52 protein-coding genes and 1 other RNA gene (2 of these 53 cut by a window edge) are annotated in these 56,586 nt (G+C 67.2%); 19 read left to right on the top strand and 34 right to left on the bottom strand.

Annotation, left to right across the window (positions count from 1 at the left end):
* From AB7F10_RS01930 to AB7F10_RS01860, 15 genes are all read right to left on the bottom strand, one after another.
* Positions 1 to 553, bottom strand: the 5' portion of a protein-coding gene (locus AB7F10_RS01930) for a cell division protein FtsQ/DivIB (RefSeq protein WP_428557964.1). It extends 386 nt beyond the left edge of the window; only the first 553 of its 939 coding nucleotides appear in the window; it begins with the start codon at positions 551 to 553; its stop codon lies beyond the left edge, outside the window.
* A gap of 293 nt (positions 554 to 846) precedes the next feature.
* A complete protein-coding gene (locus tag AB7F10_RS01925; protein ID WP_428557966.1) occupies positions 847 to 1,770 on the bottom strand; it encodes a D-alanine--D-alanine ligase in 924 nt (307 codons plus the stop codon).
* Between the two features lie 53 nt (positions 1,771 to 1,823).
* Positions 1,824 to 3,026 (bottom strand): FAD-dependent monooxygenase, encoded by a 1,203-nt coding sequence (locus AB7F10_RS01920; RefSeq protein WP_428557967.1) that lies wholly within the window; start codon positions 3,024 to 3,026, stop codon positions 1,824 to 1,826.
* Positions 3,023 to 3,943: a UDP-N-acetylmuramate dehydrogenase gene (murB, locus tag AB7F10_RS01915; RefSeq protein WP_428557969.1), complete on the bottom strand. Its 921-nt coding sequence runs from the start codon at positions 3,941 to 3,943 to the stop codon at positions 3,023 to 3,025. The genes AB7F10_RS01920 and murB overlap by 4 nt, the downstream gene beginning before the upstream one ends.
* Positions 3,944 to 3,950: 7 nt before the next feature.
* Positions 3,951 to 5,354: a UDP-N-acetylmuramate--L-alanine ligase gene (murC, locus tag AB7F10_RS01910; protein ID WP_428557970.1), complete on the bottom strand. Its 1,404-nt coding sequence runs from the start codon at positions 5,352 to 5,354 to the stop codon at positions 3,951 to 3,953.
* A 132-nt stretch (positions 5,355 to 5,486) separates the two neighbouring features.
* On the bottom strand, positions 5,487 to 6,596 hold the full coding sequence (gene murG / locus AB7F10_RS01905; RefSeq protein WP_428557971.1) for an undecaprenyldiphospho-muramoylpentapeptide beta-N-acetylglucosaminyltransferase: 1,110 nt from the start codon (positions 6,594 to 6,596) through the stop codon (positions 5,487 to 5,489).
* Complete coding sequence (ftsW, locus tag AB7F10_RS01900; protein ID WP_428557973.1) at positions 6,593 to 7,741, bottom strand: putative lipid II flippase FtsW; 1,149 nt, start codon at positions 7,739 to 7,741, stop codon at positions 6,593 to 6,595. The genes murG and ftsW overlap by 4 nt, the downstream gene beginning before the upstream one ends.
* Before the next feature lie 133 nt (positions 7,742 to 7,874).
* Positions 7,875 to 9,290 (bottom strand): UDP-N-acetylmuramoyl-L-alanine--D-glutamate ligase, encoded by a 1,416-nt coding sequence (gene murD / locus AB7F10_RS01895; RefSeq protein WP_428557974.1) that lies wholly within the window; start codon positions 9,288 to 9,290, stop codon positions 7,875 to 7,877.
* A gap of 3 nt (positions 9,291 to 9,293) precedes the next feature.
* Positions 9,294 to 10,379, bottom strand: coding sequence for a phospho-N-acetylmuramoyl-pentapeptide-transferase (gene mraY / locus AB7F10_RS01890; protein WP_428557975.1), 1,086 nt, complete (start codon positions 10,377 to 10,379; stop codon positions 9,294 to 9,296).
* Between the two features lie 30 nt (positions 10,380 to 10,409).
* On the bottom strand, positions 10,410 to 11,843 hold the full coding sequence (locus AB7F10_RS01885) for a UDP-N-acetylmuramoylalanyl-D-glutamyl-2,6-diaminopimelate--D-alanyl-D-alanine ligase (protein WP_428557976.1): 1,434 nt from the start codon (positions 11,841 to 11,843) through the stop codon (positions 10,410 to 10,412).
* Positions 11,840 to 13,285 carry a UDP-N-acetylmuramoyl-L-alanyl-D-glutamate--2,6-diaminopimelate ligase gene (locus AB7F10_RS01880; RefSeq protein WP_428557977.1) on the bottom strand — a complete coding sequence of 482 codons (1,446 nt, stop codon included), beginning with the start codon at positions 13,283 to 13,285 and terminating at the stop codon, positions 11,840 to 11,842. Before AB7F10_RS01880 ends, AB7F10_RS01885 begins: the two co-directional genes overlap by 4 nt.
* A complete protein-coding gene (locus tag AB7F10_RS01875) occupies positions 13,282 to 15,039 on the bottom strand; it encodes a peptidoglycan D,D-transpeptidase FtsI family protein (protein ID WP_428557978.1) in 1,758 nt (585 codons plus the stop codon). Before AB7F10_RS01875 ends, AB7F10_RS01880 begins: the two co-directional genes overlap by 4 nt.
* Before the next feature lie 4 nt (positions 15,040 to 15,043).
* The gene (ftsL, locus tag AB7F10_RS01870) at positions 15,044 to 15,421 is read right to left on the bottom strand and encodes a cell division protein FtsL (RefSeq protein ID WP_428557979.1); all 378 of its coding nucleotides are present in this window, start codon (positions 15,419 to 15,421) and stop codon (positions 15,044 to 15,046) included.
* Entirely contained in the window at positions 15,422 to 16,453 is a 1,032-nt protein-coding gene (gene rsmH / locus AB7F10_RS01865) for a 16S rRNA (cytosine(1402)-N(4))-methyltransferase RsmH (protein ID WP_428557980.1), read from the bottom strand.
* A complete protein-coding gene (locus AB7F10_RS01860; RefSeq protein WP_428557981.1) occupies positions 16,450 to 16,926 on the bottom strand; it encodes a division/cell wall cluster transcriptional repressor MraZ in 477 nt (158 codons plus the stop codon). The genes rsmH and AB7F10_RS01860 overlap by 4 nt, the downstream gene beginning before the upstream one ends.
* A gap of 351 nt (positions 16,927 to 17,277) precedes the next feature.
* On the opposite strand from AB7F10_RS01860, the gene AB7F10_RS01855 reads away from it, so the two are divergent.
* The 3 genes from AB7F10_RS01855 (at position 17,278) to AB7F10_RS01845 (ending at position 19,633) form a co-directional block, all read left to right on the top strand.
* The gene (locus AB7F10_RS01855; protein WP_428557982.1) at positions 17,278 to 18,042 is read left to right on the top strand and encodes an N-acetylmuramoyl-L-alanine amidase; all 765 of its coding nucleotides are present in this window, start codon (positions 17,278 to 17,280) and stop codon (positions 18,040 to 18,042) included.
* Positions 18,043 to 18,115: 73 nt separating this feature from the next.
* Positions 18,116 to 18,537: RNase P RNA component class A (rnpB, locus tag AB7F10_RS01850), an RNA gene on the top strand.
* A 211-nt stretch (positions 18,538 to 18,748) separates the two neighbouring features.
* The gene (locus tag AB7F10_RS01845) at positions 18,749 to 19,633 is read left to right on the top strand and encodes a DMT family transporter (RefSeq protein ID WP_428557983.1); all 885 of its coding nucleotides are present in this window, start codon (positions 18,749 to 18,751) and stop codon (positions 19,631 to 19,633) included.
* Positions 19,634 to 19,669: 36 nt separating this feature from the next.
* On the opposite strand, the gene AB7F10_RS01840 is transcribed toward AB7F10_RS01845, so the two are convergent.
* The 4 genes from AB7F10_RS01840 to AB7F10_RS01825 all read right to left on the bottom strand — a co-directional run bounded on the left by AB7F10_RS01840 (position 19,670) and on the right by AB7F10_RS01825 (position 23,131).
* Entirely contained in the window at positions 19,670 to 19,981 is a 312-nt protein-coding gene (locus tag AB7F10_RS01840; RefSeq protein WP_428557985.1) for a hypothetical protein, read from the bottom strand.
* A 204-nt stretch (positions 19,982 to 20,185) separates the two neighbouring features.
* Positions 20,186 to 21,496 carry a TRAP transporter large permease gene (locus tag AB7F10_RS01835; protein ID WP_428557986.1) on the bottom strand — a complete coding sequence of 437 codons (1,311 nt, stop codon included), beginning with the start codon at positions 21,494 to 21,496 and terminating at the stop codon, positions 20,186 to 20,188.
* Between the two features lie 3 nt (positions 21,497 to 21,499).
* Positions 21,500 to 22,057 (bottom strand): TRAP transporter small permease, encoded by a 558-nt coding sequence (locus AB7F10_RS01830; RefSeq protein ID WP_428557987.1) that lies wholly within the window; start codon positions 22,055 to 22,057, stop codon positions 21,500 to 21,502.
* Positions 22,058 to 22,159: 102 nt separating this feature from the next.
* A complete protein-coding gene (locus AB7F10_RS01825; RefSeq protein WP_428557989.1) occupies positions 22,160 to 23,131 on the bottom strand; it encodes a TRAP transporter substrate-binding protein in 972 nt (323 codons plus the stop codon).
* Between the two features lie 252 nt (positions 23,132 to 23,383).
* On the opposite strand from AB7F10_RS01825, the gene AB7F10_RS01820 reads away from it, so the two are divergent.
* Positions 23,384 to 24,886, top strand: a complete 1,503-nt coding sequence (locus AB7F10_RS01820; protein ID WP_428557990.1) for an inorganic phosphate transporter — start codon at positions 23,384 to 23,386, stop codon at positions 24,884 to 24,886.
* On the opposite strand, the gene AB7F10_RS01815 is transcribed toward AB7F10_RS01820, so the two are convergent.
* Positions 24,856 to 25,356 carry an NUDIX hydrolase gene (locus AB7F10_RS01815; protein ID WP_428557991.1) on the bottom strand — a complete coding sequence of 167 codons (501 nt, stop codon included), beginning with the start codon at positions 25,354 to 25,356 and terminating at the stop codon, positions 24,856 to 24,858. The genes AB7F10_RS01820 and AB7F10_RS01815 overlap by 31 nt on opposite strands.
* 122 nt (positions 25,357 to 25,478) lie before the next feature.
* Between AB7F10_RS01815 and AB7F10_RS01810 the strand changes: the two genes are divergently transcribed.
* Together AB7F10_RS01810 and AB7F10_RS01805 are read left to right on the top strand one after the other, a co-directional pair.
* Positions 25,479 to 29,162 carry a hydantoinase B/oxoprolinase family protein gene (locus AB7F10_RS01810; protein WP_428557992.1) on the top strand — a complete coding sequence of 1,228 codons (3,684 nt, stop codon included), beginning with the start codon at positions 25,479 to 25,481 and terminating at the stop codon, positions 29,160 to 29,162.
* A gap of 171 nt (positions 29,163 to 29,333) precedes the next feature.
* On the top strand, positions 29,334 to 29,702 hold the full coding sequence (locus AB7F10_RS01805; RefSeq protein ID WP_428557993.1) for a hypothetical protein: 369 nt from the start codon (positions 29,334 to 29,336) through the stop codon (positions 29,700 to 29,702).
* A gap of 125 nt (positions 29,703 to 29,827) precedes the next feature.
* Here the strand turns inward: AB7F10_RS01805 and AB7F10_RS01800 are convergent, their stop codons facing one another.
* A complete protein-coding gene (locus AB7F10_RS01800) occupies positions 29,828 to 30,385 on the bottom strand; it encodes a DUF6101 family protein (protein ID WP_428557994.1) in 558 nt (185 codons plus the stop codon).
* A 271-nt stretch (positions 30,386 to 30,656) separates the two neighbouring features.
* Here AB7F10_RS01800 and AB7F10_RS01795 point away from each other — a divergent pair, with 271 nt between their 5' ends.
* The 6 genes from AB7F10_RS01795 to lpxK are packed head-to-tail and all read left to right on the top strand — an operon-like array spanning position 30,657 to position 36,137.
* Entirely contained in the window at positions 30,657 to 32,018 is a 1,362-nt protein-coding gene (locus tag AB7F10_RS01795) for a TldD/PmbA family protein (RefSeq protein WP_428557995.1), read from the top strand.
* The gene (locus tag AB7F10_RS01790; protein WP_428587084.1) at positions 32,005 to 32,829 is read left to right on the top strand and encodes a 3'(2'),5'-bisphosphate nucleotidase CysQ; all 825 of its coding nucleotides are present in this window, start codon (positions 32,005 to 32,007) and stop codon (positions 32,827 to 32,829) included. Before AB7F10_RS01795 ends, AB7F10_RS01790 begins: the two co-directional genes overlap by 14 nt.
* Positions 32,830 to 32,868: 39 nt before the next feature.
* Positions 32,869 to 33,129, top strand: coding sequence for a DUF4170 domain-containing protein (locus AB7F10_RS01785; protein ID WP_428557997.1), 261 nt, complete (start codon positions 32,869 to 32,871; stop codon positions 33,127 to 33,129).
* 9 nt (positions 33,130 to 33,138) lie between these two features.
* The gene (locus tag AB7F10_RS01780; protein ID WP_428557999.1) at positions 33,139 to 33,840 is read left to right on the top strand and encodes a lysophospholipid acyltransferase family protein; all 702 of its coding nucleotides are present in this window, start codon (positions 33,139 to 33,141) and stop codon (positions 33,838 to 33,840) included.
* Positions 33,824 to 35,137: a 3-deoxy-D-manno-octulosonic acid transferase gene (locus tag AB7F10_RS01775; RefSeq protein ID WP_428558001.1), complete on the top strand. Its 1,314-nt coding sequence runs from the start codon at positions 33,824 to 33,826 to the stop codon at positions 35,135 to 35,137. The genes AB7F10_RS01780 and AB7F10_RS01775 overlap by 17 nt, the downstream gene beginning before the upstream one ends.
* The gene (gene lpxK / locus AB7F10_RS01770; protein WP_428558003.1) at positions 35,124 to 36,137 is read left to right on the top strand and encodes a tetraacyldisaccharide 4'-kinase; all 1,014 of its coding nucleotides are present in this window, start codon (positions 35,124 to 35,126) and stop codon (positions 36,135 to 36,137) included. Before AB7F10_RS01775 ends, lpxK begins: the two co-directional genes overlap by 14 nt.
* 2 nt (positions 36,138 to 36,139) lie before the next feature.
* Here lpxK and AB7F10_RS01765 read toward each other — a convergent pair whose 3' ends face one another.
* Both AB7F10_RS01765 and xseA read right to left on the bottom strand, forming a co-directional pair.
* Entirely contained in the window at positions 36,140 to 36,352 is a 213-nt protein-coding gene (locus AB7F10_RS01765; protein WP_428558405.1) for a DUF2093 domain-containing protein, read from the bottom strand.
* An 89-nt stretch (positions 36,353 to 36,441) separates the two neighbouring features.
* A complete protein-coding gene (xseA, locus tag AB7F10_RS01760; RefSeq protein WP_428558004.1) occupies positions 36,442 to 37,938 on the bottom strand; it encodes an exodeoxyribonuclease VII large subunit in 1,497 nt (498 codons plus the stop codon).
* A 113-nt stretch (positions 37,939 to 38,051) separates the two neighbouring features.
* On the opposite strand from xseA, the gene purD reads away from it, so the two are divergent.
* The 5 genes from purD to AB7F10_RS01735 all read left to right on the top strand — a co-directional run bounded on the left by purD (position 38,052) and on the right by AB7F10_RS01735 (position 42,465).
* Positions 38,052 to 39,326: a phosphoribosylamine--glycine ligase gene (gene purD / locus AB7F10_RS01755; RefSeq protein WP_428558005.1), complete on the top strand. Its 1,275-nt coding sequence runs from the start codon at positions 38,052 to 38,054 to the stop codon at positions 39,324 to 39,326.
* Positions 39,327 to 39,493: 167 nt separating this feature from the next.
* A complete protein-coding gene (locus AB7F10_RS01750) occupies positions 39,494 to 39,898 on the top strand; it encodes a hypothetical protein (RefSeq protein ID WP_428558006.1) in 405 nt (134 codons plus the stop codon).
* 206 nt (positions 39,899 to 40,104) lie between these two features.
* Positions 40,105 to 41,010 (top strand): alpha/beta fold hydrolase, encoded by a 906-nt coding sequence (locus tag AB7F10_RS01745; protein ID WP_428558007.1) that lies wholly within the window; start codon positions 40,105 to 40,107, stop codon positions 41,008 to 41,010.
* A gap of 5 nt (positions 41,011 to 41,015) precedes the next feature.
* Positions 41,016 to 42,101: a phosphotransferase family protein gene (locus AB7F10_RS01740; protein ID WP_428558008.1), complete on the top strand. Its 1,086-nt coding sequence runs from the start codon at positions 41,016 to 41,018 to the stop codon at positions 42,099 to 42,101.
* A 124-nt stretch (positions 42,102 to 42,225) separates the two neighbouring features.
* Positions 42,226 to 42,465, top strand: a complete 240-nt coding sequence (locus AB7F10_RS01735; RefSeq protein ID WP_428558009.1) for a hypothetical protein — start codon at positions 42,226 to 42,228, stop codon at positions 42,463 to 42,465.
* Here AB7F10_RS01735 and AB7F10_RS01730 read toward each other — a convergent pair whose 3' ends face one another.
* Positions 42,466 to 42,894 carry a nucleoside deaminase gene (locus tag AB7F10_RS01730; RefSeq protein ID WP_428558010.1) on the bottom strand — a complete coding sequence of 143 codons (429 nt, stop codon included), beginning with the start codon at positions 42,892 to 42,894 and terminating at the stop codon, positions 42,466 to 42,468.
* 109 nt (positions 42,895 to 43,003) lie between these two features.
* Here AB7F10_RS01730 and AB7F10_RS01725 point away from each other — a divergent pair, with 109 nt between their 5' ends.
* A complete protein-coding gene (locus tag AB7F10_RS01725; protein ID WP_428558011.1) occupies positions 43,004 to 44,020 on the top strand; it encodes a pseudouridine synthase in 1,017 nt (338 codons plus the stop codon).
* Entirely contained in the window at positions 44,020 to 44,574 is a 555-nt protein-coding gene (gene rsmD / locus AB7F10_RS01720; RefSeq protein WP_428558012.1) for a 16S rRNA (guanine(966)-N(2))-methyltransferase RsmD, read from the top strand. The genes AB7F10_RS01725 and rsmD overlap by 1 nt, the downstream gene beginning before the upstream one ends.
* Here the strand turns inward: rsmD and mutL are convergent.
* The 10 genes from mutL to AB7F10_RS01670 form a co-directional block, all read right to left on the bottom strand.
* Positions 44,571 to 46,382: a DNA mismatch repair endonuclease MutL gene (mutL, locus tag AB7F10_RS01715; protein ID WP_428558013.1), complete on the bottom strand. Its 1,812-nt coding sequence runs from the start codon at positions 46,380 to 46,382 to the stop codon at positions 44,571 to 44,573. The two genes, rsmD and mutL, sit on opposite strands and share 4 nt — an antisense overlap.
* Positions 46,383 to 46,483: 101 nt before the next feature.
* Positions 46,484 to 46,906 (bottom strand): alternative ribosome rescue aminoacyl-tRNA hydrolase ArfB, encoded by a 423-nt coding sequence (arfB, locus tag AB7F10_RS01710; protein ID WP_428558014.1) that lies wholly within the window; start codon positions 46,904 to 46,906, stop codon positions 46,484 to 46,486.
* A gap of 6 nt (positions 46,907 to 46,912) precedes the next feature.
* Complete coding sequence (locus tag AB7F10_RS01705; RefSeq protein ID WP_428558016.1) at positions 46,913 to 48,226, bottom strand: glucose-6-phosphate isomerase; 1,314 nt, start codon at positions 48,224 to 48,226, stop codon at positions 46,913 to 46,915.
* Positions 48,227 to 48,268: 42 nt separating this feature from the next.
* The gene (locus AB7F10_RS01700; protein ID WP_428558017.1) at positions 48,269 to 49,639 is read right to left on the bottom strand and encodes a M16 family metallopeptidase; all 1,371 of its coding nucleotides are present in this window, start codon (positions 49,637 to 49,639) and stop codon (positions 48,269 to 48,271) included.
* Positions 49,636 to 51,039: a M16 family metallopeptidase gene (locus AB7F10_RS01695; protein WP_428558018.1), complete on the bottom strand. Its 1,404-nt coding sequence runs from the start codon at positions 51,037 to 51,039 to the stop codon at positions 49,636 to 49,638. Before AB7F10_RS01695 ends, AB7F10_RS01700 begins: the two co-directional genes overlap by 4 nt.
* A gap of 110 nt (positions 51,040 to 51,149) precedes the next feature.
* The gene (locus tag AB7F10_RS01690; protein ID WP_428558019.1) at positions 51,150 to 51,869 is read right to left on the bottom strand and encodes a hypothetical protein; all 720 of its coding nucleotides are present in this window, start codon (positions 51,867 to 51,869) and stop codon (positions 51,150 to 51,152) included.
* Between the two features lie 113 nt (positions 51,870 to 51,982).
* Entirely contained in the window at positions 51,983 to 52,498 is a 516-nt protein-coding gene (gene lspA, locus AB7F10_RS01685) for a signal peptidase II (RefSeq protein ID WP_428558021.1), read from the bottom strand.
* Positions 52,499 to 52,541: 43 nt separating this feature from the next.
* The gene (locus tag AB7F10_RS01680; protein WP_428558022.1) at positions 52,542 to 52,883 is read right to left on the bottom strand and encodes a GIY-YIG nuclease family protein; all 342 of its coding nucleotides are present in this window, start codon (positions 52,881 to 52,883) and stop codon (positions 52,542 to 52,544) included.
* A 7-nt stretch (positions 52,884 to 52,890) separates the two neighbouring features.
* Positions 52,891 to 55,908, bottom strand: a complete 3,018-nt coding sequence (ileS, locus tag AB7F10_RS01675; protein ID WP_428558024.1) for an isoleucine--tRNA ligase — start codon at positions 55,906 to 55,908, stop codon at positions 52,891 to 52,893.
* Between the two features lie 61 nt (positions 55,909 to 55,969).
* A protein-coding gene (locus AB7F10_RS01670; protein ID WP_428558025.1) for a bifunctional riboflavin kinase/FAD synthetase crosses the window boundary here: on the bottom strand, positions 55,970 to 56,586 show its 3' portion. It continues 376 nt past the right edge of the window; the window shows 617 of its 993 coding nt (coding positions 377–993); its start codon lies off the right edge, out of view; it ends in the stop codon at positions 55,970 to 55,972.

The following is a 56,586-nucleotide window of genomic DNA, read 5'->3' as shown; positions in this document are numbered from 1 at the left end:
CGGTATAGGGCTCGAGCACGGTGCCGTTGTCGGCGATGACGCTGACGTCACCGGCCTTCTGCCACAGCGCGACCGGCACGCGCTCCTTGATCTCGATCTGCAGACGGCCCGGATAAAGCTTCATCACGGTCGCTTCGGCGACCCAAGGGTTGTCGTCGAGGCGCGCACGCGCCGAGGCGGGATCGAGACACAGCAGCGACGAGCTTGCATCGACGCCGGCCAGCGCCAGCACGTCGTCGCGCTTGAGCTGCTTCGTCCCCGCGAGCGCAATCGACGTGATGCGGAAACCCGCGGCGTTGGCAGCGCCGTTGCAGAGCGCGTGAAGCCCGTCGGCGAGTTCTTTCGCGTGATCGCCGCGATTGATGCCGTAGGCGGCCGCAAGCAGCATGAAGACGAACACCGTCGCGCTGCCGACGCCCCGCGGCGGATTGAGCTCGATCAGCGTCGAGAAGACTCGGCGCATGGCACGACGCCCGCGCGCGAGCCGCGACGTCTTCGACGTCCAGGCCTGCTTCGGCGTCAGCGATTGGGCGAGGCGCCCTCGATCGTCCATCGCAGCAGCTCTTCAAACGTTAGGCCCGCGTCAGCGGGCGGCGAGTTCCGGCACGGGCATTTCGGCGGTGCCCGGACGGTTGCGCCTCCTGGCGGACGAGTCCCTTGCGTCCCCCGAAGGCCGTCATTGCGGGGCTTCACGCGCGCGCCACCGGCGCGGCTGCGCGAAACACCGCCAATGCGTAGTCTTCGGGGCTTTAGGTAAACGATTGGTAAAGGTTGAGAGAAAGTTGACAGGACCGCGAAACTTCGACCGGACGTGGCTTTCCGGGCACGAACGCGGCCCGGTAGCCGTCAGCGGTCGAGCGAGGCGTCCTCGATCATCCAGGCGACCAATTGCTCGAAGGAAATGCCGGCATGGGCGGCAAGCTCCGGCACCAGCGAGGTTTCGGTCATGCCCGGCTGGGTGTTCACCTCGAGGCAAACGAGCCCCTTGGTGCCGGGCAGGCTGTCGTCGTAGCGGAAGTCGGCGCGGGTGACGCCGCGGCAGGCCAGCGCACGGTGCGCGGCGACCGCGAGACGACGCGCTTCCTCGTAGATTTCGGACGACACCGGCGCAGGCAGCAGATGCTTCGAGCCGCCCGGCGCGTATTTCGCTTCGTAGTCGTAGAACTTCACCGTCGGCACGATCTCGATGACGCCGAGCGCCTTGTCGCCCATCACCGCGCAGGTCAGCTCCTTGCCGGGGATGTAGCGTTCCGCGAGCAGTTGCTCGCCATAGGCCCAGTCCGGCCGCGTCAACTCCTGCGGCGGATGCTCATGCTCCCTGGTGACGATGAAGACGCCGACGCTCGAGCCTTCCGCGATCGGCTTGATGACGTAAGGCCGCTCCAGCACATGCGCCTTCGCCGCCTCGTGGCGCGACACCACCTTGCCTTCCGGCACCGGCACGCCGCCGGCCTTCAGGAGCGGCTTCGCCAGATCCTTCTGCATCGCGACCGAGGACGCGAGCACGCCGGAATGCGAATAGGGAATGCCGAGAATTTCCAGCATGCCTTGCAGCGCACCGTCCTCGCCGGGCCGGCCATGCAGCACGTTGAGCGCGACGTCGGGCTTCAGCGCCGTCAGCACGGCGGCGATGTCGCGCGTCACGTCGATGCGCGTGACGCGGTAGCCGGCGCGCTCGGCTGCCGCCGCACAGGCCGCTCCCGACCGCAGCGACACTTCGCGCTCGGCCGACCAGCCTCCCATCAGAACGGCAACGTGCTTGGCGGCCATCGTCATCTCCTCATCGCGAAGCTAAAGCGCAACGCTTGATAAATCGTCAGCATTCAGGCGCGGCGCGCGGCCGATGCCTGCGACAGATCGAAACCGTCATAGAGCCAGGCCAGACAGTCGCAAACCTCGCGCTCCGAGCGCGACGAGAACATGTCGAGCCAGACGTCGCGAGCGACGTCTTCGGCATGATAGCCCTCCCACATCATGCGGCCTTCGAGCTGGACCCGCGCGGTGCGCACGCCGCGCGCCTTGACCAGCGCGGCGAAAGCGCCGGCAATGTCGCCATTGGCTTGCGCGACCAGTTCACCCAGACACACGCCGTCCTCGATCGCCATGCAGGCGCCCTGGGCAAAGGTCTGCAGCGCCGGATGCGCGGCATCGCCGAGAATGACCACGCGGCCGTCGCTCCAGCGCCGCACCGGGTCGCGGTCCGAGATCACCCAGCGCCGGGACAGGTCCATCCTGTCGAGCATCGCCTTGATGGTCGGATGCGCCCGCGCGTAGGTGCGCTCGACCTCGGCGGCATGGAAGGCGGCGTCGCCCTTCTCGTCGAAAGTGCCGGTGCGGAACACGGCGACGATGTTGCACAGCGTGTCGTGCCGAACCGGGTAATGCACCAGATGGAACGACGGGCCGATCCAGATCGCCGAGACGTCGCGCTGCACCCCGGCCGGCACCTCGCTCATCGGGATGATGGTGCGATGCGCGACATAGCCGATCGGCTTCGGGTCGCCGTCGCCGAGCATCTGCGCCCGCACGACCGAGCGCAGTCCGTCGGCGCCAATCAGCCCCGCGCCAGAAATCTTCTTGCCGTCCGCGGTGGTCACCGTGACGCCGGCGCTATCTTGCGTATAGCCGGTCACCGTGACGTTGGATTGCAGGTCGATGCCGGACGTCGCCTTGCAGGCCTCGAGCAGCACGCCGTGCAGGTCGACACGGTGGATGACGATATAGGGCGCGCCGAACCGCTCCCGCAGCATCTTCTCGCCCGGGATGCGCGCGACGTCCGCGCCGGTCAGCGCATCGAACATCACGCAGGCACGCGGCACCACCGCGACTTTCATCATCGCCGCGGTAAGCCCGAGCTTCTCGAACATCGGAAACACGTTGGGGCCGAGCTGGATGCCGTAGCCGATCGCGCCCAGCTCCGCGGTCTGTTCCAGCACGCGAACCGGGACGCCATTGCGCGCCAGCGCCAGCGCCGCGGTCAGCCCGCCAATGCCGCCGCCGGCGATGAGGATGGGGCGATCGGTCATGATGCCACTCCGATGCGTTTGATTTCCCACTCCAGCGTCACGCCGGAATTCTCCTTCACGCGCTTGCGCACCGTTTCGCCCAGCGTTTCGATGTCATGCGCGGTGGCGGCGCCGAGATTGATCAGGAAATTGCAGTGCAGCTCCGACACCTGCGCCTGGCCGACCTTGAGGCCGCGGCCGCCGGCGGCGTCGATCAGCTGCCACGCCTTGCCGCCCTGCGGGTTCTTGAAGGTCGAGCCGCCGGTGCGGCTCTTGATCGGCTGCGTCGCCTCGCGCGACTCGGTGATCTTGTCCATCTCTGCGGCAATCGTCGCCCGGTCGCCCGCCTCACCCTGAAACAGCGCCTGCGTGAAGATCACATCGTCGCCCACCGAGCAGTGGCGATAGCTGTAGCCCATGTCGGCATTGGTGAAAGTGCGAAGGTTGCCGTCGCCGTCGACGCCGCGCGCCTCGATCAGCCGGTCCTTCGTTTCGCCGCCATAGGCGCCGCCGTTCATGCGCAGCGCGCCGCCGATGCCGCCGGGGATGCCGCGCAGGAACGCGAGGCCTGCGATGCCGGCCTCCTGCGCCGCGCGCGCGACCTTCACGTCCGGCACCGCGGCGCCGGCGCGAATGCGGTTGTCATTCTCCACCGTCACTTCATTGAAACCGCGGCCCAGACGAATGACGATGCCCGGCACGCCGCCGTCGCGCACGATCAGGTTGGAGCCGAGGCCGATCACGGTGACCGGCACATCCTTCGGCCGCCGCGCCATGAAATAAGCGAGGTCGTTCTCGTCTTCCGGCATGAACAGCACCTGCGCCGGCCCGCCGACGCGAAACCAGGTCAGGTCCGCAAGCGGCTGGTTCGCCATCAACCGGCCGCGCAGCTCCGGCATCGCGGCTTTCAAGGGTGCGGTGATGTCGGGGAAGGTCATCCTTTGCCTATCCGAGCGCCTTCAGCTCGCCCGGCAGCGCGTAAGCCCATTGGGTGATGTTGCCGGCGCCGAGGCAGACGACATAGTCGCCGGGCTTCGCCAGTCCCTTGACGATGCCGGCGAGTTTTTCCGGACCGTCGAGCGGAACGACCTGCCGGTGGCCGCGCGCGCGCAGCGCGGCGACCAGGCTGTCGCGGTCGGCGCCCTCGATCGGCGTTTCGCCCGCCGCATAGACCGGCGCGACGACGACGACGTCGGCGTCGTTGAAGCAGGTCGAGAAGCCCTCGAACAGCGATTTGAGCCGGGTGTAGCGATGCGGCTGCACCACGGCGATCACCTGCCCCTTCACCGAGTCGCGGGCGGCCTTCAGCACCGCCGCGATCTCGACCGGGTGATGGCCGTAATCGTCGATGATCGTCACGCCGTTCCATTCGCCGGCGCGGGTGAAGCGGCGCTTGACGCCGCCGAATTTCGCCAGCGCGGCGCGGATCTTGTCGTCGGCGATACCAAGCTCATGCGCCACCGCGATCGCGGACGTGGCGTTGAGCGCATTGTGGCGGCCGGGCATCGGCAGTTCGAGCTTGTCGATAGTGTGCACCACCTTGCCGTCGCGGTCGCGGAACAGCACCGTAAAGCGCGAGACGCCGTTCTCGTTGGTGAGATCGACGAGGCGCACGTCGGCCTGCGGGTTCTCGCCGTAAGTGACGATGCGGCGGTCGACGATGCGGCCAACGAGGCGCTGCACGATCGGATGATCGGTACACATGACGGCAAAGCCGTAGAACGGCACGTTCTCGACGAAATCGACGAAGGCTTCCTGCACCGCCTGGAAGGTCTTGAAGTGATCGAGATGCTCGGCATCGACATTGGTGACGATGGCGATGTCGGCCGGCAGCTTGAGGAACGTGCCGTCGGACTCGTCGGCCTCGACCACCATCCAGTTGCCGGCGCCGAGGCGGGCATTGGTGCCGTAGGCGTTGATGATGCCGCCATTGATGACGGTCGGGTCGATGCCGCCGGCATCGAGCAGCGTCGCCACCATCGAGGTCGTGGTGGTTTTGCCATGCGTGCCGGCGACGGCGACGCAGCTCTTCAGCCGCATCAGCTCGGCGAGCATCTCGGCGCGGCGCACCACCGGCAGCCGGCGCGCACGCGCGGCGACGAGTTCGGGATTGTCCGGCTTGATCGCGGAGGACACCACGACGACATCGGCGGCGTCGAGGTTGTCCGCCTTGTGGCCGATCTCGACGGTGACGCCCTTCTCGCGCAACCGCTTGACGTTGGCGTTCTCGGCAACGTCCGAGCCGCGCACGGTGTAGCCGAGATTGACCAGCACCTCGGCGATGCCGCTCATGCCGATGCCGCCGATGCCGACGAAATGCACCGGGCCGATGTCGCGCGGCAGTTTCATGGAATGGAACCTCTGATTTCCGGCAGTCATGCCCGGCTTTATGCCGGGCATCCACGTCTTTCTTGTTTTTTGCAAGACGTGGATGGCCGGGACAAGCCCGGCCATGACGAAATAGTTAGCGTCTCGGTATTGCTAGCGTTTTGCGACCCGAAGCACCAGATCGGCCAGCTTTTCCGCGGCATCCGGCGCGCCGGCGCTGCGGGCGCCCGCCGCCATGCCGGCCAGCCGCGCGGAATCGGCAGACAGCGCGGCGAGTTCCGCGGCAAGCCGGTTCGGCGTGAAATCGCGCTGCGCGATACAGATCGCCCCGCCCGCCTCGGCGAGCATCGTCGCGTTGGCGAACTGATCCTGATCGAGCGCGTGCGGCAGCGGCACCAGGATCGCCGGCCGGCCGATCACGGCAAGTTCGGCCACCGTCGAGGCGCCGGAGCGCGACACGACAAGATGCGCCCTGGCGATGCGGTCCGGCAGATCGGAGAAAAACGCCGCGACCTCGGCGGCGATGCCGTGATGCGCGTAGGAGGCCTTGGCGCGGTCGATATCCTCGCCGCGCGCCTGCTGGGTGACGGCGATGCGCGCGCGCAACGGCGCATCGAGCAACGCCAGCGCCGAGGGCACCACGTCGGCCATCACCCGCGCGCCCTGGCTGCCGCCGAAGACGAGAAGGTTGAGCGACCCGCCGGCCACCGGCGGCGCGTAAGGCACGGCTGCAGCCGCGATCACATTGGGCCGCACCGGGTTGCCGGTGAAGGTCGTCTTGGCGCGCAGCGCGTCGCTCATGCCGGCGACGCTGCGCATGCTGGAGGCAATCGCGGTGACGCGGGAACTCAAGAACCTGTTGGCGCGGCCCATCACGCCGTTCTGCTCATGCAGCACGGTCGGGATGCCGCGCAGCGAAGCCGCGAGCACCGGCGGCACGGTCGGATAGCCGCCGAAGCCGACCACGACGTCCGGCTTCAGGCGGCCAAGCAGCGACCAGGCTTTCGCTACGCCCAGTCCCAGCGTCGCGACAGTCCTGGCGATCGCGACCGGATTGCGGCCGCGCAATGTCGCGCTCGGCAGAATGTGAGTCTCGCGCGCCGGAAAGTCGGGACCGTAATGCACGGCGCGCTCGTCGGTGGCGAGATCGACGGTGACGCCGCGCGCGCGCAGCGCGACGCTGAGCGCCTGCGCCGGAAACAGATGCCCGCCCGTTCCGCCGGCCGCGACGAGAACGAACGGCGCGCGCGCCCTCTCGTTCACGCCACGCCTCTCGCGGCCACGATGTCCGGCGCCATGATGGCGGCGCGCGGCTGCTCGCGGGTGAAGGCGAGCATCATGCCGACCGCATAGGCGAGCGATAAGAGCGACGAGCCCCCATAGGAGATGAAGGGCAGCGTCATGCCCTTGGCGGGAATGAGATGCAGGTTCACCGAGACGTTGATCGCCGACTGCATGCCGAACAGGATCGCAAGGCCGGACGCCGCGAAACGGTGGAACGGATCGTCGTTGCGCATCGCACGCATCAGCGAGCGGATGACGATAAAGGCAAACAGCGCGACGAGGATGAGGCACAGCACGATGCCGAATTCCTCCGCCGCCACCGCGAAGACGAAGTCAGTATGGCTCTCGGGCAGGATGCGCTTCACCGTGCCCTCGCCCGGCCCGCGACCGAACCAGCCGCCGTGCAGGAACGACTCCGTCGCCATGTCGATATTGTAGGTGTCGCCGGAGGCCGGATTAATGAAGCGCTGGATGCGCCGCGTCACGTAAGGCACCGTGTAGTAGGCCGCCATCAGGCCGGCGCCGCCGAGGCCGGCAAGGCCGAACATCCACACGACGCGCATGCCGGCGAGGAAAAACAGCGCGCTCCACACCACCGCGATCAGCATGGTCTGGCCGAAATCCGGCTGCATCACGAGCAGGCTGACGACGAGGCCCAGAAGGCCGAGCGCCATGATGTTGGCCGGCACCTCGGGGCGCTTCGTGGATTCGCCGAACAGCCAGGCGACGATGACGACGAAGGCCGGCTTCATGAATTCCGACGGCTGGATGTTGAAGCCGAACAGGACAAGCCAGCGCCGCGCGCCCTTGATCTCCGGCCCGAAATAGGGCGTCGCCGCCACCATCACGATGCTGACGATCAGCACGACGAGCGACAGCCGCCGGATCTGCTGCGGCGTCAGCAGCGATACGGTCAGCAGCACGGCGACCGAGGCGATGACGAAGAAGATGTGGCGATTGACGAAATAAAACGGATCGAGGCCGAGGCGGCTGGCGACCGGCGGGCTCGCGGCAAGCGACAGCACGATGCCGGCGAGCAGCAGCGCGCCGACCGCAGCCAGCGAGAAGCGGTCGACCGTCCACCACCATTCACCGAACGGCGTGCGTTGCGCGCGGGAAACCATGCGAACCCCTGGCTGCGCGTGATGCCGAAAAGCGGACGCCGGTTTTCGGGCAAGATCACGCGCCGACGAAAACGCCCTAGTCCTGACGCGGGATGGTTGCCAACTGCTTAATGAGCGAGATTGCGGCGCGAATTCAGTGCGCCAGCAGCGCGATTCCCGGCAGCGCCTCGACCAGCTTGCGGAACGCCGCGCCGCGAATCTCGAAGTTCCGGTACTGGTCGAACGAGGCGCAGGCCGGCGACAGCAGCACCACCGGCTCTTTCAGGCCCGACGCCGCGGCATCGCGGGCCGCCGCCGGCACCGCCTGATCGAGTGTGCCGGACATTTCGTAGGCGACCTTGCCATCGAGCGTTTTGGCGAAGTCGGCCGCCGCCTCGCCGATCAGATAAGCCTTGCGCACCTTCGGGAAATAGTCGGCAAGGGTCGCGATACCGCCGGTCTTCGGCTTGCCGCCGAGAATCCAGAAGATGTCCTGATAGCTCGCGAGCGCGCGGGCCGCCGAGTCGGCATTGGTCGCTTTCGAGTCGTTGACGAACAGCGTCGCACCGTTTGCCGTTTTCTGGCGGCCGATCTGCTCCATGCGGTGCGCGAGGCCGGGAAACGACATCAGGCCCTGCTGGATCTGCTGCGGCGTGAGGCCGAGCGCCTGCGCCGCGGCGATGGCGCAGGCCGCGTTCTGCGCGTTATGGATGCCGCGCAACGAGCCGATGCCGGCAAGCTGCGCGATCGGATGGGCCTTGCCGGCTTCCGAACGCATGATGCGCGTACCGTCGGCATAAAGCCCGTCGCGCAGCGTGCCGGCGACGGAGACGCGCATCACCGTCCGGCCCGCACGTTCGATGCGGTCGGCGGCGTCGCGTCCCCACCGATCGTCGACGCCGATAATGGCGACGCCGCCCTGCTCGACCTTGGCCGGCAGCAGCGCCTTCACGGCGGCGTAGTTCTCCATCGTGCCGTGACGGTCGAGGTGGTCCTCCGACACGTTGAGCAGGATGCCGGCGGTGGCGCGCAGCGAGGGCGCGAGGTCGATCTGGTAGGACGAGACTTCCGCGACATAAGGCCGGCCCGGCGCGAAGGGTGCGAGCGACAGCATCGGCACGCCGATGTTGCCGCCCATCTGCACATCGCGGCCGGCGGCGCGCAGCAGATGCGCGGTCAGCGCGGTCGTCGTCGACTTGCCGTTGGTGCCGGTGATCGCGACCAGCGGGCAGCCGGCGCCGTGCGCGGCGCGCTCGCGGCAGAACAGTTCGATGTCGCCGATCACCTCGACGCCGGCGGCTCCCGCCATCGTCACCGTCCAGTGCGGCTTGGGGTGCGTCAGTGGCACGCCGGGCGCAAGCACCAGCGCGGCGAACTGGCTCCAGTCCGCCTTGCGCAGATCGACGACGTCGAAATTCTTCGCGCCGGCCGCAAGCACCGAGGCGGGCTCGTCGTCATACACGACCACTTTGGCGCCGCCGGCGATCAGCGCGCGCGCGCTGTCGAGGCCGGAATTGCCGAGGCCGAACAGCGCGACGGTTTTTCCGGCGAAGGTCGTGACCGGGATCAAGGCCTATCTCAGCTTCAGCGTGGCGAGCCCGGCGAGCGCCAGCACCACCGCCACGATCCAGAAGCGGATGACGATCTGCGGTTCGGTCCAGCCGAGCTGCTCGTAGTGATGATGGATCGGCGCCATCCTGAAGACGCGCTTGCCGGTCAGCTTGAACGACACCACCTGCACGATCACCGACACCGCCTCGAGCACGAATAGCCCGCCGACGATCGCCAGCACGATCTCGTGCTTGGTCGCGACCGCGACCGCGCCGAGCATGCCGCCGAGCGCCAGCGAGCCGGTATCGCCCATGAAGATTGAGGCCGGCGGCGCGTTGAACCACAGGAAGCCGAGGCCCGCGCCGATCATCGCGCCGCAAACCACCGCAAGCTCGCCGGTGCCGGGCACGAAATGGATCTGCAGATATTCGGAGAACACCGCGTTGCCGGCGAGATAGGCGATCAGGCCGAAGGTCGCCGCCGCGATCATCACCGGCACGATGGCGAGGCCGTCGAGGCCGTCGGTCAAGTTCACCGCATTGCCGGCGCCGACGATGACGAAGGTGCCGACTACGAAGAAGAACCAGCCGAGATTGAGCACCGCGTCCTTGAAGAACGGGAACACCAATGAGGTCGCGATCGGCGGCTTGGCGAGGCTCGCGAGCACGAGGCAGGCGGCGACCGCGATCGCCGCTTCGACGAACAGCCGCGTGCGGCCGGAGAAGCCGGCGTGACTCTGCTTGGTCACCTTCAGATAGTCGTCATAGAAGCCAATCGCGCCGAAGCCGAGCGTGACGCCGAGCACCACCCAGACGTAAGGATTGGTCGGGTTCGCCCACAGCAGCGTCGAGACCAGAACGCCGGACAGGATCATCAGCCCGCCCATCGTCGGCGTGCCGATCTTGGTGACGAGATGGGATTGCGGGCCGTCGGCGCGGATCGGCTGACCCTTGCCCTGCTTCAGCCGCAGCAGGTCGATGATCGGACCGCCGAACAGGAACACGAACACCATCGCGGTGACGATGGCGCCGCCGGTCCGGAACGTGATGTAGCGGAAGACGTTGAAGAACGAGACCTTGTCGGACAGTTCGATCAGCCAGAAAAACATGCGCCTTGATCCCTGCCCGCGAGCCTTCCATCAACTGTGCGCCGCCGGCTCGGCCGGCAGCCGCGGAAACTGCTGTTCCAGCGCCTTCACGATCGGCGCCATCTTCGAGCCGAGCGAGCCCTTGACCATCACGGCGTCGCCGGCGCGGACGGTCCGCAGCACCGCCGGCTCCAGCGCCGCCGCCGTCTCGGCATAGCCGCCCTTCAGAGTCGAGGGAAGAGCCTGCCACAGGGAATGCATGGCAGGCCCGGAGCAAAAGACCAGATCGATCCCCGCTTCGACCAGCGGCTTCGCCAGTTCCGCATGGAGTTCCCCGGCTTTTTTGCCCAGTTCCAGCATGTCGCCCAGCACCGCGATGCGCCGCCCGCCGCCCTCGGGGCGAAGTTGCCCGAGCAGCGCGATCGCCGCGCGCATCGAGGCGGGATTGGCGTTGTAGCTCTCGTCGATCAGCAGCGCGGCGCCGCCGGGCATCGCGAGGCGCTTCTGCACGCCGCGCCCCGCCGCCGGCTCGAGCCGGGCGAGCGCCAGCGCCGCGAGCGCGAGATCCGCTCCGGCGAGCCGCGCCGCGGTCAGCACCGCGAGCGAGTTCAGCAGCAGGTGTCGCCCCGGCGCGCCGAGCTTGTAGGTCACCTCGCTGCCGAGAATATCGGCCTGCACGGTCGAGCAGTCGGGATGCAGCGCAAACTTGACGAGCCGCGCGTCGGCTTTCGGATGCTCGCCGAAGGTCACGATGTTGGTGACGCCGGCCGCCTTGGCCGCGCGTGAGAGCCGCGCGAACTGGTCGTTGTCGCGATTGAGCACCGCGAAGCCGCCGCGCACCACACCGGAAAAGATTTCCGCCTTGGCGTCGGCGATCTTCGCCACCGAGCCGAAATATTCCAGGTGCACCGGCGCGACCGTGGTGACGATGGCGATATGCGGACGCACCATTTTGACGAGCGGCGTGATTTCGCCCGCATGGTTCATGCCGATCTCGAACACGCCGTAGCGCGCGCTTTCCGGAAACCGCGCCAGCGTCAACGGCACGCCCCAGTGATTGTTGTAGGAGGCGACCGAGGCGTGCGTCTCGCCGTCGGCCGACAATGCGAGCCGCAGCGCTTCCTTGGTCGAGGTCTTGCCGACCGAGCCGGTGACGGCGATGACCTTGGCTTCGGAGCGCTTGCGCGCCGCGCGCGCAAGCTTGCGCAAAGCGCCGAGCACGTCCGGCACGATCAGCAGCGGCGCCTTGCGCGAAAACCGCGCGCGCTGCTTCGCGGAGACGACCGCCACGCCGGCGCCTGCCTTCAGCGCCGCCTCGACGAAATCATGCCCGTCGCGGGCGTCGCCCTTGATGGCGAAGAACGCATCGCTCTTGCCGAGCGTGCGGCTGTCGATCGAGATGCCGGTGATCTCGGCCGGCAACTCGCCCTGCCGCCGCGCGCCCATCGCCGCGGCTATCGCCTTGCTGGTCCAGAGCGCCGTCATGCGTCGCCCTTCAACGCCGCCGCGACCGCCTCGTGGTCGCTGAACGGCAGCACCCGGTCGCCGACGATCTGGCCGGTTTCATGGCCCTTGCCGGCCACCAGCAGCACGTCGCCGGCTTTCAGCCCGGCAACAGCGGCGCGGATCGCCTGCGCGCGGTCGCCGATCTCGGTCGCACCGGGAGCCGCCGCCATGATCTCGGCGCGGATCTGCGCCGGGTTTTCCGAGCGCGGATTGTCGTCGGTCACGATGACGCGGTCGGCATTTTTGACGGCGATTTCGCCCATCAGCGGACGCTTGCCCTTGTCGCGGTCGCCGCCGCAGCCGAACACGACCACGAGCTTGCCGCGCGCGTAAGGCCGCAAGGCTTCGAGCGCCTTGGCGAGCGCGTCCGGCTTGTGAGCGTAATCGATGAAAACCGGCGCGCCGTTCCTGTTGCCGGCGAGTTCGAGCCGTCCCTTGGCGCCTTCGAGCTTTTCCAGCGCGGCAAATGTTTTCGCCGGATCGCCGCCGGAGACAATGACGAGACCGGCCGCGACCAGCGCATTCTCCACCTGAAACGCGCCGACCAGCGGCAGCCGCACCGTGTAATTTTTCCCCGCGTGCGCAAGCTGCAAGACCTGCGCGAAACCTTCAACCACGTCGCCGGTGAGCCTGATCGCCTCGCCACGCGCGCCGACGGTGACGACCTTGAGGCCACGCGCCTTCGCCGCCGCGACGACGCGCGCGGCGTAATCGCTGTCGGCGCTGACGACAGCCGCGCCATCCGGCGCGACCAATGCCGTGAACAGCCGCAGCTTGGCATTGAAGTAGTCTTCGACGGTCGGATGATAGTCGAGATGATCGCGCGACAAATTCGTGAAGCCGCCGGCGGTAACGCGCACGCCGTCGAGCCGGTGCTGGTCGAGACCATGCGATGACGCTTCCAGAACAAGGTGCGTCACGCCCTCGCCCGCGAGTTCGTCGATGGTCTTATGCAATGCAATCGGGTCCGGCGTCGTCAGCGAGCCGTAGACCTCGCCCTTCGGCGACACGACGCCGACGGTGCCGATGCTCGCCGCCTCGTGGCCGAGCGCCGTCCAGATCTGCCGCGCGAAGGCGGCGACCGAGGTCTTGCCGCTGGTGCCCGTCACCGCCGCGATGGTGGCGGGCTGGCGCGGATAGAACGCGGCGGCCGCGAGCGCCAGCGCACGCCGCGCGTTCTTCACCGGAATGAAAATGACATTGGCCGGCAGGTCCGCGACCGGCTTCTCGGCGGCGATCGCGACGGCGCCCGCATTCACAGCGGCGCGCGCGAAGGCCGCGCCGTCCGCCTTCACGCCGGGAATGGCGACGAACAGAAAGCCGCGCCCCACCGTGCGGCTGTCGGCGGCGAGACCGGCGATCTCGACGTCCTGCCAGCGCGCATCGACGCTGTCTTCGACGAAAAGATCGCGGAGCTTCAACGCCTGTCCTTCAAGGTCGCGAGGATCAACTGATCGGACGGCGGCAGGTCGAAACGCGGCCGGATGCCGAGTAGCGGCGCGACGCGCTTGACCACCGCGCCGCCGACCGGCACGGCGTTCCAGCCCGAGGTCGCGTAGCCGAAAGTTTCCTTCGAGCCCTGCGGTTCGTCGATCATGATGAGCAACATATAGCGCGGATTATCCGCCGGCATGATGGCCGTAAAGCTGGTCAACAGCTTGTGCTTGGCATACCGGCCGTTGACGACCTTCTCCGCCGTGCCGGTTTTTCCGCCGATATAATAGCCCGGCACGTCGGCCTTTTTCGCGGTGCCTTTTTCGACGTTGAGGCGCATCAGATAGCGCATCTTTTCGCTTGTTTCGGCGCTGATGACCCGCTTGCCGAGCTTGGCCGCTTGCTCCGGCGTGCGTTTCAGGAAAGTCGGCGGGATCAGCATGCCGCCATTGACCAGCGCCGAAATGCCCATCACCGCCTGCAACGGCGCGACCGAAAGGCCGTGACCGAAGGCGATCGTCACCGTGTTGATTTCGCCCCAGTGCTTGGGCACCAGCGGCTCGGCGCTTTCAGGCAATTCGGTGCGCAGCCGGTCGAGCTGGCCGAGCTTTTTCAGGAACCATTTGTGGTAGTCGACGCCGAGCGACAACGCCATGCGCGCGGTGCCGATGTTCGAGGAGTAGGTGAAGATCTCCGGCACCGTCAGGATGCGCTTCTCGGCGTGGTAGTCGTTGATGGTGAAGCGGCCGTAGCGCAGCGGTACGCGCGCATCGAAGCTCGAATTAAGCGAAATCCTGCCGCTGTCGAGCGCCATCGCGAGCGTCAGCGCCTTGAAGGTCGAGCCCATCTCGTAGACGCCGGTAGTCAGCCGGTTGAGCCGGTTCGGGTCGTTCGCCTCGCGCGGATTGTTCGGGTTGAAGTCAGGCTCCGACACCATCGCGACGATCTCGCCGGTGCGCACGTCGGTGATGATGCCGGCGGCAGCGATCGCCTTGAATTTTTCCTTGGCGGCGACGAGTTCTTCGCGCAGCGCGTATTGCACGCGCAGATCGATCGCGAGATCGACCGGCTTCTGCAAGCGGTCGGTCGCAAGGCCCGCCTGGTGCAGCGCCGCGAGGCCCTGCCCGTCGAGCCACTTCTCGATGCCGGCGATGCCCTGGTTGTCGATGTTCACATGGCCGATGACGTGGCTGACCACCGGCCCGTTCGGATAGACGCGCTTGTTCTCGCTCAGAAAGCCGATGCCGGGAATACCGAGATGATGGATCACGCGCTGCTGCTGCGGCGTCAGTTCGCGCTTCAGCCAGGCGAAGCCGCGCTTCGACGACAGGCGGTCGCGCAGTTCCGGCGCGTCGAGATCCGGCAGCACGGCGGTCAACTGTTCGGCCGCCTCGTCGACGTCGATGATCTTGCGCGGCTCGGCAAACAGCGACGGTGACTTGACGTCCGTTGCGATCACGAGACCGTTGCGGTCGACGATGTCGGGACGCGAGGTGGCGACCGCGTCGCGCGACACCCCGCCACGCCCGCCGTCCGGATCGCTGTTGATCGCAAAGATCACGAGCCGCGCCGACACCACCGAGAAGATCGCGGCGAACACCACGATGGTCAGGATCAGCCGCGCTTTCGCCTTAGCCTCGCGATCGACCTCGCGGCCGTAGAGCAGCGAGCGCAGCACGCGCTGCAGGCGCGGCGCGCGCCCTGCAATTTTGTCCGGAGATGCGGTGTCGTGCGCGCTCATGCCGTCACCGCTGCGGCGCGATGCTGCCGGTCGCGGCGGGCTCCACGCCCGGCACGACCTGGTCGATCATGGCGCCGACCGGATCGGTCTGCGGCGGCGGCAGTTGCGGCGGCCGCTCGGGCAACCGGCTGAAGTCGCCGTTCTGTGCCGCCGTCATCGGCTGCAACGACAGGTGGCGGCGCGCCAGCTCTTCGAGCCGCCCCGGGGTCTGGAGCTTGGCCCACTCGGCGCGCAGCACGGCGATCGCCTCGCGTTCCTTGCGCAGTTCGCTGCGCAGCTTGGCGACCTGCTCGGCCTGCAGCGTGGAATCGAACTTGATCTTGTAGACGACGGCCGCGGCCAGAATGAGCGCACCGATCACCATGAGATGAATGAACCGCATTCAGCGCCCCCGCATGACCTGATCGAGGGTCGGCAGGTTCGGCAGCAGTCGTTCCGGCATCGCGGTTCGCGGCTTTGCGTCGGTACGCGCGGCGGCACGCAGCTTGGCGGACCGCGCGCGAGGATTCTCCGCGATCTCGGCCTCGTCGGCGGCGACGGGCTTTTTCGTCAGCACCGTGAAGGTCGGAACCGGCGCTTCGCGTTCCGGCATGTGGCGCGAGCCGGCCGGGGTCTTGCTGCGATCGGCGAGGAAGGTCTTGACGATGCGGTCTTCCAGCGAATGAAACGACACGACGACCAGCCGGCCGCCGGGCGACAGCAGGCGCTCGGACGCGGCCAGCGCGGTGACGAGTTCGCCCAGCTCGTCGTTCACGAAAACGCGCAGCGCCTGGAAGGTGCGGGTCGCGGGATGAATCTCGTTCGGCTTGGCGCGCACCACCGACGACACGATATCGGCAAGCTGCTTCGTGGTCGTGATCGGCTGTTGCGCGCGCGCGCGGACGATGGCGCGGGCGACGGCGCGGGCGTGGCGCTCCTCGCCGAGCGTGGCGATGATCGCAGACAAGTCGCGCTCGCTCGCCGCGGCGACGAGATCGGCGGCGCTTGGGCCGTCGGCTCCCATGCGCATATCGAGCGGGCCGTCATGGCGGAACGAGAAGCCACGCTCGGCGCGGTCGAGCTGCATCGAGGACACGCCGAGGTCGAACACCACGCCGTCGACGCCGTCGATGTCGAGTTCACGGCAGGCGGCTTCCAGATTCGAGAAACGGTCTTCGGTGAGGATCAGACGGCCCTGCGCGGCCTCGACCAGATCGGCGCCCATCGCAATCGCGGTCTGGTCGCGGTCGATGCCGACGACGCGCGCGCCGGCGCTCAGGATCGCGCGGCTGTAGCCGCCGGCGCCGAAGGTGGCGTCGACGTACAGGCCGTCATGGCGAATGTTGAGGTACTCGGCGACGCGGCGGCCGAGCACGGGAATGTGGTGAGCCAGTCCGCCAACGGCAGCCCGAGAGCCGCCGCCGCCCCCCGTCATTCCCGTGCTCCGGGCGCTCGCTGCGCCGCCTGCGAGCCGAGCTGGCGCCGAAGCTCGCGCACCTTGTCGGTGGCCTCCGCGAGTTCCGTGCGAAACCGTCCAGGCTCCCAGATCTGAAACTTGTGACCGAGGCCGACGAACGAAACCGTGTCCTTGATCCCCGCATGCGCCTTCAAGGGCTCGGTCAGGATCACCCGCCCCTCGCCGTCCAGCTTCAGCGTGTCGCTGGTGCCGAAGAGCGCGGTGGCGAACTGCTCCCGCTGTTCCGAGTAAGGCGCGAACTGCGCGATCAAGCTCTCGATCTCCCCCATCAGGGCGTTGCCGCCCGCATCGATCGCCGGCCGGTCGAGGGCCGGATAGCAATAGAGGCCGTCGAAGCCGTCGCGGTTGAGCACAGAGCGGTAGGGAGCCGGGATCGAGACGCGACCTTTGGAGTCGAGCCGCAGCGTGTAATTCGACACGAAGCGGTTCATCGCCCGGACTCCACGCCGACTGGACCCACACCGGGAGAGCGAAACGGACTCGATCCCGCAGGATTGCCGGGCGTGTTCCGGCAGCAACGCCGGAAAGGCCCGAAATCCTTGAACTAATGGTATGGGATAACATGGGACACTATGGGCGTCAATGGACAGACCCTGGCCGGGCTGCCCGTCCACAGGCCCGACGCAGAACCGCGCGTTCGACCCATTAACGGCGCTTAAACTTAAGGATCGGTTGAAGACCCGGCCCCGGCTCCGGCATGACCGTTATTGATTTCTTGGCGGGCGGCCCCGATAGATGCGCCCCCGCCTTCCGGCCAACATTTTTCCCGGCATATTCCGCGCATGACATTTCCGGCCGATTCGTTCGTGGTCGCCGAGGTCACCCCCTCGCCCAACCAGGACGAGCGCAAGGGCGGCCCGCCCGACATGCTGCTGCTGCACTACACCGGCATGCAGGACGGCCCCTCGGCCCTCGAGCGGCTGACCTCCGCGGACAGCCGGGTGTCGTCGCATTACGTCGTGTTCGAGGACGGCCGCACCGTGCAATGCGTGCCGGAAGCGCGGCGCGCCTGGCATGCCGGCGTGTCGTTCTGGGCCGGCGAGACCGACAACAATTCGCGTTCGATCGGCATCGAGATCGTCAACGGCGGCCACGACTACGGCTATCCGGATTTTCCGCTGCGCCAGACCGCCGCGGTCATCGCGCTGTGCCGCTCGATTCTCGCGCGGCAGCGCATTCCCTCCGACCGTGTGCTGGCGCATTCCGACATCGCGCCGGCGCGCAAGCAGGATCCCGGCGAGAAGTTTCCCTGGGGCCTGCTGAACGAGTCCGGCATCGGCCACTGGGTGCGCCCCGCGCCGCTGACGCTCGACGGCCAGGCGTTCCGCCCCGGCGAGCGCGGCGACACCATCCGCCGCATGCAGCGCGCCATAGCGTCTTACGGCTACGGGATCGAAGAGACCGGCATCTATGACGACCAGACCAAGACGGTCGTCACCGCCTTCCAGCGCCACTTCCGGCCCGAGCAGGTCGACGGCATCGCCGACGCCTCGACCATGCTGACGCTGCGCGCGCTTCTGGAAACCCGCCCGATCCTCGCGCGATGACGGACACACGCCGTTAACGAGGCAAACGCCTCCGGCTTGACCGGCCCGTCCCGAACCGCCATGTCTTGCCGCGTCAGTCGGCCGGACGGCCGCTCCGTGCCAATGCCGAAAGGCGGCCGGAGAGGAAAGTCCGGGCTCCACGGACAAACGGTGCCGGATAACGTCCGGCGGGGTTTTCCCCTCGCGGGGACCGCCTCAGGGACAGTGCCACAGAGAACGAACCGCCCGTCCGCGATTTTCGGATCAACGGCGAGCAAGGGTGAAAAGGTGCGGTAAGAGCGCACCGCGCTGACGGCAACGCCAGCGGCACGGCAAACCCCACCGGGAGCAAAACCGAATAGGAACGGCGTGGAGGAAACTCCAGCCCTGTCCGGGCCAGCCGTTCGGGTAGGTTGCTTGATGCGCCGGGCAACCGGCGTACCAGAGGAATGGCCGTCACGTTCGCAGGTTTTCCTGCGGGCCATACAGAACCCGGCTTACAGGCCGTCTGATACGTTCAAGGGGGCTCGGCGGCAAAACCGCCGGGCCCCCGCCAATTTCGGGCGAGCCATTTCGGTCGTCATGGCCGGGCTTGTCCCGGCCATCCACGTCTTCCTTTTCGTCATTGAGAAGCAAGACGTGGATGCCCGGCACAGGGCCGGGCATGACAGGGTAGCGACGCTGTGCCTTTAGCTTCAGTCGGCAATGCTCTAGCGTCCGCCTCCCAATGATGACCTCCCGCGAAAAACTGGGATTAGCGCTCGGCTTTGCCGGCGTCGTGCTGTTCGGCGGCACGCTGCCGGCGACGCGGCTCGCCGTCGTGTCGTTCGACCCGTTTTTCCTGTCGGCGGCACGCGCGGCGATCGCCGGCGTGCTGGGTCTCGCGACGCTGATCGTGACGCGCCGGCGCTGGCCGCCGCGGCAGATCATGATCGAACTCATCGTCACCGGCGTCTTCACCATCGTCGGCTTTCCCGTGCTGATCGGCTTTGCGATGCTGACGGTTCCGGCCTCGCATGGCGGCGTGGTGCTCGGCATCATGCCGCTCGCCACCGCGGTCTGCGCGGTGTGGCTGACGCATGAGCGGCCGAGCAACGGTTTCTGGATTGCGAGCACCATCGGCGGCGCCATTGTGCTCGGCTTCGTGTTCTGGCGGGCCGGCGGCTTCGCCGTCGAGATCGGCGATCTCTATCTGCTCGGCGTCGTCGCGGTCGGCGCGCTCGGCTACACGATGTCGGGCCGCCTCAGCGCCGTGCTGCCGGGATGGGAGGTGATCTCATGGCAGGTCGCGATCTTCCTGCCGCTCACCGTCGCCGCCTCGCTGTGGTGGTGGCCGGCGCCGGAGGTCGTGCCGACAGCGTCCGCGCTGGCGGGTCTCGTTTATGTCTCGCTGGTGAGCATGTTTTTCGCGTTCTTCGTGTTCAACGCCGCGATGGCTTACGCCGGCGTCTCCCGCATCGGGCAGATGAGCCTGCTGCAGCCGTTCGTGATCGTGGCGCTGTCGATCCCGGTCAACGGCGAGCCGTTCGAGCCGGGCACGATCCTGTTCGCCGCCGCCGTGGTGGCGACGGTGATGATCGGCCAGCGCATGCGCGTGAAACGCGCCTCCTGAACAATGCGCGTGGGAACGCGCGTCCTGAATCGCGCGTCAGTGCGGCTTCGGCGGCCGCGCGTTGCTGACGCCGAGTTCGACCGTCACATTTGTCACATGCGGCTCGCAAGGCACGAGACTGGTCTGCTGTTCGTCGCTCCATTCGGCAAGCTGCACGACATGACCCTTGCGCCCATTGCTGTCGGCGGCCTCCGCCGGCTCGACGATGGTCAGCCCGTCGCGGCTGAGAAAAAACGTGTGCTCGCCGAACAGCGAATTGAGCTGCGGCACCGCGGGATGACTGTCGGGCAGCGCCTGCGCTTCGATCTGTTCGGTGGTTTTCCTCACCAGAGTGTCACTGAGTTTCATTGGTTGTCCTTCGGCTTCGCGTTTACGCGATGGAGATTGCCGGATCGCGGAGACGCTCCCCGCGGGTCCGCACGAGGACAATCCACCCGAACTGTGGTGTTTCGAGGTCGAACCGCGCGACGATAGCGCGCAGCCGCGTCACGCGACCGCCGCAGGATCGCCGGATTTCGCAGGAGCTTTTTAATTTATCGCGTTTTCTTCGCCCTAGCGCGCGTCGAGCATCGTCGAGGGCAGCCACAGCGCGATGCCGGGAAACATCGCGACCAGCATCACCGCGACGCACATCAAGACAAACAGCGGCAGCGTGTAACCGCCGATCGTGAAGATGTTGCGTCCGGTCATGCCCTGCAAAACGTAGAGATTGAATCCGACCGGCGGCGTGATCTGCGCCATCTCCACCACCAGCACGATGTAGATGCCGAACCAGATCAGGTCGAAGCCGGACTTCTCGATCAGCGGAATGATGATCGAGGTGGTCAGGACCACCATCGAGATGCCGTCGAGGAAGCAGCCGAGCACGATGTAGAAGGCGGTCAGCGCCGTGAGCAGCGCCCATGACGGCATGTTGAAGCCGCCGATCCATTCCGCGAGCGCGCGCGGAATACCGGTGAAGCCCATCGCCGCGGTGAGATAGGCCGCGCCCGCGAGAATGAAGGCGATCATGCAGCTGGTGCGCGTCGCGCCCAGCAGCGCATCGCGGAAGCTCGCGCGCGTCAGCGTCCGCGACCACCACGACAGCGCGAGCGACAGGAACACGCCGACCACCGCCGCTTCGGTCGCCGACGCCAGGCCGCCATAGATCGAGCCGATCACGCCGAGGATCAGGAGCACGACCGGAATGAGCCGCCGCGTCGCCGCGATGCGCTCGCGCAGCGGCACCACTGGCTCCGGCGGCGGCATGCGCGACGGGTTCAGCATCGCCCAGACGGCGATGAAGCCCATGAACAACGCCGCCAGCATGATGCCGGGAATGACGCCGGCGATGAACAGACGGGCAATCGATTGCTCGGTCACCGTCGCGTAGATGATGAGGATGATGGACGGCGGGATCAGCAGTCCGAGCGTGCCGGACCCGGCAAGCGTGCCGACCGCCATCTTCTCGTCGTAACCGCGCTTCATCAGCTCCGGCAGCGCGATGCGGCCGATGGTGGCGCAGGTCGCGGCCGAAGAGCCCGACACCGCCGCGAAAATCGCGCAGCCGACCACGTTGACGTGCAGCAGCCGTCCCGGCAGCCGCTGCATCCACGGCGCAAGACCGGCGAACATGTCCTCTGACAACTTGGTCCGGTAAAGAATTTCGCCCATCCAGATGAACATCGGCAGCGCGGTGAGATCCCACGAATTCGACGACGCCCACATCGAGGTGGCGAGCACCTGGCCCGCCGGCGTCGCGACCTTCGTGAGCACCGCGACGAAACCGCAGATCGCGAGCGCGAGCGCAATCCAGACGCCGGAGCCGAGCACCGCGAACAGCAGAACGATCAGGACAAAAGCCAGTTCGAGACTGACGTTCACCGCCTAGCCCTCCTTGCCGAGCGTGATCGCGTCTTCCACGCTGCGGAAGGTCGGCCGGCCGCGCCCGATGACGATTGCCAGTTCGTCGAACAGCGCGATCGTCAGCACGGCGGCGCCGACTGCCATCACCGCCTGCGGATAGCCGAGTTGCACCCGCACGACGCCATAGGACACTTCGTTGAACAGGAACGAATACCAGGCGAATTGCGCGATGCTCCACGTCATGTAGGCGGAGGCGATCGAGGCGACCGCGAAGGCAAGGATTTCCAGGTAGCGGCGGCGGCTTTCGCTGAACGCCGACAGCAGCATGGTGACGCGGATATGCGCGCCGCCTTTCAGCGTTCCGGCAAGCGCCAAGAAGCTCGCGGCGGCGAGCAGATAACCGGCGATTTCGGCAAGCGACAGGATCTGGAAGCCGGTGACCGGCAGACCGAGAAGTTTCAGCGCGCCGTCCACCAGACGCCCGCCGATCTGCAGGCCGACCAGCACGGCGATCAGGACAAGACACAGCGCGGACAGCCAAAGCGTCGCGTTGTAGAGCGCGTCAAGACATCGGCGCATGCCCCTCTCCGCCTTGCTTCACATCCGCCCCACGGATGAGATGCGGCCAAAACCGTCGCCGGCTTCGACCGCACCGCATATCGTTTGTAACAAGCGCCGCGTCTACTTGCGGAACGCGTCCAGCATCGCCTTGCCGTCGGCACCGGCCTTCTCGACCCATTCCCTGGCGATGGTCTCGCCGATCTTGGCGAGGCCCGACTTCAGCGCCGGCGACGGGTCCAGCACCTTGATGCCGGCATCCTTCAGCGCCTTGGTCTTGATCGCCATCTCCTCCCGGGATGCTTTCCAGCCGCGTTCTTCCGCGGCCTTGGCGGCGTCCTGCACCGCCTTCTTCTGCTCGGCCGTCAGCTTGTCGAACGCCGCCTTGTTGACGAAGACGATGTTGCGCGGCTGCCAGGCCTGGGTGTCGATGTAGTGCGTGAGATAGTCCTGCGCCTTGGTGTCGACGCCGGTGGAGGCCGAGGTAATCATCACGTCGACGCGGCCGGTAGCGAAGGCGGTCGGCAGGTCCGGCACCTCGATCTGCGTCGGGATCGCGCCCGCGAGCGTCGCGATCCGGCCGATCGTCGCGTTGTAAGTGCGGAACTTGAGACCCTTGAGATCCTCCACCTTGGTGATCTCGCGCTTGGCGTAGAGACCCTGCGGCGGCCACGGCACCGAATAGAGCAGGATCAGCCCTTCGGATGCGAGCTGCTTCTCGAGATACGGCTTCTGCGCCGCGTAGAGTTTCTTCGCGGAGTCGTAGCCGGTGGTGACGAACGGCAGCGAGTCGATGCCGTAGACCGGCGCCTCGTTGGCCGCGAGCGACTCCAGAATCTCGCCGATCGGCGCAGTGCCCTGGCGCACCGCGCGCTTGATCTCCGGATGCTTGATGAGCGAACCGGCCGAATGCACGACGATCTTCAGCGAGCCCTTGGTCGCCTTGTCGACATCGGCGGCGAACGCGGCGACGTTCTTGGTGTGGAAGTTGCCGTCCGGATACGGCGTCGGCATGTCCCACTTGGTCTGCGCCGACGCGGCGGTGATCGAGCCTGCGACGAAAGCGGCCGTCAGTACGCTGGAAATCAAACGCATTGCGCCCTCCTGAATGACCGGGGCGATGCCCGCGGCCGAACCCTGCTCGCAAAGCATCGCGCGCCACCCGAAATGCCGCAAGAGGGCAAACCCCCGAAAGTCCGGGCACATTCCGGCACGGCCGGGCGCGGCCTCGTTGCCCGCGACGTGGCGGCTGTGCATTGTCAACAGGCGATTTGCACCCTCGCATGATTTTCGCCCCTGAAGGTGCTACGGCGGGCCGGTCCGCTTACGAGGGTGACCGGGGCTGCGGTGGCGAAAAGCGCGCTCGACAAGGATCTGAAGAAAGTCGTCCGGATCGAGCACGCGACCCATGACCTGTCGCGCTCGCTTGCCACGCCCGGACTGCTGATCATTTTCATGATCGGCTCCATCGCGCTTGCCAGCATGTCGATTGCCGGCGGCCCGCTCTCCTATTTCGTGATCGCCGCCGCCGTGATCGCCGCCTACATGGCGCTCTCGATCGGCGCCAACGATGTCGCCAACAATATGGGTCCGGCGGTCGGCGGCCGCGCGCTGTCGATGCCCGCCGCGCTCGCCATCGCCGGTCTCTGCGAGGCGGCCGGCGCGATCATCGCCGGCGGCGACGTCGTCAAGACCATCTCGCGCGATCTGCTGCGCCCGGATGTCGGCATCGACGGCGTGCAATTCGTGCTGGTGATGATGGCCGCGCTGCTCGCCGCCGCGATCTGGGTTCATCTCGCGACCTTTCTCAACGCGCCGGTCTCGACCACGCATGCCGTGGTCGGCGGCGTGGTCGGCGCCGGCATCGCCGCCGCCGGCTTCAAGATCGTCGTCTGGCCGGTGATTGGCGCGGTCGTGGCGAGCTGGGTCATTTCGCCGATCATGGGCGGTCTGATCGCCGCCGCGCTGCTTGCCTTCATCAACTGGGCGATCCTCGAACGCGACGACCGCGTCGCGGCGGCGCGGCGCTGGATGCCCGTGATGATGGCGCTGATGATCAGCGTCTTCGCGATGTACCTGATGACAAAAGGCCTGAAGCATGTCTGGGACGCGCCCCTGGCCGCCGTGCTCGGCGGCGGCGCGCTGGCTTTCGCCATCGGTTACGTCACGTCCCGCCCCTGGGTCCAACGCCGCTCGGTCGGCATGGAAAACCGTCGCAAGAATGTAACGGGCCTGTTCACGCTGCCGCTGATCTGGTCGGCGGGCCTGTTGTCGTTCGCACATGGCGCCAATGACGTCGCCAATGCCGTCGGTCCGCTGGCGGCGATCGTCGCGACCGCCGAGGCGGGCGCCAGCGACGCTTCGAGCGTCGAACTGCCGTTCTGGGTGCTGCTGATTGGCGCGGTGGGCATCGTCGTCGGCCTCGCGCTGTTCGGGCCGAAGCTGATCCGCACCGTCGGCGAGAAGATCACCAAGATGGATGCGATCCGCGCGTTTTGCGTGGCGCTGTCCGCCGCCATCACCGTGCTGGTGGCCTCCGCGCTGGGCCTGCCGGTGTCCTCGACCCATATCGCGGTCGGCGGCGTGTTCGGCGTCGGCTACCTGCGCGAGTTTCTCACCAACAAGGGCGTGCCGAACGTCGCGGTGCAGCCGAACGCGCGCTTCCTCGAACCGTCGAGCCTGAACGACACGCCGGAGCAGGCGCTGGAGAATTACCAGAAGCGCGAACGGCGCAAGCTGGTGCGCCGCCAGCACGTCCTCGGCATCGGCGCCGCCTGGGTGGTGACGGTCCCGGCCGCCGCGCTGCTCGCGGCAGCGCTCTATACGCTCATGCGCACGGTCGCCGGCTGAGCCGCCAGCCGGCGATCAAGCTCGGCCGCCAGCGCCGCCAGCTTCGGATCCGACAGCAGGCGCTTAGCCTCCGGCAGAATGACCCAGTGGCGGTGGCGCTTGCCGCGCTCCGGCCAATCGTCGAGCTGGCGGACCATACGCAGCGCATACATGTCGACGTCGATGAAGGCCGGCGGGATCGTCCGCTTCAGCGTGCGATAGGAGCCGATCGACACCGGCTCGATCTCGCCCTCGATGCCGGCTTCCTCGTAGGCTTCGCGCGCCGCGACCTGCCAGGGCTGATGCCCCTCGATCGGCGCGCCCTTCGGGAAAATCCAGCGACCGGACCGGCGCGAGGTGATGAGCAGGAACACCGCGCGGCCTTCCACGACGGTGTAAGGGATCGCGCCGGCCTGCCGCACCGGCGACAGCTCCGCCGAGCGCGCCGCGAAGCGGGCGAGCCAGTTGCGACATCGTTGCGCCACCGTCATCGGGCACTCCGGCGAGAGCCAAGCGAATCTTCGCGGGAAATATAGCACAGCCGCGCGCAACGGCCGCGCGCGCCGGCGAGGCCTTGCCTGACTTGTGCGTTCATAGGACGATACTCACGCACATGAGCCGTTCTCCCGCACGCCGCAAAACCGTTCGCGCCAAAGCCAGGCGCTCCACGCCGCGCCGCCACGCGGCGGCGCCGGCAGCGTCAAGCTGGGATTTCTGGATCGACCGCGGTGGCACCTTCACCGACATCGTCGGCCGCGCGCCGGATGGCTCGCTCACGGCGCACAAGCTGCTGTCGGAAAACCCGGAAGCCTATTCAGACGCCGCTGTACAGGGCATCCGCGATCTGCTCGGCCTCAAGCGCGGCGACGTGATCCCGCCCGGCCGGGTCGGCGCGGTAAAGATGGGCACCACCGTCGCGACCAACGCACTGCTGGAACGCAAGGGCGACCGTACCCTCCTCCTCATTACCCAAGGTTTCCGCGACGCGCTGAAGATCGGCTATCAGGCGCGGCCGAAGATCTTTGCCCGCCACATCATCAAGCCCGACATGCTCTATGAGCGAGTCGCCGAGATCGACGAGCGGGTGCGCGCCGACGGTACGGTGGAGCGCGGCCTCGATCTCGACAGCGCGCGCGGCGCGCTCGCCGCAGCGCAAGCGGATGGCATCAAGGCGGTCGCGATCGTCTTCATGCACGCCTACCGCTACCCGGAGCACGAGCGGGCGGTGGCGACGCTCGCCCGCGACATGGGCTTCGCGCAGGTGTCGGTCAGCCACGAGGTTTCGCCGCTGATCAAGCTGGTCGGCCGCGGCGACACTACGGTGGTCGACGCTTATCTCTCCCCCATCCTGCGGCGCTATGTGGCGCAGGTCGACAGGGAACTCGACGCCCGCCGGTCAGGCGCCCGCCTCATGTTCATGATGTCGTCGGGCGGACTGACCGCCGCCGGTCTGTTCCAGGGCAAGGACGCGATCCTGTCCGGCCCGGCCGGCGGCGTCGTCAGCATGGCGCAGACCGCGCACGAGGCCGGCTTTCCCCGCGTGATCGGCTTCGACATGGGTGGCACGTCCACAGACGTTTCGCACTACGATGGCGAATACGAGCGCGCCTTCGAGACCGAAGTCGCCGGCGTACGGATGCGCGCGCCGATGATGCTGATCCACACCGTCGCCGCCGGCGGCGGCTCGATCCTGCATTATGACGGCGCGCGCTTTCGCGTCGGCCCCGACTCGGCCGGCGCCAATCCGGGACCGAAATGCTACCGCCGCGGTGGGCCGCTTGCCGTCACCGACGCGAACGTCATGGTCGGCAAGCTGATCCCCGACTATTTCCCGAAAATCTTCGGACCGAACCGCAGCCTGCCGCTCGATGCCCATGCGGTGAAAAACGCCTTCGTCAATCTGGCGCAGGAGATCGGCGACGGCCGCGCGGCGGAGGACGTCGCCGACGGCTTCATCCGCATCGCGGTCGAGAACATGGCGAACGCGATCAAGAAGATTTCCGTGCAGCGCGGCTATGACGTGACGCGCTATGCGCTGAACTGCTTCGGCGGCGCCGGCGGCCAGCACGCCTGCCTTGTCGCCGACGCGCTCGGCATGACGAAGGTGCTGATCCACCCGTTCTCGTCGCTGCTGTCGGCCTACGGCATGGGCCTCGCCGACATCCGCGCGACGCGCCAGCAGGCCATCGAGCAGCCGCTCAACGCCCGTTCGCTCGCCGCGCTCAATGCGATGACGAAGACGCTCGGCGAGGACACGAGAGCGGAGGTCGCCGGCCAGGGTGTGCCGCCGGGCAAGATCAAGATCATCGCCCGCGCGCATATCCGCTACGCCGGCACCGATACCCCGCTGATCGTCAACGCCGGCGCCATCGCTGCCATGACCCGCGCCTTCGAGACCGCGCACAAGGCCCGTTTCGGCTTCATCGACCGCACCAAGCAGCTCGTGGTCGAGGCGGTGTCCGTCGAAGCGGTCGGCGGCGGCGCGCGCTTTACCGAAAAGCCGCTGCGCGCCTCGCGCGCCCGCCTGCCCCGGCCGGCGCGGCGAACACGCTTTTATTCCGGCGGCGCATGGCATGACGCGCGGGTCTACACCCGCGATCAGTTACAGCCCGGCGCCAAGGTGAAAGGCGCAGCGATCATCATCGAGCCGCACCAGACCATCGTGGTCGAACCCGGCTGGCAGGCCGAGTTGACGCGGAAGAACCATCTCGTGCTGTCGCGCGCGGTGAAGCTCAAGCGCAGCTACGCCATCGGCACCCATGCCGACCCGGTGATGCTCGAGGTGTTCAACAATCTCTTCATGTCGATCGCCGAGCAGATGGGCGTGTCGCTGCAGAACACCGCCTACTCGGTGAACATCAAGGAGCGGCTCGACTTCTCCTGCGCGGTGTTCGCCCATGACGGCACGCTGGTCGCCAATGCGCCGCACATGCCGGTGCATCTCGGCTCGATGGACCGTTCGGTCGAAACCATCATCCGCGACAACAAAGGCCGGATCAAACCCGGCGACGTTTACGTCATCAACGCGCCGTATAACGGCGGAACCCACCTGCCCGACATCACCGTCTGCACGCCGGTGTTCGACGACAGGAAGAAACAGATCCTGTTCTGGGTCGCCTCGCGCGGCCACCATGCCGACGTCGGCGGCATTTCGCCCGGCTCGATGTCGCCCAACGCCACCACCATCGAGCAGGAAGGCGTGCTGTTCGACAACTTCAAGCTGGTGGACCGCGGCAAGTTCCGCGAGACGGAATTGATGGCGGCGCTCACCGGTGCCAAATACCCGGCGCGCAATCCGGTGCAGAACGTCAACGACATGAAGGCGCAGATCGCCGCCAACGAGAAAGGCGTGCAGGAGCTGCGCAAGATGGTGGCGCAGTTCTCGCTGCCGGTCGTCAAGGCCTACATGAAGCATGTGCAGGACAACGCCGCCGAAAGCGTGCGGCGCGTGATCGACCGCCTGCACGACAGCGAATTCAGTTACGAGATGGACCAGGGCACGGTCATCAAGGTCAGGATCACGGTCGATAAAAAGAAGCGCGAGGCGACCGTCGATTTCACCGGCACCTCGCCGCAGCAGCCGACCAATTTCAACGCGCCGGAGCCGGTGACGCGCGCCGCCGTGCTCTACGTGTTCCGCGTCATGGTGGACGACGACATCCCGATGAATGCCGGCTGCCTGCGGCCGATCAACATCGTCATTCCGGCAAAGACCATGCTGACGCCGGAATATCCGGCCGCCGTCGTCGCCGGCAATGTCGAAGTCTCGCAGGCCGTCACCAATACGCTGTTCGGCGCGCTGGGCGCGCTCGCCGCCGCGCAGGGCACGATGAACAACCTCAATTTCGGCAACGAACGCTACCAGTATTACGAGACGATCTGCTCCGGCTCACCGGCCGGCCCCGGCTTCCCCGGCACCGACGCCGTGCACACCCACATGACCAACACGCGCCTCACCGACCCGGAGGTGCTGGAGTTCCGCTATCCGGTCGTGCTGGAGGACTTCCACATTCGCGAAGGCTCCGGCGGGCGCGGGCAATGGAACGCCGGCGACGGCATCCGACGCACCATCCGCTTCCTCGAAACGATGGAGTGCACGATTTTGTCCGGCCACCGCCGCGTGCCGCCGTTCGGCCTTGCGGGTGGCCAGCCCGGCCAGGTCGGCGAGAACTGGGCGCGCCGCAAGGACGGCACGATGGAAAAGCTCAAAGGCTGCGACGACACCGTGATCGATGCCGGCGAAGCCGTCATCATCCAGACGCCGACCGCCGGCGGCTACGGCAAGCCAGAAAGTTAGTGTTCTTAGCCGCTCACCCCCGCGGAAGCGGGGGTCCAGCATGGATTCCCGCTTTGATTCCCGCTTTCGCGGGAATGAGCGGAGTTGCGGTCAATTCAATGCAAAGTGCCTGCATTAACGATGGCCGGCCTTGTGATTTGATTTGCCCACATCGCATGCGAGATTCCCTCCATGCGCATCCTGATTCCCGCCCTGCTCGTTGTCGCGCTCGCGTCGCCGGCGCTGGCCGACAATTATCCGGTGTCCGGCCGCTGGGGCGAAAACAGAAGCGGCGACCCGGACAAGGGCGCGATCGACTGTAACGGCCGTCGCGTCGTCGGTTTCAACGGCAACCAGCGCACCGACAGCAAGGGCGGCGTCCCGGCCTATCGCAATATCTCGGTGCGCCCCTATGCCGACGGCTGGCGCATCGTCGACGAGTTCACGACGGGGCAGATCAGCGGCGGCCGCACCAACATCACCCTGCGCAAGAGCGGCAACGACCGCATCGAACTGAGCCTGCAGGGCGGCAGCACGCTGAAGCTTCAGCGGTGTAAGTGAGCCTCTCCGGTCGTCCCGGCCGAGCGCAATCGCGCGAGGGCCGGGACCCATAGCCTCCGCCTCGGCGGCTTACAACGAGCGTGGGTGATGATGGGTCCCCGCCTTCGCGGGGACGACAGCGAGAGCTAGTTCCGCGCGATGATCTCGCGCTCGGCGCGATGCACCGGCGTTGCCGCGTCCACCTTGCCGGCGATGCGGCGCAGCGGCATGCGCGGGCGGCGGCGCTTCAGCGCGCTGCGGCGGCGGCGACGCGGCGCAACCTTGTTGAACGCCACCGCGCCGATGCGCTTGAACGGCTCGCGCGAGGCGCCGTCGGCTTCCGCGACCAGCAGCGGCACGCCGAGCACATTGGCCCAGGCGCGCCATTCGGCGGCGACGTCGTCGCCATCCGGCGCGACATAGAGCGGCAGCGTGAGCGAAGGATCGTGATGTTCGAGTACGACGGCGGTGGCGATCTCGCCCGCCGCGTCCGGCGCGCCGACCCGCAGCGACACGCCGCGATAGGCCGACACCGGCAGATTGACCGCCATGCGGATGCCCGCGACGCTGCGGCGAACCACCACGCGCTCGCGATGCAACTCGACCTCTCGCACCCGCCCATCGGCCGCCGCATCGCCGGCCTCGAACACGGCCGGCAGGGCGAACGGGTCGAGCCGCAGCGCGCGGCCCGACCCGGCGGTCATCCCGCCACTTCGCATTTTGACGCCTCAAACTCTCCCACGCCGGACTTATTCGCCCGGTCGTTGGCGAAGAGCATCGCAGACAGGCCTCGGAATCCGCTTAAAGTTCTCGGTTAAGAGTTTCTGGCGCCCGTTGTTCCACAGCGCATGATTGACGTCGCGTTGCCAACCATGATTGACGAGAGGTTGCCGTCTTGAGGCGCATTGTCGGCATCCCTATTTGTTCTGCAGCAATCGCCGTTTTCCGCCCCTTCCGGAGTGCCAAACACCGCACATGACCGACGCATCCGCCCTGCTCGACCAATCCATCCTGATCGACCGCGCCGCACGGCTGGTCGAGGACGCCAAACGCGCCGGCGCTGACGCGGCGGACGCCATTGCGGTGCGCGCGATGTCGGTGTCCGTGCAGGTGCGCGACGGCGCGGTGGAGGAATCCGAACGCTCGGAGGGCGACGACGTCGGCTTGCGCGTGTTCGTCGGCAAGCGGCAGGCGGTCGTCTCGACCAACGACCTGACGGCGGACGGCATGCGCGGACTTGCCGAGCGCGCGGTCGCGATGGCGCGCGTCGCGCCGGAAGATCCTTATGCCGGCCTTGCCGATCCGGCATTGCTCGCCAAAGACATTCCCGATCTCGATCTTTCCGATCCTGCGCTGCCCTCGGTCGGCGATCTCGAACGAACCGCGCGCACGGCCGAAGGCGCGATGCTCGGCGTCAAGGGCGTGTCGAAATCCGGCAGCGCATCCGCCTCGGCCGGCGTCGGCGGCATGGTGCTCGCGACCAGCCACGGCTTTCAGGGCGCCTATCTCGGCTCGCGTCACAGCATTTCGGCGATGGCGATTGCCGGCGAAGGCACCGGCATGGAACGCGACTACGATTATTCCTCGACGCTGCACGCCGCCGACCTCGACAAGCCGGAGGCCATCGGCCGCTCGGCCGGCGACCGCGCGGTGGCGCGGCTCAATCCGCGCAAGGTCGCGACGCAGAAAGTCCCGGTGGTGTTCGACCCGCGCGTGGCCGGCACCCTCGTCGGCCATCTCGCCGGCGCGGTGAACGGCGCCTCGATCGCGCGCAAGTCGAGCTTCCTGCGCGACAAGATGGGCGCGAAGCTGTTCGCCGACGGCATCCGCATCGTCGACGACCCGCTGCGCAAGCGCGGCCAGCGCTCGCGTCCGTTCGACGCCGAGGGCGTCGCCGGCAGAAAACTCTCCATCATCGACGACGGCGTACTGACGACCTGGCTGCTCGATTGCGCGACCGCGCGCGAACTCAAGCTCACGACCACCGGCCACGCGCAGCGCGGCGTCTCCTCGACGCCGTCGCCCGGCGCAACCAACCTGCATCTCGAACCGGGCAAACTTTCGCCCGACGAGCTGATCGCCGACATCAGCCAAGGTTTCTACGTCACCGACCTGATCGGCTCCGGCGTCAACGGGGTCACCGGCGATTACAGCCGCGGCGCGTCCGGTTTCTGGATCGAGAACGGCAAGCGCACTTATGCGGTCAGCGAGGTCACCATCGCCGGTCATCTGCTCGACATCTTCCGCTCGCTGACGCCGGCCAACGACCTCGTGTTCAAATACGGCACCAACGCGCCGACCGTGCGCATCGAGGGGCTGACGCTTGCCGGTCAGTGAGCATCGTGGCGAGTATCGTGACTTATATCGCCACTTGCGCGATCCGCTTGCCGCCATTCTGCGCGAGGCCGGCGACCTAGCGCTGACGGCATCCAAAGGCCCGCTCCGGCAGTGGATCAAGAACGAGTCCTCGCCGGTCAGCGAAGCCGACATCGCCGTCAACGACCTGCTCGCCGCGAGACTGCCGCCGCTGCTGCCCGCGGCCGGCTGGCTGTCGGAAGAAACAGAGGACAATACGGCGCGGCTCGACAAGCCGCTCATCTGGGTGGTCGATCCGATCGACGGCACCCGCGGCTATCTCGCCGGCAAGCCGGACTGGTCGATCTCGGTCGCGCTGGTGGAGAACGGCCGGCCCGTCCTCGCGGGCCTTTATGCGCCAGTCACGAACGAAATGTTTCTCGGATTGCGCGGCGAAGGCGCCACGCGCAACGGCGCGCGGCTCGGCGCAAATCCCGGCGACACGCTGGCCGGCGCACGGCTCGCCGGTCCGCAAGGCCATCTGCGCAAGCTTGCCGAAATCGCGCCGCGCATCCTGCCGCAGCCGAAAATTCATTCGCTGGCGCTGCGGCTCACCCGTGTCGCAGACGGCGCGCTCGATGCGGCGATGGCGTCACGAAACAGCCGCGATTGGGACCTTGCCGCCGCCGACCTTTTGGTGCACGAAGCCGGCGGTGTGCTGACCGACATCGACGGTCAGGCCCCGGTCTATAACCGTTCAAATCCGGTCCACGCGGCGTTGATCGCGGCGGGCGCGGCCCGGCACGCGGCAATGCTCGCGCTCCTGCGCGACCGCCGCGCCGAGTTCGTATAGTCTGCCCGTCCGGGCCAGCCATCCTTGGAGCTTGCGACCATGTCCGACCAGACGCCCGCCAACCAGCTTCTTCATCTGGTGTTCGGCGGCGAGCTTAAGGATCCGGCCGGCGTCGAGTTTCGCGATCTCGCCACGCTCGACATCGTGGGAATGTTTCCGAATTACGCGACCGCCTATGTGGCCTGGAAGGCGAAGGCGCAGCAGACCGTCGACAACGCCCATATGCGCTATTTCATCGTCCACCTGCATCGTCTGCTCGACCCCTCCGCCACGGCAGGCACGACCGGCAAGGCAGGGTAAGATCGACGCATGAGCTTCTGGAAGCGCGTCGGGCGCCAGCGCTGGGCACAGGTTACGATCGGGGTGACCGCCGCCGAATATCTGCGTCTGGTATCGCTGACGAGCCGCACCGTCGTCGAGCCGCGGCCGGTCTACGACAATCTCGTGCGCGAGATGCCGATCATCATTGCGATGTGGCACGGCCAGCATTTGATGGTACCGTTCCTGCGCAAGCCCGAGCATCGCTTCAAGACCCTGATCTCCCGCCACCGGGACGGCGGAATCAACGCCGTCGTCGCCGAACGCTTCGGCATCGGCACGATCCGCGGCTCCGGAGATCACGGCGGCGAATTCCAGCGCAAGGGCGCCGTCGGAGCGTTTCGCACCATGCTGTCGGCCCTTGAAGACGGATACAGCATCTCGCTGACGGCGGATGTGCCCAAGGTTTCGCGCGTCGCCGGCACGGGCATCGTCAAGCTCGCGCAGTTGTCGGGACGGCCGATCTATCCCTTCGCCATCGCCAACAGCCGCCGCATCGAGATGAACAGCTGGGACCGGAGCGCGGTGCCGCTGCCGTTCGGCCGCATGGCGGCGGTGCTCGGCGCACCGATCATGGTCGGCGCGACCGACGATCTCGAAACCGCGCGGCGCGCGGTGGAGAACGGTCTCAACGCCGCGACGGCGCGCGCCTATGCGATCGCCGACAACCGCGCGGATGCCGCCCGTGGCTAAACGTCTGTCGGTCATTCTGCGGTCTTACCGGCTGCTGTCGTCGGCGGCGATCCCGCTTGCGCCGCTGCTGATGTCGTATCGCCTGCGCCGCGGCAAGGAAGTCGCCGAGCGATTGCCGGAGCGGCGCGGACGCGGCCGGATGATGCGGCCGGACGGGCCGCTGGTCTGGCTGCACGGCGCGAGCGTCGGCGAACTCGCCAGCGTCTATCCGCTGATCGAGCGCATCTGCGGACAGAATGTCGCCATGCTGGTGACGTCCGGCACAGTCACCTCCGCCGCGCTCGCCGCGCAGCGGCTGCCGCGCGGCGCGGCGCATCAGTTCATTCCGCTCGACGCCCGGCCCTTCGTGCGGCGCTTTCTCGATCACTGGCAGCCGGATCTCGCGCTGCTCGTCGAGTCCGACCTGTGGCCGAACCTCATCGTCGAAACCGCCAATCGCGGGGTACCGATGGTGCTGGTCAACGGCCGGCTGTCGGACTCTTCCTACCGGCGCTGGCGCTATCTGCCGGCGACCATCGGCGCGCTGCTCGAACGCTTCGATCTCGTGCTGGCGCGCACCACCGACGACGGCCGCCGCTTCAGCGACCTCGGCGCGCCGCGCGTCATCGTCACCGGCAACCTCAAGCTCGACGTTCCCGCCCCGCCGGCCGAACCGGAATCACTGCGGATCATGCAGTTCGCAATCGGCAAGCGGCCGGTGGTGGCCGCGGCTTCGACCCATGCCGGCGAGGAAGCCGCGATCATCGAGACGCATGCGCGGCTGCGCACCGAATTTCCCGGCCTGCTCACGATCATCGCGCCGCGCCATCCGGACCGCGGCCCCGGCATCGCCGAGATCGCGACGGCGATGCGGCTGAAAACCGCGCTGCGCTCGCGCGGCGACATTCCGACGCCGACCACGGACATCTATATCGCCGACACCATGGGCGAACTCGGCCTCGTTTACCGGCTCGCGAATGTCGTCTTCATGGGCGGCTCGCTGGTCCGCCACGGCGGGCAAAACCCGATCGAGCCGGCAAAGCTCGGTGCCGCTATCGTCCACGGGCCGCACGTCTGGAACTTCACCGAACTCTACGCGGCGCTGGACAATGCCGAAGGCGCCGTCGCGGTCGACGAAGCCGACGACCTCCCCGGTATCTTCTCCCGCCTGCTGCGCGACGAAACGATCCGCGCGCGGCTGGCCGACAATGGCCGCAAGACCGTGAACGCGCTCGCCGGCGCGCTCGACCGCACCTCGCAGGCGCTCGACCCCTATCTGATGCAGCTTCGGCTGGGCGCGCATCATGGCCGTCCGTGATCCTGCCTTCTGGTGGACGCCGCCGGACCGCTCCGGCCTTGCCTCGTTTTGCCTTGCCCCCCTCGCCGCGATTTACGGCGCGGTCGCCGCGGCGCGGATGCGCCGGCCCGGCGTCCGCGCCGGCGCGCCGGTGATCTGCGTCGGCAATTTCACGCTCGGTGGCGCCGGCAAGACGCCGCTCGCGATCTGGCTCGCCCGCATGCTCACCGACACCGGCGCAACGCCGGCACTGCTGTCACGCGGCTATGGCGGCAGCCTGACCGGTCCCGTCCGAGTCGATCCGGCGAGCCATAGCGCGCGCGACGTCGGCGATGAGCCGCTGCTGCTGGCGCGCGCCGCGGCAACCATCGTCTCGCACGACCGCGTCGCCGGCGCCGCGGCCGCTATCGATGCCGGGGCCTCGACCGTTATCATGGACGACGGGCTGCAGAACTCCGCGCTCGCCAAAGACCTGACGATTGCCGTGGTCGATGGCGCGCGCGGCGTCGGCAACGGCCGCGTCTTTCCCGCCGGCCCCTTGCGCGCGCCGCTCGCCGCGCAGATGCCTCATGTCGACGCGCTGATGGTGATCGGCGACGGCGGCGGGGCACGCGCCGTGATCGACGCAGCCTCGTCAGCCGGCGCGCGCGTGTTCTATGGATGTCTCGAGCCCGACCGCGCGGCGCTCACTTCGCTGCACGCGCGCAAGGCGCTGGCCTTCGCCGGCATCGGCAACCCGGAAAAATTCTTTGCGACGCTTGGCGAAGCCGGCATCGAAGCGCCGGTGCGCCGCGCGTTCCCCGATCATCACCGCTACGGCGCGGCGGACGCCGCCGCGCTGATCGCGCAGGCCGACCGCGACGATCTCGACCTGCTGACGACGGAGAAGGATCTGGCCCGCATGGCCGGCGACCCGCAGCTTGCGAACCTTGCGGCGCGCGCGAAGGCGCTGCCGGTCGTACTGGCTGTGCGCGACGCTGCCGAGTTTCGCGGCTTCGTGCTCTCGAAGATCAGGCGGTAACGTCAGTCGGCCGGTGTCTCGCCGCGCGACGTAAAGCTCTGCATCACCACTTCGGGTGTCGCATAGGCTTCCTGCCGGTCGACGTTCCAGTATTTCAGTTCCTCGAGCGGGATCGGCACGCCGGTGACCGCGCAACGGACGAAAGCGCCCGGCTTCACGACGCGAAAATCGCCGTCGAGGTATTTCACCTCGGCTTCATTGTTCATCGGCGGCATTCGGTCGCCACGGTTGAGCACGGCAATCTCCAGCGGTTCAAGTCATCAAGATAATGATTTCCGGCCGCGAGGCAAAGTCCGGGATTGGCCTAGAACAAGTCGCCCTGACCGCCGCCTGCGCCACCGGTTTTTGGCGGTTTGGCCGAGACTTTGGCGACCGGCTTCGATGAGGCAACGCGCGGCGCGGTGGGCGGCGTTGCACCCTCGCCCGCCGTCGCCGCGATACGACCGTCGGCGAATTCAATGTCGAGCCGCGCGCCGGAGGCAACCGACGCGGCAGTGCGGAGCGGCACGCCGGCCGCGTCGCGCACCAGCGCGAAGCCGCGCGCCAGCACGCCGCGATAGGAGAACGCCGCGAGCAACTGCCCCGCCGACTGCACGCGTTGCGTCCGCCGGTCGAACGCGACACGGAACGCCCACGCGCTTCGCTGGCCGAGCGCGCCTGTGATCTCGTGCCCGCGCTCCAGACGATGCCGCAGCAGCCGCGGCGACAGCTTGGCGGATGCGCGCGTCAGCTGCGTGCGATGAAGTTGCGCATTGGCCCGCAGGGCGCGCGGCAATCGTTCCGCGCAGGCATCGAGCCGCTGCCGCGCCCCGGCCAGCACCTCGTCGGCGGCCGGCAACGCCCGCGACAGCAGCGTCAGTTCCTTGCGCCGCTGCTCGATGCCGCGCTGCCAACAGGCGAGCTTGCGCGCGCCGAGCGCCGCGATCTGCAACATGAGTTCCGCGCGCACCGGCACCGCCATTTCGGCGGCGGCGGTCGGCGTCGGCGCCCGCTTGTCGGAGGCGAAGTCGATCAGCGTCACATCGGTCTCGTGGCCGACCGCCGAGATGAGCGGGATCATCGAGTCCGCCGCGGCACGCACCACGATCTCCTCGTTGAACGACCACAAATCCTCAAGCGAGCCGCCGCCGCGCGCGACGATGATGAGATCAGGCCGCGGGATCGGCCCGTCCTCCGGCAGCGCGTTGAAGCCGTGGATGGCGTTCGCCACCTCGCCGGCCGACTGCTCGCCTTGCACGCGCACCGGCCACACCAGCACATGGCGCGGGAAACGGTCGCCGAGGCGATGCAGGATGTCGCGGATCACCGCGCCGGTCGGCGATGTGACGACGCCGATCACCGTGGGGAGAAACGGCAGCAGTTGCTTGCGCGCCGGATCGAACAGGCCCTCCGCCGCGAGCTTCTTCTTGCGCTCCTCGAGAAGCTTCATCAGCGCGCCGACGCCGGCCGGCTCCAGCGTGTCGATCACGATCTGGTATTTCGACGAGCCGGGGTAAGTCGTGAGCTTGCCGGACACGAGGACGTCGAGGCCCTCCTCGGGCCGCACCCGCATGCGGCCGAATACGCCCTTCCAGATCACCGCCTCGATCACCGCGCGGTCGTCCTTCAGGCGGAAATAGACATGGCCGGAGGGCGAGGCCCCCTTGAAGCCGGACACCTCGCCGCGCACCCGCACGAAGCCGTAGGCGTCCTCCACGGTGCGTTTCAGCGCCGCGGACAGCTCCGAGACGGACCATTCTTGAGCATTGCCTTGCGCATTGCCTTGGGCGTTAGCCTGGGGATCGCGTGCTGCGTCGTTCATCCCGCGCCGTATCGCATGAAAACGGACCGTGTGTAACCCGTCCCGAATCCTTGCCGGGCGGGTCCGCCATGCTACACCAGCCCGGCCATGACCTTGAGTGCGGCCGTTCCGGCATGAACATCCTTCTCCTCGGCTCCGGCGGACGCGAGCACGCGCTGGCCTGGGCCATCGCCGCAAGCCCGCTCACGACCAGGATCTACTGCGCGCCGGGCAATGCCGGCATCGCGCAGGAGGCGGAACTCGTCGCGCTCGACGTCGCCGACCACGCCGCCGTGATCGCGTTCTGCAAAGATAAAAAAATCGACTTCGTGGTGGTCGGACCGGAAGCGCCGCTGGTCGCCGGCATCGTCGACGATCTGGAAGCCGCCGGCATCAAGGCGTTCGGTCCGACCGCGAAAGCCGCGCAGCTCGAAGGCTCCAAGGGCTTCACCAAGGATCTCTGCCGCGCCAACAACATCCCGACCGGCGCCTATGAGCGCTTCAAGGACGCCGCGAGCGCGAAGGATTATATCCACAAACAAGGCGCGCCGATCGTCGTCAAGGCGGACGGGCTTGCCGCCGGCAAAGGCGTCGTCGTCGCGGAAACGCTCGACGAAGCGCTCGCCGCCGTCGACATGATTTTCGCCGGTGGCGTCGGCGCGGCGGGCCACGAGGTCGTCGTGGAGGAATTTCTCGACGGCGAGGAAGCCTCGTTCTTCGCGCTGTGCGACGGCGAACACGCCGTCGCGCTCGCCTCGGCGCAGGACCACAAGCGCGTCTTCGACGGCGACAAGGGGCCGAACACCGGCGGCATGGGCGCCTATTCGCCCGCCCCTGTGATGACCGACGAGATCGCACGGCGCACGATGACGGAGATCATCGAGCCGACCGTACGCGCACTCGCCAGGATGGGCGCGCCCTACAAGGGCGTGCTGTTCGCCGGCCTGATGATCGGCAAGGACGGCCCCAAGCTGATCGAATACAACTGCCGCTTCGGCGACCCGGAATGCCAGGTGCTGATGCTGCGGCTGATGTCCGACCTCTTGCCGGCCCTGATCGCAGCGCGCGACGGGCAACTGAAAAACTTCGGTCTGCGCTGGTACCCGCACGCCGCGCTGACGGTGGTGATGGCGGCGAACGGTTATCCCGGCGCCTATGACAAGGGCAGCGCGATCGGCAATCTCGACAAGGCGGCCGCGCTCGACGGCGTGCAGATCTTTCACGCGGGCACGAAGGCCGAGAACGGCAAGGTGCTCGCCATCGGCGGCCGCGTTCTGAACGTTTGCGGCACCGGTGCGACAATCTGCGAGGCGCAGGCCCGCGCCTATGCGGCGGTCGATGCCATCGACTGGCCCGGCGGCTTCTGCCGCCGCGACATCGGCTGGCGCGCAATTGCGCGCGAACGGTAATCATCCACCGCGCTTCGCGACGTCACGATGATCGATGTGGCGTGAATTTGCCGGTTCCGCCGGTTTCTACCCGTCTTTGCATGCCGCGCATGAATCGCCCGCGGTGGCGGTCATATTTCGCGCGCTTAACTTCCGATGACTGGGGGCGACAAGCAAGGAGATGCACGATGATGAAAACGATTTTCGCCGCATCCGCCATCGCCGCTTTGGTGGCTTCGCCGGCGCTCGCGATGAGCAACAAGGCTCCGACCGGCACCAGCGCTTCGCACGTGCGCGCCCAAGACGCGGCTGGCGGCTACACGGCGAGCGGCCACTACGTTCGGCCGAACGACCGTATCGGCGCCAATGACGATCCGTTCTGGCGCGTGAACCCGATCACTGGTGGCGCGGCGCTCGCCTTTGCGCCGGTCGCGGGCGCGTTCGGTTACGACACCGGCTACGGCGCCTATGCGCAGGGGCCCGGCGCCATGACCGGAGCCCCGACCGTGATCGAAAACGGACAGGCCGTGGGTTGGGATCCCGATCCCAATGTGCGCCTGCAGCTGCGCCGCGGCGCGGTACAGTTCGAGTAACGCACAACTCTCCAAACCAAGCTGACCCAGGGAGTGCATCTCGGCGGCGTCCGGTTCCCCCGAACCGGGCGCCGCCCGATGCGCTTGTGGCACCGAGTGTAAAAGATTGTCATGGCCGGGCTTGTCCCGGCCATCCACGTCTTCAATAGTAGAAAGACGTGGATGCCCGGCACAGGGCCGGGCATGACAGTGAGTGCCCCAAGTCCATGCCCGACCTCGCCGATCTGTTCCCTGGCTACAACGCGCACTGGATCGACACCTCGATCGGCAAGATTTTCGCGCGCAGCAGCACGCAGGACAATCTGCCGCCGCTCCTGTTGCTGCACGGCTACGCGCAGACCAATGTGATGTGGCACAAGGTGGCGCCGCTGCTCGACAAGCAGTTCCGCCTCGTGATCCCCGACCTGCCCGGCTACGGCTGGTCCGCCGTACCGGAGGCAGCCGCCAATCACGCGCCCTACGACAAGCGTTCGATGGCGAAGGTCATGATCGAGGTGATGGAGAAACTCGGCTTCGCGCAGTTCGCGCTCGCCGGCCACGACCGCGGCGGCCGCGTCGCCTATCGCCTCGCGCTCGACCATCCCGGAAGGCTGTCCAGGCTCGCGACGCTCGACATCGTGCCGACTTACGAGATGTGGACGCGCATGGACTACAAGATGGCCATGAAAGTATTTCACTGGCAGTTCCTGGCGCAGCCGTTCCCGATGCCGGAGAAGACGCTCGCCACCACCTCGCTCGATTACATCCATCTCAAGATGGCGAGCTGGACCAAGGCGAAGACGCTCGACGCCTTCGACCCGCGCGCGGTCGCGCATTACGACGCGTTCTTTTCCGATCCGCTGCGCATCCACGCCACCTGCGAGGACTACCGCGCCGGCGCGACGACCGATTTCGCCAACGACACCGCGGACCGCAAGGCCGGCAACAAGATCGCCTGCCCCATGCTCGCGCTGTGGGGCTCGGCGGGCATCCCCTCCGACAGCGGCCCGGTCGCGATCTGGCAGGACTGGGCGACGAATATCACCGGCCAGGCGATCGATTCCGGGCACTTCCTGCCGGAAGAAAACCCCGACGCCACCGCCGCGGCGATGCTCGCGTTTTTCAAGGGCTGACGGAGGTGGCGGGGATCGACCGGCAGGCGGCGTTTTCCGGCACCAAGGAGGTGGCGGCGAGCCTCGCCATCGATCCCGCACCGCTTGAAGGTTATCTCGCGCGCCACATCGCCGGCTTTGCCGGCCCGCTGAGGATCAAACAGTTCAAGGGTGGCCAGTCGAACCCCACCTATCTGCTGGAAACACCCGCGCGCAACTACGTCCTGCGCCGCAAGCCGCCGGGCAAGCTGCTGCCGTCAGCGCATGCGGTCGACCGCGAGTTCCGCGTTATCAGTGCACTTCACAAGCAGGGCTTCCCGGTCGCGGAGCCGCTGGACCTGTGCGACGACGACAGCGTGGCCGGCACCGCCTTCTACGTCATGGGCTTCGCGGACGGCCAGGTGTTCTGGGAGCCGCAGATGCCGGAGTCGAATCCGGCGGAGCGCACGGCGGTGTACGATGCGATGAACGCCACCATCGCGCGGCTGCACAGCTTCGATCCCGGCGCGATAGGCTTGGGTGATTTCGGCAAGGGCGGCAATTATGTCGGCCGGCAGGTCGAGCGCTGGTCGAAGCAGTACCGCGCTTCGGAAACGGAAAAGATCGAGGACATGGAGCGGCTGATCGACTGGCTGCCGCGCAATATTCCGCCGGAAGTGCCGGCCCGCGTCGTGCATGGCGACTACCGGCTCGACAACATGATCCTGGACAGGAATGCGCCGCGCGTCGTCGCGGTGCTCGACTGGGAGCTGTCCACGCTCGGCGATCCGCTCGCGGATTTCGCCTATCACCTGATGGCGTGGCACATGCCGCATTCCGACAGCGCCGCCGGCACCGCGACGCTGCGCGGTCACGACCTCGCGGCGCTCGGCATTCCGTCGATGGACGATTATGTCGAGACCTATCGCGCACACACCGGGCTCGACCCGCGCCCGCACCTCAACACCTATCTCGCCTATAATTTCTTCCGCATCGCCGCGATCCTGCAGGGCATCATCGGCCGCGTGCGCGACGGCACCGCGACCAGCGAATTCGCGCCGTCGAAGGCCGAGATGATACGCCCGCTCGCCGCGACGGCGTGGGATTTCGCGAGGGCCGCCGGAGCGCGGTAACGCCCCATAAGGTGAACGGCGCGTTAGCGCCTGTGGCGCAAGTCGAGCCGTTTCGCGGCAAGACGCTTCATCGAGACGCCCTATTTTGCGCGCATCATCCCGGGCGAGTAGCGGGCGTTTGCGTATGGACGTCAAACCGATCAGCGTGATCGCGATCAAGCCGTCGGTCGACTCCGGCGGGCGCGGGCGTTCGCCGCAGCAGTTCGACGACGCCGAGCAAAAGGACGATCGCGACGATGATGAGCAATTCTCCGAACAGGTTTCGGACGATGCGTTCGACATGCCGCTGACCGACGCGCCCGACCTTGCGCCGGAACTGCCGGCGCCGCCGAAGCCCGGCCGCTACATCAACAAGGTGGTGTAGTCACCGCCGCGCAGCGAAAAACTCTTTCAGCAGCGTACCCGCCTCACTCTCGCCAATGCCGCCATAGACCTCCGGCCGGTGATGGCACGACGGCGAGGCAAAGAACCGCACGCCGTTGTCGACCGCCCCGCCTTTCGGATCGCCCGCGCCGTAATAGAGCCGCCGTAGCCGCGCGAAAGAGACGGCGGCGGCGCACATCGCGCAGGGCTCCAGCGTCACATAGAGATCGCAGTCGTTCAGCCGTTCGCTGCCGAGCGCCGCCGTGGCTTGCCGGATCGCCAGCAACTCGGCGTGGGCGGTCGGGTCGCGGTCGGCGAGCGTCCGGTTGCTGGCCCGCGCCACCACCTCGGTCCCCCGCACCACCACGCAGCCGACCGGCACCTCGCCGCGGGCCGCCGCAGCGCGGGCTTCCTGAAGGGCTTCCGCCATGAAATCCATTGTTTGTCATGGCCGGGCTTGTCCCGGCCATCCACGTCTTTTATGTCGCTGCCGTGTATAAGACGTGGATGCCCGACACAAGGTCGGGCATGACGGGTTCATGGCAAGCGATCAAAACAACAACGGCGGGCGCATTGCCAAGGTGATGGCGCGCGCGGGGCTGGCCTCGCGCCGCGAGGCCGAAGCCTGGATTGCGGCCGGCCGCGTCAGCGTCAACGGCCGCGTCATCACCTCGCCGGCCCTGAACGTCACGCCGCGCGACCGCATCGCTGTGGACGGCGAGCCGCTGCGTCTGCGCGAGCGCACCCGGCTGTTCCTGTTCAACAAGCCGCGCGGCCTCGTCACAACCACCTCCGACCCGCAAGGGCGTCCGACCATCTTCGCGGCGCTGCCGAAGTCGCTGCCGCGCGTGGTCAGCGTCGGCCGGCTCGACCTCAACACCGAAGGCCTGCTGCTGCTCACCAACGACGGCGGCTTGAAGCGCGTGCTGGAACTGCCCGCCACCGGCTGGCTGCGCAGCTATCGCGTCCGCGCCTTCGGCAAGGTGACGCAGGACGCGCTCGACAAACTGAAAGCCGGCGTGACGATCTCCGGCATCCGCTATGGCCGGATCGAGGCCACCTTCGACCGCGAGCAGGGCTCGAACGTCTGGATCACGGTCGGCATCCGCGAGGGCAAGAACCGCGAGGTGCGAAACGTGATGGATCACCTCGGCCTCAAGGTGAACCGGCTGATCCGCGTCTCGTTCGGGCCGTTCGAGCTGGGCAATCTGCCCGACGGCATGGTGCAGGAAATCGAAACCGACGAGTTGAAAATCGCGCTCGGGGAGGATGTCGTGCGCGAAGCCGGCTGCGATTTCACCGGTCCGATGATCGACCACAGCGTCGCCGTTGAGCGTCGTCCTGAGGCGCGAGGCGCAGAGCGCCGAGCCTCGAAGGACGACAGGGACAATCGCCATCCTTCGAGGGCCGCAGGGCGGCCACCTCAGGATGACGACGGAGAAAAACGCCGCAACAAGAAAGGCCCGCCGCCGCGCAAGCGGCGCGACCGTGCCCGCTCCGGCCCGCGCCCGTCGCGGCCGATGCCGTCCCGCAACAATCGCCGGGACGAGGACTGATGCGCGTGGTCGGCGGCCGCCTCCGCTCGCGCCCGATTGCGAGCCCGAAATCGGACGCGATCCGCCCGACCGCCGATCGCCTGCGCGAGTCGCTGTTCAACATTCTGGTCCACGCCTATGGCGATCCGGTCGAGGGCGCGCGCGTGCTCGACCTGTTCGCCGGCACCGGCGCGCTCGGCATCGAGGCGGCGTCACGCGGCGCGGCCTTCGTGCTGTTCGTCGATGACGGTGCGGAGGCCCGCGCGCTGCTGCGGCAAAATGCGGAAAGCCTCGGCCTCGGCGGCACGACGCGCATTTTCCGCCGCGACGCGACCAGGCTCGGGCCGGTTTACCCGCTCGAACCGTTCGGCCTCGTCTTTCTCGACCCGCCCTACGGCAAAGGGCTCGCCGAAAAGGCGCTCGCCTCCGCGCACGAGGGCGGCTGGCTCGGCGACGATGCGCTGATCGTGGTCGAGGAAGCCGTGGCGTCGACATTCGCCGCGCCGGACGGCTTCGAGGAACTGGAGCGACGTGCCTATGACGACACGGAGTTCGTGATTTTGCGGACGACCTAGCGACGGCCAAACAGCCGTTCGATATCGCCGAGCTTCAGTTCCACATAAGTCGGCCGGCCGTGGTTACACTGGCCGGAATTCGGCACCGCTTCCATCTCGCGCAGCAGCGCGTTCATTTCCTCGGGCTTGAGCTTGCGGCCCGCGCGCACCGAGCCGTGGCAGGCCATCGTCGCCGCCACATGCATCAGCCGGCGTTCCAGCGGCAGCGCCTCGTCCCATTCCGCCATGTGCTCCGCAAGATCGCGCAGCAGCCCCCGCACATCGACCTCGCCAAGCAGCGAAGGCGTTTCGCGCACCGCGACCGCGCCGGAGCCGAATTCCTCGACCACCAGTCCGAACTGCGCCAGCTCGGCGGCGCGCGCGGCAAGCCGCGCGACATCAGCTTCATCGAGTTCCACCACTTCGGGGATCAGCAGGATCTGCCGCGCGATACCCGCTTTCTCCAGCGCCGCCTTCATGCGTTCGTAGACGATACGCTCGTGCGCGGCGTGCTGATCGACGATCACGAGGCCGTCCTTCGTTTGCGAGACGATGTAGGTCTCATGCACCTGCGCGCGCGCCGCGCCAAGTGGATGCTCGATCTGCTCCTGCGCAGGTTCGAAGGTTTCGATCCGCGCATCGGCCGAGGGCGCGCCGACATCGAAAGCCGCCTGCGCGGCCTCTGCCAGCCCGAAGCCGCCGCGCGACGGCGCGACGTAAGGCCGTTGCGGCGACGTGCGCCAGTCATAACCGCCGCGCCGCGCTGCCCCGCCCAGCATGGCGTTCGGCCGAAACGCGGCGACGGTCGCGGTGCCGCCGGTGGTCGCGGCGCGCTGTCCCTCGCGCAGCAGCGCCTCTTTCAGCGCGCGGACGATCAGCCCGCGCACGAGACCCGCGTCGCGAAACCGTACCTCCGTTTTCGCCGGATGCACGTTGACGTCGACCTCCTGCGGCGGCAGCGTCACGAACAGCGCCAGCACCGGATGCCGGTCGCGCGGCAGGTAATCCGCGTAAGCCGCGCGTACCGCGCCGATCATGAGCTTGTCGCGCACCGGCCGCCCGTTGACGAACAGATACTGCCCGAGCGAATTGGCGCGCGAATGCGTCGGCAGACCGGCGAAGCCTTCGACACGCACGCCGTCGCGCTCGGCCTCGACCGCAACCGCGTTGGCGCGGAACTCCGCCCCCAGCACGTCACCCAGACGCGGAAGCCGTATCGCATCGCCGCTCCCTGCGTTCCATGTCACCGGCGCGCGGTCCTCGCCGGCGAGCGTGAACGCCACATCCGGCCGGCTCATGGCGAGACGGCGGACCACCTCGCGCACGGCGTCCGCCTCGCTGCGGTCGGTCTTGAGAAATTTCAGACGTGCCGGTGTCGCGTGAAACAGATCGCGCACCTCGACGGTGGTGCCCTGCCCCAGCGCGGCCGGCTTGACCTCCGACTTCACGCCGGCATCGACGGTGATTGCCCAGGCGTGCGGCTCACTCTTGTGCCGCGTGGTGATGGTCAACCGCCCCGCCGCGCCGATCGACGGCAGCGCCTCGCCGCGGAAGCCGAGCGTGCGGATGGCCAGCAGGTCTTCATCGTCGAGCTTGGAGGTGGCGTGGCGCTCGATACAGAGCGCGAGATCCTCGCGCGTCATGCCACCGCCGTCGTCGGTGATGCGGATGAGCCGCCGCCCGCCCCCATCGGTCAGCACGTCGATCTTGCCCGCGCCCGCATCGAGCGCGTTCTCGACCAGTTCTTTCACCACGCTCGCCGGGCGCTCCACCACCTCGCCGGCGGCGATGCGGTTGACGAGATTTTCCGGCAACTGGCGGACGGGCATGAAAGGACGACCGATTCGGGGATTTCCGCGACTTTAGCGACCTGCGATGGCCCCAGCGAGGCTGAGACGCGGCGCATCCCCGCAATTCAAGGCGGAAACGGCTAGTCGTGGCCCGGTTTCGTGCGCCGCAGGCTCTTGATCTGCCCGCGATGCTTCTTGCTCTCGACGCGGCGCTGCTTGGAGGCTCTGGTCGGCTTGGTGGCGCGGCGCACCTCCGGCCGCACCGCGGCTTCCTGAATCATCTCGACCAGCCGCTCGCGCGCCTCGGCGCGGTTGCGGCTCTGGTCGCGGTGGGTCTGCGCCACGATGACGATGACGCCGTCCTTGGTGAGCCGGCTGCCGGCAAGTTTCATCAGGCGGATCGCGACGTCGTTCGGCAGCGCGCGCGAGCGCCGCGCGTCGAAGCGCAATTGCACCGCCGACGAGACCTTGTTGACGTTCTGTCCGCCGGGGCCCGAGGCGCGGACGAAACTTTCCTCAAGCTCACTGTCGTCGATGGAGATCTTGTCGGTGACGCGGAGCATGGCCGCTCAGGCTTTGCCGGCGAGATAGCTCTTCGCCAGCACCTTGCCCTCTTCCACCGCCGGCTGGTCGAACGCATCAACGCCAAGCAACTGCGCGGCGATGATCGTCTCCAGCATGAACTGCATCAGCAATTCGCCGAGCGCGACTTCGTTGAGCTTGGGCGCGTGGATGGTGCGCACCGGGCAGCCGTTCGCGGCGAGCGTCTCCGCCGTGGCGCGGCCCTGCGCTGCGACGAGATCGCCGATCGCCTTGCCGGCGAAATCCGGCTCGCCGGCGCGGGCGGAAAGCTCCGCATCCATCTTCGGGCCGACGCCAGCCGTGTCCGTCGTTATCACGGTGAACAGCTTGTCGCGCGGCCCGGCGATAAACAGCTGCAACTGGCTGTGCTGGTCGACCGGGCCGAGCGCCGCGATCGGCGTCGTCCCCTTGCCGTCCTTGCCGAGACTTTCCGCCCAGAGCTGCACATACCAGCGCGAGAGTTTCTCCAGCCGGTCGGCGTAAGCCATCAGCACCGAAATCGGCTTTCCGTTATCAGCCTGCGCCACGGTGAGCGCCGCACCGAGCGCGGCCGGAACTTCGGCCGCCGGCTTGCCGGCGAGCACCGGCGCGAGCGCGAGGCCCGCGCCCTTGCGCACCGCGCCGATATCGAGGCCGAGACAGGCCGCCGGCAGCAACCCGACATTTGTGAGCACCGAGAAGCGCCCGCCGACGCCGGTATCGTGATCGAGCGTCGCGACGCCCTCCGGCCCGATCAGATCGCGCAGCCCGTTTTTCTTGCCCGTCTTCGCAGGCTCGGAAATGCCGAACAGGTGATCGGAGGCCGCAAGCCCGGCCTGCTTCAGCGCGGCGAGCACGGCAATCGTCTGCATCAGCGTTTCGCCGGTGCCGCCCGATTTCGAGATCGCGACGAAGCGCGTCGCGCGCAGTTGCAGCCGCTCGAGCAGCGCGCCGAACGACACCGGATCGAGATTGTCCATGAAATGCAGCCGCGGCGGCCCGCGCAGCGCATCGACGCCGGACACGCCGTAGCCGGCAAGCTGCGCCAGGGCCTGGCCGCCGAGACTGGAGCCGCCGGTGCCGAGGATCACGATATCGCTCGCGCCGCGCGTCAGGGTGTCCGCCGCCTCGCGGATGCCGCCGAGATCGTCGGTCTTTTCAGGGTAGCGCAGCAGCGGCAGCGCGCCGTCCCCGTGGCGCGCCCGCAGCCAGTCAAGCGCGGACTCGGCGCGTTTCAGCGCGGCGGCAAGCGCCGCCTCGCCGACGCCGTGACGGCCGACGCGCCCCTCGCGCGCAAGATCGATGGATTGAATGAGCGCCATGAGCGTCACTTTATCGGCCGATTCGGGCGCCCGATAGGCCGCTCAGTTCGCCTGCTGGCGCGGCGCAGCGGCCGGCTCGGCCGCGGGCTCGCCGCTCGATGTCACGCCGACCGGACGCCCGGCCACCGTCACCAGAAGACCGCCGCCATAAATGCGCTTGGCCGCCCGTTTGGCGTCGGCGACCGTCACCGCATCGATCATCCCGGCGCGCTTGTCGATGTAGTCGATGCCGAGATTGTCGGTCTGGATCTGCACGAGTTGCGCCGCGATTTTCGCCGAGGTGTCGAGCGACAGCGCATAGGAGCCCTTGAGGTAGGACTTCGCCTTGGCGAGTTCCTCCGCGGTCGGCCCCTCCTCGGCCATGCGCTTGATTTCCTTCTCGATCACCGTAATGGCATCGCCGGTGCGGTCGGCGCGCGTCGCGGTGCCGCCGACCACGACCGCGGCGCGGCGGAACCAGACCAGGTGATCGGACACGCCGTAAGCCAGCCCACGCTTCTCGCGCACTTCTTTGTAGAGCCGCGACGAGAACGTGCCGCCGCCGAGAATGTGATTGACGATATAGGCGGCCATGAAATCCGGATCGCCGCGCGCGATGCCGGCGCCGCCGAAGGTGACCACCGCCTGCGGCACATCGACATTGATGACGATGCGGCGGCCGAGCCCCTGCGGCTGCGTCGCTGGGACCGGCACGAGATCGTTCTTCGCCGGCAGCGCGCCGAACACCTTGTCGATCATTGCGCCGGCGCCTTTGGCGTCGATATCGCCGACGATGCCGATGATGAGCTCGTTGCGCGCGAACACGCGCTTCACATAGGCATGCAGATCGTCGGCGCCGATCTGCGGCACTGTTTCCAGCGTACCCTTGGTCGAGCGGCCGTAAGGATGGTTGGGGAACGCCGTCTCCCACCAGCGCAGGCTGGCAAGGCTGTTCGGGCTGGTGGTGTCGCGGCGCAGGCCCGACATCACCTGCGAGCGCACGCGCGTCAACGCGTCGGCGTCGAAGCGCGGCGCCGTCAGCGCCAGCCTCATCAGGTCGAGCGCTTCGTCGCGATGCTCGTTGAGCACGCGCAGGCCGCCATAGAAATAATCGCGACTGACCGAGAAGCTCATCTCGATCGCGTTGTTTTCCAGCTTCTCGTGGAACGCCTTGCTGTCGAAATCGCCGGCGCCCTCGTCGAGCATGTTGGAGGCAAGGCTCGCGGCGCCGGCCTTGTCGGCGGCGTCCTGGCTCGAGCCGCCGTGGAACGAGAAGTTCATCGCGACCAGCGGGCTCGAAGCGTCCTGCACCAGCCAGCCGGCGATGCCGCCGGGACTGACGACGCGCTGGATCGTCACCGCCTGCGCCGGCAGCGCAGCCAGCGTCATGACCGCGCCCGCCGCGAGGGCGATCAGCGTGTTGCGGGCGCTCATGAGCGTTTCTCCGGTTTGGCGGCGGGGGTCTTGACGAGATAGCCGGTGACCGAACGCTCTTTCTCAAGCCAGTGCTTGGCGGCGTCCTTCACCTGCTCGGCGGTCACCGCCTTGATGCGGTCCGGCCAGGCAAGCACGTCGGCGACCGTCGAGCCGGTCGTCAACGAAGCGCCGTACCAGCGCGCCATCGCGGCCTGACTGTCCTGCGCATAGACGGCGTCGGCGACCAGCCGGGTCTTGGCGCGCGCAAGCTCCTCCGGCGTGATGCCGTTGCCGGCAACCTCGGCGATCACCGTGTCGATCTCGGCCTCGAGCTGCGGCAGCGTCTCGTTCGGCTGCGGCACGCCGTAGACGCCGAACTTGCCCATGTCGACCGCGTTGCCGCTGTACCAGGCTCCGGCCGAGACGGCGACGCGCTTCTTGACCACCAGCGTGTCGTAAAGCCGGCTGTTCGAGCCGCTGCCGAGGATGTGCGCGAGCACCTCGAGCGCCTCGGACTCGCCGGGCTTCGCCGTGCTGGACGACGGCACCAGATAGCTGCGGCGCACGCTCGGCTGCTCGACGCGCGGGTCCGACACCGTGAGCGAGCGGGCCGCGATCGGCGGCGGCTCCTGCGGACGCTTGCGGGCCACGAGTTTCGGCATCGGCGAAACCTTGCCGTAGGTCGCTTCGGCAAGCGTTTTCACCACTGCGGGCGTCACGTCGCCGGCGATCACCAGCACGGCGTTGTTCGGCGCGTAAAAGCGCTGATAGAACGCGAGCGCGTCCCCGCGCGACAATTGTTCCATCTCGTGACGCCAGCCGATCACCGGCCGGCCATAAGGATGATTGAGGAACAGCGCCGCATCCATCTGCTCGCCGAGTTTGGCGGCCGGATTGTTGTCGATGCGCTGATTGCGCTCCTCGAGAATAACGTCGCGTTCGGGCAGCACGACGTTGTCGCTCAAAACGAGGCCCGTCATGCGATCGGCCTCGAACTCCATCACGGTCTTCAGCTTCTCGGCCGGCACGCGCTGGTAGTAGCCGGTGTAGTCGCTGGAGGTGAAGGCGTTTTCCTGGCCGCCGATCTCGGCGACGACCTGCGAGAACCTGCCGGCCGGATTTTTCGTCGTGCCCTTGAACATCAGATGTTCGAGGAAATGCGCGAGGCCGGATTTGCCGGGCGTCTCGTCGGCGGCGCCGACCTTGTACCAGATCATGTGCGTGACGACCGGCGCGCGATGGTCCGGGATCACGACGACATCGAGGCCGTTCTTGAGCTTGAACTCGGTGACCTTGCTGCGATCCGCCCCGGTATTTTTTGCGCCGCTCTGCGCCGATGCGCCGGCCGAGACGAACACGGCCGCAGCGAGCGCTGCGACCGCAACCGGCAGCAAGGCCGGCAATCTGGGTGATGTCATGGTCAAATCCGTCGTGTCCCGGTCTGTCGCATCACGTCGCAACCGGACTCTGGCCGCATCTTGCGAAGACGCAACTTAACAATCGGCAATCCGCACGGGCCGCCGTTCGCCTAGCGCTCTGCTTCGACGCGCGTGGTGTAGTTGTCCTGCACCGGGCCGTAAGTGCCCTTGGCCGCCTTGCCGACGCCGTAAGGCTGCGCCGGCGACGGTGTCTGATAGCCGCGCGGCGGCTCGATCAGCGTGGTGCGCGGCGGCTCGCCGGTAAAGGGCGCGACTTCCTCGCTCGGCGCGAACAGATTGTTGAACAACCCGCCGCGCGAGCCGAGCTGGTTCGGCGTCATCTTCTCCGAATAGTCGGAGGGAATCTGATTGGAGGCCGTCACGCCGCCGCCGGTCGTCTTACGGCCGCGCATCATTTCATCCGGACGCAGCGGACGCCCGTCGTCGAGCAGTGAGTCGCCGGTGAGATAATTGTTGTTGACGGTTTTCTTGGCAGCGCGGGCGCGCTTGATTTCGGGATCGACCGGCCAGTTCGGATTGTTGACGCTCGCGGATGTGTCCGGCGGCGGCAAGGTGGCCTCGGCCGCTTCCGGCGGAATCACCAGCGGCGAGCGCTCGCGATATTCGATATTGGCGCTGTCGTCGCGCAGGCCGGCGCCCTTGAGGATGCTGTCGATGATCTTTTCGTCGAAGCTCTTGTCGTCGTCGGCCGCCCGCGCCGGCAGCGCCGCCGTAACGGCCGCGCAAGCCACGATGCAGGCAAGGCCCGCGCGCCGGAGGCGCTGCGATACGCGCTTCGCGTGAGAAGTGCTGAAGGCCGGTCCGTTCATCACATCCGTCCCATCACGTCGTCCGCCGCCCCGCGGTGACCCGGCGATGCCGCCGATTTTGGCCTTTATTCCGGCCGATCGGGGCGGTTTTGCGGCGTCTTTTACGCCGCCCTCTAGGCCTCTTGGGCCCCGCCGCTGTCCCGGATCAGGGACTCATACAGCAGGCCCACCACCCCGGCAACGATGGCTACATCAGCGAGGTTAAAAACATACCAGTTGAACCGCCAGGTGCCGGAAGCCGCGTAAAACAGCACAAAATCCGTGACCCAGCCGTTGATCAGCCGGTCGACCGCATTGCCGAGCGCCCCGCCGACGATCAGGCCGAGCGCCAGCGCCGTCAGCCGGTTACCGGCGCGGGCGAGCCACACCCACAGAAGCGCGACGGCAGCGACCTTGATGGCGAGCAGCGCCCATTGGCCGAGAGCGCCCTCCTGCTGGAACAGGCCATAGCTGATCCCGTAGTTGCGGACGAACACGAAATCGAGAAACGGCGCGACGGCGACCTGCCCGCGCGACGGCAGATCGTAGACATGCAGCAGGTAATATTTGCTGGCCTGGTCGATCGCGGCGGCAGCGAGTGCGACGGCAAAGCCGAAGCCGGTCAGCGGACCCCAAAGATAGGGTTTCATCTTTAAGTCGTCCCCGCGAAGGCGGGGACCCATACCCGCAGGACTATCGACTGATCAGATGCGAGAGATCGGACCAATCCAGGTTCTCCTCTTCGATCAGCCGAATTTTCCAATCCCGATTCCACTTTTTCAACTGCTTCTCGCGGCGAATGGCCGACTCGGGATCATCAAAGGCTTCGACATGGACAAGTCGCGTGACGCCGTGTTTGCGGACGAACTCCGAACCCAACCCTAAACGATGTTCTTCGAGGCGGCGTGCGAGATCGTTGGTGACGCCGATATAGAGCGTGCCGTAACGTTTGCTTGCGAGGATGTAGACGTGGAAAGGCACGACTTCACCTCGATCACGGTGGCTATGGGTCCCCGCCTGCGCGGGGACGACCAATCATATTTTACTCCGCCGCCTTGCGCATCGCGTCCCATTCGCGCAGCGCCCTGGCGTCGCGCGGCGAGACATCCGGATATTGCGGGTCGCTTCCCACGTCGGGGAGAATTTTCCACGAGCGCGCGCACTTCCTGCCTTCGGCCTCGCGCACGACGACGGCAACGCCCTGCACGTCTGCGAGACGGAACGCATCGGCCGGCGCCTCGGCCTCAACAAGCGTCGCGGCCGACGTGATGCAGATTTCGGCGAGGTCGGCATCGACCACCGCGGCATAAAGCTCCGGATTGGTGACATGCACCATCGGATGCGCCTCGAGCGAGGAACCGATCTTCTTGTTGGCGCGCTCGATCTCCAGCGCGCCGGTGACGACGCGGCGCACGGTGCGGATCTTGCGCCACTTCTCGGTGAGCGCGTCGTCGCGCCAGGCTCCCGGCACCTCGGGGAACAGTTCGAGATGCACGGACGGCGCGTCCGCGCCGTAGCGCGCCATCCATGACTCCTCCATCGTGAAGCACAGCATCGGCGCAAGCCACGTCACGGTGCAGCGGAACAGCTGGTCGATCACCGTCAGGCACGCCTTGCGCGTCACCGAGGAATACGGGTCGCAGTACAGCGCGTCCTTGCGGATGTCGAAATAGAACGCCGAGAGGTCCGCCGTGAGGAATTGCGACAGCGCCGCGAAGATGCGCTTGTAGTCGAACCGGGCGTAGGCGTCGCGCACCAGCGCGTCGAGCTCGGCCAGCCGGTGCAGCATCAGCCGCTCCAGTTCCGGCATCTTGCCCGTTGCGATGCGGTCCTCCTCACGGAAATGCGCGAGGTTGCCGAGCATCCAGCGCACGGTGTTGCGCAGGCTGCGATAGGTGTCGGCGGTCGTTTTCAGAATCTCCGGTCCGATGCGCAGATCGGCCGAATAATCCGCCGCGCAAACCCACATGCGCAGAATGTCCGCGCCGGAATTCTTGATGACGTCCTGCGGCACCACCACGTTGCCGAGCGACTTCGACATCTTGCGGCCGTCCTCGGCCAGCACGAAGCCGTGGGTCAGCACGGTGTCATAGGGCGCGCGGCCGCGCGTGCCGCAGCTTTCGAGCAGCGAGGAATGGAACCAGCCGCGATGCTGGTCCGAGCCCTCCAGATACATCACGGTATCCTTGCCGCCGTCGCGCTTGCGCACGATGCCGGCGAGCTGCGGGAAATTCTTCGGGTCTTCCAGCACGAAGGCATGCGTCGAGCCGGAATCGAACCAGACGTCGAGAATGTCGTCGACTTTCTGCCAGCCTTCGGCGGCGCGCTTGCCCAGGAAGCGCTCGGCCGCGCCCGCCTTGTACCAGGCGTCGGCGCCCTCGACGGTGAAGGCGTCGAGGATGCGGCCTTCGACCTCGGGGTCCTGCAAAATCTCCACCGAGCCGTCGTCGTTGTCCTTGATGAACACCGCGATCGGCACGCCCCAGGCGCGCTGGCGCGAGATCACCCAGTCGGGCCTGCTCTCGATCATGCCGTTGATGCGGTTCTCGCCCTGCGGCGGTACCCACGCGGTGTCCTTGATGGCTGTCAGCGCGCGATGGCGCAGCGTGTCGGCGGGCTTGTCGATGCCCTTGTCCATCGCGATAAACCACTGCGGTGTATTGCGGAAAATCACCGGCTTCTTCGAGCGCCACGAATGCGGATACTGATGCTTGAGCCGGCCGCGCGCGATGATCATGCCCGCTTCCGCCAGCGCCTTGATCACGGCCTCGTTGGCGTCGCCCTTCTCGCCCTTGTCGTTGATGACGCGCTTGCCCGTGAAGCCCGGAGCCTGCGCGGTCAGCGCGCCGTTCTCATCGACGGTATAAGGGATCGTGGTATTGATGCCGCGCGCGGCGAGATCGCGACCGCTTGCGGTCCACACCTCGAAGTCCTCGCGGCCGTGACCCGGCGCGGTATGGACGAAACCGGTGCCGGCATCGTCGGTGACATGCGCGCCTTCCAGGAGAGGCACGGCGAAATCATAGCCGCCCTTGGCTTTCAGCGGATGGTCGCAGAGCATACCCGCGAGCACGGCGGCGCTCACCGTAGCGATCTTCTCATACGACGCGACGCGCGCCTGCTTGAGAACGTCCGCGGCGAGCTTGTCGGCGAGGATCAAGAGATCGCCGGTCTTCGCCCAGTTGTCGGCCGGCGCGTCGGTGACTTTATAGAGGCCGTAAGCGATGCGGCCGGAATAGCTGACGGCGCGGTTGCCCGGCAGCGTCCACGGCGTCGTCGTCCAGATCACCACCGACGCCTTGCCGACGAGATCGAAGCTTGCGGCGACGTCGGCCTTGGCCGCGTCGTCGCCAAGCGAAACGTCCGCGACCGGAAACTTCACCCACACCGTGTCCGAGGTATAGTCCTCGTATTCAACTTCGGCTTCGGCGAGCGCGGTCTTCTCGACCACGCTCCACATCACCGGCTTCGAGCCGCGATACAAAGTGCCGTTCGCCGCGAACTTCATCAGCTCGCGCGCGATCTGCGCCTCGGCCGGGAAGCTCATCGTGGTGTAGGGGTGCGACCAGTCGCCCTCGACGCCGAGCCGCTTGAATTCGCCGCGCTGCACATTGAGCCAGTGCTCGGCATAGGCGCGGCACTCCTGCCGGAACGCGATCATCGCGTCCGGGTTCTTCAGGTCCGGCTTCGGCTTGCCCTTCGAGCGGTAGTTCTCTTCCTCGATCTTCCACTCGATCGGCAGGCCGTGGCAGTCCCAGCCCGGCACATAGTTGCTGTCGAAACCGAGCATCTGCTGGCTGCGCGTCACCACGTCCTTGAGGATCTTGTTGAGCGCGGTGCCGATATGGATGTTGCCGTTGGCGTAAGGCGGGCCGTCGTGGAGGACGAATTTCGGCCTGCCCTTCGCCTTCTCGCGCATCTGCTGGTAGATGCGCAGGCTCTCCCAGCGCTTCAGCAGTTCCGGCTCGCGCTGCGGCAAGCCGGCGCGCATCGGGAATTCGGTCTGCGGCAGGAAAAGCGTTTCGGAATAGTCGCGTTCGGGCTTGTCGGGCTTGCTCATCGGGGTCTTCGTCCTAGCGGGCTGTCTCTAGCAGGACCGCCGCCGGTTGTAACCCCTTCCGTTACGGCAGCTTTCCGGCCTCGCCCAGTTCCGGAAACCGCCCGCGCGAGCGGGCGAGCACCTCGCGCGCCTGCGCGACGTCGGCCTGCATCTGCGTCTTCAGCGCCTCGACGCCGTCGAAGGTCTGCTCGTTCCTGAGCCAGCCGAGGAAGGCGACCTCCGCCTGCTTGCCGTAGAGGTCGCCATTGAAGTTGAGCAGGAACACCTCGAGCAGCGGCGCCCCGTTGTCGAACATCGGCCGGCGGCCGAAGCTCGCCACGCCGTCATGGCGCTCGCCGTCGACCTGCATACGCACCGCGTAGATGCCATGCTTGAGGCCGCAGGACGGATCGAGCCGGATATTGGCGGTCGGGAAGCCGAGGTCGCGGCCGCGCTTGGCGCCGTGGATCACCTCGCCGGCGACGAACCAGGCGGCGCCAAGCAGTTCGGCGGCTTCGACCACCTTGCCCTGGGCGAGCGCGGTGCGGATCGCGCCGGAGGACACCGGCCGCCCCTCGTCCTGCAGCGGCGGCACGATATCGACCGAAAAGCCGAAGCGCTCACCCTGCTCGACGAGGAACTGCGGCGAGCCGGTGCGGTTCTTTCCGAAGTGAAAGTCGAAGCCGATCGCCGCGCCGG

Origin of the sequence: Pseudolabrys sp. (assembly GCF_050250095.1) — a bacterium.
Classification (GTDB): Bacteria; Pseudomonadota; Alphaproteobacteria; order Rhizobiales; family Xanthobacteraceae; genus Pseudolabrys.
Note: the sequence above shows the minus strand (reverse complement) of the source record. Positions and strands in the feature narration are given on the sequence as shown.

Bases quoted from the DNA above. Each gene is read 5' to 3' on its own strand.
- AB7F10_RS01925 (WP_428557966.1), bottom strand. From the start codon at position 1,770: ATGGCCGCCAAGCACGTTGCCGTTCTGATGGGAGGCTGGTCGGCCGAG.
- AB7F10_RS01920 (WP_428557967.1), bottom strand. From the start codon at position 3,026: ATGACCGATCGCCCCATCCTCATCGCCGGCGGCGGCATTGGCGGGCTG.
- murB (WP_428557969.1), bottom strand. From the start codon at position 3,943: ATGACCTTCCCCGACATCACCGCACCCTTGAAAGCCGCGATGCCGGAG.
- murC (WP_428557970.1), bottom strand. From the start codon at position 5,354: ATGAAACTGCCGCGCGACATCGGCCCGGTGCATTTCGTCGGCATCGGC.
- ftsW (WP_428557973.1), bottom strand. From the start codon at position 7,741: ATGGTTTCCCGCGCGCAACGCACGCCGTTCGGTGAATGGTGGTGGACG.
- mraY (WP_428557975.1), bottom strand. From the start codon at position 10,379: ATGTTTTTCTGGCTGATCGAACTGTCCGACAAGGTCTCGTTCTTCAAC.
- AB7F10_RS01885 (WP_428557976.1), bottom strand. From the start codon at position 11,843: ATGACGGCGCTCTGGACCAGCAAGGCGATAGCCGCGGCGATGGGCGCG.
- AB7F10_RS01875 (WP_428557978.1), bottom strand. From the start codon at position 15,039: ATGAGCGCGCACGACACCGCATCTCCGGACAAAATTGCAGGGCGCGCG.
- ftsL (WP_428557979.1), bottom strand. From the start codon at position 15,421: ATGCGGTTCATTCATCTCATGGTGATCGGTGCGCTCATTCTGGCCGCG.
- rsmH (WP_428557980.1), bottom strand. From the start codon at position 16,453: ATGACGGGGGGCGGCGGCGGCTCTCGGGCTGCCGTTGGCGGACTGGCT.
- AB7F10_RS01860 (WP_428557981.1), bottom strand. From the start codon at position 16,926: ATGAACCGCTTCGTGTCGAATTACACGCTGCGGCTCGACTCCAAAGGT.
- AB7F10_RS01855 (WP_428557982.1), top strand. From the start codon at position 17,278: ATGACATTTCCGGCCGATTCGTTCGTGGTCGCCGAGGTCACCCCCTCG.
- AB7F10_RS01845 (WP_428557983.1), top strand. From the start codon at position 18,749: ATGATGACCTCCCGCGAAAAACTGGGATTAGCGCTCGGCTTTGCCGGC.
- AB7F10_RS01840 (WP_428557985.1), bottom strand. From the start codon at position 19,981: ATGAAACTCAGTGACACTCTGGTGAGGAAAACCACCGAACAGATCGAA.
- AB7F10_RS01830 (WP_428557987.1), bottom strand. From the start codon at position 22,057: ATGCGCCGATGTCTTGACGCGCTCTACAACGCGACGCTTTGGCTGTCC.
- AB7F10_RS01825 (WP_428557989.1), bottom strand. From the start codon at position 23,131: ATGCGTTTGATTTCCAGCGTACTGACGGCCGCTTTCGTCGCAGGCTCG.
- AB7F10_RS01815 (WP_428557991.1), bottom strand. From the start codon at position 25,356: ATGACGGTGGCGCAACGATGTCGCAACTGGCTCGCCCGCTTCGCGGCG.
- AB7F10_RS01810 (WP_428557992.1), top strand. From the start codon at position 25,479: ATGAGCCGTTCTCCCGCACGCCGCAAAACCGTTCGCGCCAAAGCCAGG.
- AB7F10_RS01805 (WP_428557993.1), top strand. From the start codon at position 29,334: ATGCGCATCCTGATTCCCGCCCTGCTCGTTGTCGCGCTCGCGTCGCCG.
- AB7F10_RS01800 (WP_428557994.1), bottom strand. From the start codon at position 30,385: ATGACCGCCGGGTCGGGCCGCGCGCTGCGGCTCGACCCGTTCGCCCTG.
- AB7F10_RS01795 (WP_428557995.1), top strand. From the start codon at position 30,657: ATGACCGACGCATCCGCCCTGCTCGACCAATCCATCCTGATCGACCGC.
- AB7F10_RS01785 (WP_428557997.1), top strand. From the start codon at position 32,869: ATGTCCGACCAGACGCCCGCCAACCAGCTTCTTCATCTGGTGTTCGGC.
- AB7F10_RS01780 (WP_428557999.1), top strand. From the start codon at position 33,139: ATGAGCTTCTGGAAGCGCGTCGGGCGCCAGCGCTGGGCACAGGTTACG.
- AB7F10_RS01775 (WP_428558001.1), top strand. From the start codon at position 33,824: ATGCCGCCCGTGGCTAAACGTCTGTCGGTCATTCTGCGGTCTTACCGG.
- lpxK (WP_428558003.1), top strand. From the start codon at position 35,124: ATGGCCGTCCGTGATCCTGCCTTCTGGTGGACGCCGCCGGACCGCTCC.
- AB7F10_RS01765 (WP_428558405.1), bottom strand. From the start codon at position 36,352: ATGCCGCCGATGAACAATGAAGCCGAGGTGAAATACCTCGACGGCGAT.
- xseA (WP_428558004.1), bottom strand. From the start codon at position 37,938: ATGAACGACGCAGCACGCGATCCCCAGGCTAACGCCCAAGGCAATGCG.
- purD (WP_428558005.1), top strand. From the start codon at position 38,052: ATGAACATCCTTCTCCTCGGCTCCGGCGGACGCGAGCACGCGCTGGCC.
- AB7F10_RS01750 (WP_428558006.1), top strand. From the start codon at position 39,494: ATGATGAAAACGATTTTCGCCGCATCCGCCATCGCCGCTTTGGTGGCT.
- AB7F10_RS01745 (WP_428558007.1), top strand. From the start codon at position 40,105: ATGCCCGACCTCGCCGATCTGTTCCCTGGCTACAACGCGCACTGGATC.
- AB7F10_RS01735 (WP_428558009.1), top strand. From the start codon at position 42,226: ATGGACGTCAAACCGATCAGCGTGATCGCGATCAAGCCGTCGGTCGAC.
- AB7F10_RS01730 (WP_428558010.1), bottom strand. From the start codon at position 42,894: ATGGCGGAAGCCCTTCAGGAAGCCCGCGCTGCGGCGGCCCGCGGCGAG.
- AB7F10_RS01725 (WP_428558011.1), top strand. From the start codon at position 43,004: ATGGCAAGCGATCAAAACAACAACGGCGGGCGCATTGCCAAGGTGATG.
- rsmD (WP_428558012.1), top strand. From the start codon at position 44,020: ATGCGCGTGGTCGGCGGCCGCCTCCGCTCGCGCCCGATTGCGAGCCCG.
- mutL (WP_428558013.1), bottom strand. From the start codon at position 46,382: ATGCCCGTCCGCCAGTTGCCGGAAAATCTCGTCAACCGCATCGCCGCC.
- arfB (WP_428558014.1), bottom strand. From the start codon at position 46,906: ATGCTCCGCGTCACCGACAAGATCTCCATCGACGACAGTGAGCTTGAG.
- AB7F10_RS01705 (WP_428558016.1), bottom strand. From the start codon at position 48,226: ATGGCGCTCATTCAATCCATCGATCTTGCGCGCGAGGGGCGCGTCGGC.
- AB7F10_RS01700 (WP_428558017.1), bottom strand. From the start codon at position 49,639: ATGAGCGCCCGCAACACGCTGATCGCCCTCGCGGCGGGCGCGGTCATG.
- AB7F10_RS01695 (WP_428558018.1), bottom strand. From the start codon at position 51,039: ATGACATCACCCAGATTGCCGGCCTTGCTGCCGGTTGCGGTCGCAGCG.
- AB7F10_RS01690 (WP_428558019.1), bottom strand. From the start codon at position 51,869: ATGAACGGACCGGCCTTCAGCACTTCTCACGCGAAGCGCGTATCGCAG.
- lspA (WP_428558021.1), bottom strand. From the start codon at position 52,498: ATGAAACCCTATCTTTGGGGTCCGCTGACCGGCTTCGGCTTTGCCGTC.
- ileS (WP_428558024.1), bottom strand. From the start codon at position 55,908: ATGAGCAAGCCCGACAAGCCCGAACGCGACTATTCCGAAACGCTTTTC.